Raw genomic sequence first — 46,689 nt, 5'->3', positions numbered from 1 at the left:
AATATGTCTTTCCCTCCTCTCGCCTCTCCATCGACCCGCGCAGCGGCGTCAAGCGCCGCCACCACATCCACGAGAACAACCTGCAAAAAGCTGTCAAAAAAGCCACCCAACTAGCCGGCATCGACAAACGCGTCACCCCCCATACCTTCCGCCACTCCTTCGCCACCCACCTGCTGGAAAACGGCTACGATATTCGCACCGTTCAGGAACTCCTGGGCCACAAAGATGTCAAGACCACCATGATCTATACCCACGTCCTCAACCGTGGCGGGCTGGCCGTCCGCAGCCCCCTGGATCAGTAATTCCATGGTCCACTTTCTACCCTCCCCACAATCTTCTATTAGCCGTCACTACAGTTGCCTTGGGACGCCCGGCGCGCTTCGACCGCAATGCTTTCAGACGAACGTGCTCAGTCACTACCAACGGCACCATCCGCTGCCATAACCACTCCTGCCACGTCTCGGTCACCTCGGCCACTGACCAGGGCCACTTGTTGAGAAAGCGGGATAGCCCAGACAGACTGACCTGTTCACCTACCACTCGCCGAAAACCTGTCATGGTTCGCCGCTCTTCGCATTCGATCAAGCCCAGCAGTACGATCACGAAGTACCCCCACTGGCGCTTGCTGAAGCAATCCCGAAAGGCTTCCAGGTACTGGCCTGATTCGGCCGATAGGCATACCGTGGCTTGGGCTTGGCTCATCCTCGAGATTTGGCGTTGTCGTAACACCATTATCCCGATTTGGGCCGTGCCCGTCTATTCAAGATATGCCAAAGTGCAAACATAGTGTTGTACTTGTCTCCTTGTCTCCTTGTTTCCTTATCTCCTTGTCTCCTTGTCTCCTTATCTCCTTGTTTCCTTGTTTCCTTGTCTCCTTGTCTCCTTGTTTCCTTGTCTCCTTGTTTCCTTGTCTCCTTATCTCCCTATTCCTTATCGATAGGGATGCGTGGCGATCGCATTTTGCAGCAGTTGCTCGCGAATACTTGCCAACACAGTTTCAAGATCGTCCAGCCGTTCCAATACTTCAGGAAGGGTAACACCGGTCCCGGATACCGGCATAGGCGCAGGTGGGCGAGCCGCCTCGACACTTCCCAACTGGTCCGAGCGAATCTCCTCGTACAAGGCCCTCGTGCTGCCGGCCGGCTCGACCTGAAGCTCCTGGGCCAGGGCATCTACGCACGCCCGGTACTGGCGAAGTGCACCAGTCCGGTTGCCGGCCAGATAGTAGAGACGCATCAAACGGCGATGGGTCCGCTCCCGCGCCCGGTCGCAACGCAGGATCTTTGCTCCATGTTCCAGACCCTCTTCGTACCGGCCGTGCGCTTCACAGTAGTTCACCAGTTTATCCAGCATTGCCAGATAGATCCCCTGAAAACGCTCCCGTTCAAAGATACACCAATCCCTGTAACAGCCCTCCAGGAGATCACCCCGATAATGATGCAAGGCAGCGCCAATCAGAGCCGCCTGCTCGTTCTGCAGATCCCTGCCCCGGATACCCTTGACCTGCAGGTAGCCCATTTCGATCATTGTCACATCGAGCCACAGCGATGCCCTGGGATTGATCTGAACCCATTCCTGTTCGACCAGCAGCAGTGCCTCGTCAGCCGATGGCACCGTCAGGGCAGTCTGGAGTTGCCATAGCGCCTGGCGAAGGTACTTCTTGGCCTGGCTGGTCGAGCGATCCTGCCACCCCAGATCAGCCAGCACATCTCGTGCATGGGTGCGCGACCGGAACAAAAGCAAGTAGCAAAAAAGCTCCCGAACCTTGCGCGCCTCCAACCCCTCGACAACCTTACCGTCCCACGCAACTTCAAACCTGCCGAACAGGTGCACCCTGAAACCGTTCATTGCAGTCATCTCCATTGATCCTCAGCCCAATCATCTCTTGACTCAATAAAACACACTGCATTTTTGGAACCTTCGTGCATTCGTGCTCCAAATCCTTTTCGCTTCATGCACTGCTGCCTCTATAATTGATCAACGATTCGAGAAGCGCTTTTGCGTCACGGGCGACTGGAAACGGGTCCGAAACCGCCGCCCACGAGAAGCTCGGCCTCGACAGCAACCGCATTGTACCACATTTGAACCTTAGTTGCTTGACGATCCCCCTACTATTCCGGGCTATTCGTCGTCCGAGCTGTTTTCATTGACGCAGAGGACTTATCGGAAAATGGCAAACAACTGCCAAACAGCAGAAATTCCAAATATGACGCAACACGGCGCTGGAGTCTAGCCTGTGCGTAGTCCCCTTTAGGGTAAGGCGGCTTGTCAGCTGTGTTTGTGAAAGACTAGCCCGGCTGAAGCCTAGACTCCATTGCATATTTGGAATTGCTGGCCAAACAGCCCGAAGATTGGCAAAACATCCCGGCTGTGTTATGCTACGATTGCATTGTTATTTTTGATTGGCAGAGGAAGGTATTGGGAAGAGGTCTTGAATGAGGAAAGCTCGCTACGCCGGGATCGGTGCTCTGGTCCTGGTTCTGATACTGGCACTATCGACCGCGGCAGGAATCGCGAAGTCTGAGGGCACTGCCACGCTTCGGGTTATTGCTCCCACCAATGCCATCCAGGTGGGAGAATCGTTCCCGGTCCAAATCACCGGTGAAGGGCTCACTAACCTTGGTGCGTTTGAATTCCAATTTCTCTTCGATCCATCGGTTGTCAACACCTCCGTTTGGAATATTCAGTTGAGTGATTTCCTGGGCAGCACGGGACGCCAAACAGGCGTCTTGCGGCTATCATCGGCAGCGGGCGGCAACCCCGGGCCAATGTTCGGTGCTTATAGCTATGGTTCGCCGTTGGGACCAACAGGGGCAGGAAATCTGGCATCGATTGTGGTGACGGCCGAGGCGCCCGGGGTGAGTCAACTCGATCTTGGCGCGGTGCAGATCACCGACGTGGATGGCAATATCTTATCGTACGAGATTGTTCCGAGCGCCGTCCTTGTAGCAAATCCGGTAGAGACACGACCTCTCTATCTGCCCTTGTTGTTGGCCTCCCGTTGACAGGTCTGCCAGTTTCAAGGGCCATTTCGGGCAAGAATGGCAAAGAGATTCAGGTTGCCCTCCTTGCCATCCGCCAGGAATATCTCCCGAACCTCAAGCCCGGCCGCGGCTGCCAACTCTCGAAGTTGGCGCTCGTCGATAAGATGACAATAGCGTAAACCACTTCCTCCTCGCTGCCAGTCCAATAGATAATCACCGGGCTCAACCGAATCGCTGTCAATGTCGATCTGCTGCCACGGAACGATTTTTCGCTTCAACCGTTCACTGTTCAGGAATTGCCAGGTAGAGATCGCCAACACACCAGATGGTGCAAGGTGTTCGCGCAGGCCCGCCAACAGCGAGCGACGTCGTTGACGGCCGGGGATGTGGTGCAGCACTGCCAGAAGAGCGATGGCGTCGAAGCTGCCCTCCTGCAACTCGTGTGCCCAGTTTTCAGCCATCACATCGACTTGCTGGAACGCGGTGCGCACATAACGCAGGTCGTTGGTGGTTTCCCGGGCAATTTCAAGCAGAGGGCGGCTGGCGTCGATGCCGAGGTAGTCGATCAATAGCTCTCGCTGTTCCAGCACCAGGGCAAAGCGCCCGTTTCCGCAGCCGATATCAAGAAGGCGGCCTGATCGCGGCAGGAAATCCGGGAGCAGCAGCAGACCGGGCTGCTGTGGTCCGCGGGTGTTGGCGAACTGATCGGCAAACCTATGGTAAAATTCTCGATTGATGGTAACCAGGCGTTCTATTACTGGCTGATCCATTGGAAACTGGTCTGATACGTGGCTGAACGAAAAAAAGTCGACGCAACTGCAAGAAAATATAAGCAGATCGATACCGACCGCTACCGGTCAGAGCTGCTCGCCATTATCGAGGCGATCAGGTCCGCTCCCAACTTCGACGATCGCTTCTATCACCGAACCCTGCGCAAACACCCGCGGGATGGCTCCGGGTTCTTCAGCAAGAGCCACCTGGTGACTGCTTACCGCGATTTCGTCGCAGCAGGTGATCTGCCCTTTGAAAAGGAAACGCTCTACCGCCTTCAGATGAAACCGGTGCGAACCCAGTCAGGTATCGCGCCTGTTGCAGTGCTGACCAAGCCGGCCGGTTGTCCTGGCCACTGCATCTTCTGTCCGAACGATCCCGATATGCCCAAAAGCTATCTGTCGTTGGAACCGGGCGCACAGCGGGCGCTTCGCTACGAATTCGATCCCTTTCGCCAGACCCGAGGCAGGCTTGAGGCCTTTGATGCCGTGGGACATCCAATTCAGAAGGTTGAGTTGTTGATCCTCGGCGGCACCTGGTCCGCTTACTCGCCCCAGTACACCGAATGGTTCGTCCGGCGCTGCCTGGATGCCCTGAATGGATCAGATTCAACATCGTTGGCGCAAGCCCAACATCTCAACGAACGGGCGACCTCCCGCTGCGTGGGCTTGACTATTGAAACCCGGCCCGATTGGGTTACCCTCGAAGAGATTCAGCGGCTGAGACGCCTGGGCGTTACCCGTGTCCAACTCGGCATTCAGAGTCTTGACGACGAAATCCTGCGCTTGAACCGGCGCGGGCACGATGTGGAAACTGCCCGCCGGGCGGTCAGGATGCTGCGAGCCAGCGGTTTCAAGCTCCATCTCCACTGGATGCCAAACCTGCTGGGAGCCACACCGGAGAGCGATCTGGCAGACTACGCCCGCCTTTGGAATGATCCTGACATGCGACCCGATGAACTGAAAGTGTATCCATGCTCGTTGATTGCGGGCACCGAACTCTACGAGATCTGGCAGCAGGGGGGCTATCAACCGTATGATGAAGGTGCATTGCTTGCCCTGATAGCTGACTGCAAAGCCAGGACACCCCGCTATTGCCGCCTGAGCCGCGTGGTCCGCGACATTCCGGCCAATTACGTGGCCGAGGGCAATCGGTTCAACAATCTCCGGGAGATGGCCCAAAAGGCCCTGGCCGACAGCGGCAGACAATGCCAGTGCATGCGTTGCCGGGAGGTACGCGACCGTGACGCAGATCCGGATACCCTCCGCCTTGACGTACAGCGCTATGAAACTGGCGCCGGGCTGGAGCACTTCCTCTCCTTCGAAACCCAGGAAGGAAAGCTGGCAGGTTTTCTGCGTCTGTTGTTGCCCTGGCCGGACAGTTCGGTTGAAACACCCTGCGAAATCAAGGCCAACGCGCTGATCCGGGAGGTCCATGTCTATGGACGCGCTCTGCACATCGGTGATTCCAGCAGCGGAGAGGCGCAACATCTTGGTCTGGGAACTCGATTGATCGAAAAGGCTCGCCAGCTTTCACAGGAAGCTGGATTCCGCCGCCTGTCAGTTATCGCCGCTATCGGGACGCGGGATTATTATCGCCAACGAGGTTTTGAGCTCGAAGACCTCTACATGCATGCAGACCTTTGATACGAGCGATGCTTCATCATGAATTAGCAAGCCGAGCGGTCGTGCCAACCGCTCGGCTTCTGCTTTCAATGGGTCCGCCCTGATGAAAGGGGCCGATTACTCGCCCAGGACCTCAATCAATTGCACGTGCAAGATATTGGCAAAATCGGGAACGCCTGTCATCCAGACAAGGGCCCCAACCTCTGGCACCCCAACGATCGCGGTTTGATCATTCACGATCACCGGATAACCGCCAACCTCCCAAGGTCCCTCATAGCCATAATCAGGCAACGATTCTACCAGGCCAACCAGTTGACGCTTGGGCGCCCTGGGAAGTACTTTTATGTGATGGCCATAGTAGTAGCCATCGCCCATGTGAGTTGCTTCCATTTCCAGCCAGGCATCAGGCACGGCGGCGCCCCCGGACTCGTCCACAACCGTATCGTCGTAGATTCCCATGAACACCGGGCTAAGGTCAGGGCCATCAAGCAGGTTGACTCGCCAAATGCTGGGATTGTCCTCCGTCTGGATACGTTGCAGCCATCCAACCAGGTTTTGCACACCTGGCAGGCTGCCGACAACCCAAACCTCCAGGGCGAGGACGTTGCCGTTATCCAATTCTTCAGCCCGGATCTGGACACGTGCACCGATGGCAGGTGTGCCGTGAATCACCGTATTGCTATCGATCTCAACCGTGAGATCGTCGACGACCCATTCAGTGGCGTTAAGTTCGACGATCGAGCCGTCTATCGCCACTTCTGTGTCAGAATCCAATACGATAACGTGATCTGCTACCAAACCTTCGGGGGAAATCCGGCCATGGACAGCAGCCAGTTTTCCGATCTCGGGATCACCGGAGATGTCGTCAGGCGAAACAATGATAACACGGGAATTGCCCACATCCCAGAGTAGATTACCATCCATCGCAAGGATGCGATCAAAGATATCGCTGACTGGACTGAGGGACAATTCGATCGATGTCGCCTGAAAACCGGAAGGTAGTTTGATCGCCTCGACGCGCGCCCATACGTCAGGCTCTAAAGGAACCCCATTGGTAACGATGGTCGTTTCGGGAATAACCTCGAAGGGAAAGCTGTCGACCAGCCAGAAGCCTGGAATCTCCCCGACAACATGAAGCACGCCCTCAAGGGAAACCGAAGGTACCTGAGTAGGGCCTCCCTCCTCCGCCGATAGCGCTGATGCGGTCGTTTGCGTCGTTGTCGGCAGCCAACGACTGCCAACCACCACGCCGGCCACCAGCGCCAAAACAAAGGCTGCCAAGAAAAGGATTCGTAGTCGCTGCATCGTAATCCCACCTTATCTGTATGTTGGCAACTGCTGCGTTCTGACTACCGGGACGACAACTCGCCGCGGGCCGGACAAAGCAGGCATTCAAGTCTTGCCCTCTTTGCCGGGCTTCTATTACCTGATTTGTTTGCGATCGCCGGTAAAATGCAAAAAGAGCCCCAGCCATTCTGCCGGAGCTCGTCTCTATCTGCTCACACAACCCGCACGTTGTTAGCCGCGTTCCTCATGGTAGCGCAGAGTGCGATCGATAATGTCACTTTGAGCAGAACGACGACTCTTCCGGCCTCGCTTGCGATTATTATCTAACTGAACGTAATCATCCAGGATCTCACCGCCGTCGACGGCCTGGCGGAACGCCAATTCCATCAGGGATGGAATGTCTTCGTCGATATCATCGACGGAAGCCGGCACTAACTCGTAATCAGTGGATCCGGAACCCTCGGCGGCAGGCCGCAGTCCTTTGAGACTCAGGTCAACACGCCCGCGGCGCTGGTCGACACCGATTATCCGGACTTCAACCTCTTCTCCAACCTTGACAACATCCTCGGGTTTGGCAACGTATCCCTCTGACATCTCCTTGACGTGCAACAACGCGTCGCGATCAAGGCCGATGTCTATGAAAGCGCCATAGTTGGTGAGTCTGGTGACCGTTCCGTTTACCAATTCACCGGCTGCCAAATCGCTTATCGTCTTGGTGCCCGGCGGGATCATGGTGAGACTGATGCGGTTTTTCTCACGGTCCAGATCCTTGATCCAAACCGTCACCTCATCGCCCTCCTTCACGACGTCACTGACTTTGTGTACCCGACCAGTGGACAATTGAGAGATATGCAGGAGCCCATCGCGGCCGACACCAATGCCCACGAAGGCACCGAAATCGGAGATGCGCTTAACTTTCCCGTTCACCTCCATGCCAACACTTAAGACGCGTACAACGCGCTTGCGGGGCAAGGTTCGAACTTTCTTCTTTTTCTTTCTGGAAGATGACGCTGCTACCGGCTGCTCTTGTTCTTGCTGCTCCAGGGTCTCCTGGGTCACAGCGCTTTCAACATCTGTCACGTGCTCAACCTCCTACAGGGACCTGTGACATGCCCAAAATATATGCCGCATGGCAGCACGCTGACCGACGCGGCATTCGTGAGAAGAAGGTTTCTCCACGGGCTGATCCCAGATTATGTTCTGGCGAGTATTATACCCTAGTTTCATGAAACATGTCAAAATGCGGATTCCGCAGGTATTCGGCCTGCCACGAAACAAGTATGCACAAAGAACTGGAAAAAAGTTCACAAGTCGCCAATTACTTTACCATAACTTGTTGACACGGTACTTATTCCATGTTATACTGGGCAGGAGCAGGCTGGGAATGCGGTCACTTGATCATCCGTTATTCACTTATCGACCACCTGGCAACTCACAGGGTCTGAGGCATGAGGACGATTTTGTCCATTTCAACTGCAAAGTAGCAGCTTCACGCAGCCACGTCCACCTGCGGATGGGCTGCGTTGTGCTTGGCATCGGAGCCAAGTGTTTGGGGAGTGCCCGAAAAGTAAGTACATCAGGGGTGAGACGAGAAGAACTCCGGGCAAAAAGCCCTTTCGGGCACGCTGTATGTCGTGGCGAAAAGGAGCGTGCCGTGCGCAATGACCCACAAGAGCAACTTCAGAAGGAATTGAAGGAAACAAGAGAGCAACTGGTGACGCTCGACAGACAACTCCGGCACCGACCGGATTTCGGTCTCGGTGTAGGTAGTCCCGAAATTGCCACTTGGGAAATGAATCTGTCACGGCGCGCCGCGTTGCGCAAGAGAATCACTGAAATCGAGGAGGCACTCGCGCGAAGTGACAGTGGCCAGTACGGCATATGTGAAGCCTGTGGAAAGGGCATCGATCCTGAACGGTTGAAGATCCTGCCACATACCAAACGCTGTGTCCGCTGCGCAAACATACCGCAAGGCACATGGTTTTCAAGGCCTCGTAAAGAGGCAGTTTGAGTCCGCCGAAACGTCTCGCGCACTAACCGGGTCTATGGCCGAAGAAAAAACGCAAGAAATCGAACATACCGAACAAAATGATGCGCTCAACGAACTCCTTGAGAATGCATCTGCTCAAGGCTTCATCACCTATGATGAGATCTTAGAAGCGCTGCCCGAAATCGAAGAGCGGCTTGATGTCCTGGAAGATCTGTTTGCTCGGTTGCGAGAGCTGGACATTCCTGTTCAAGATCAGTCTGGAGATAGCGAAGAGGAGGCTAAATCACCTCCTACCAGACCAACATCAGCCAAAGGTGAAGATGATCTCACACTGGCGCGAGATGCTGTGGATCTCTATTTCCGTCAGATGGGCGCACATCCACTGCTAACGGCCGACGAAGAGAAGTTACTGGCAACCCGTGTTGTTTCTGGCAAGGAGGCAGGAATCCGCCTCGACGCCGATCCAGACTTCACATCGAGCGAAGAGTCGGAGATGAGGGCAGCTGTGGTTCTGGGACAGCAAGCTCGTCGACGCATGATCGAATCCAACAGCCGGCTTGTCATCAGTGTTGCCAAAAGATATATCGGCCATGGTGTTCCCTTTCTCGACTTGATCCAGGAAGGCAACCTGGGCTTGATGCGAGCCGTTGACAAATTCGATCCGGAGCGGGGCTACAAGTTCAGCACCTACGCCACATGGTGGATCCGCCAGGCGGTCAGTCGAGCTGTATCAGACCAGGGACGAACCATTCGATTGCCCGTTCACATGAGCGAGAAGTTGCTCAAATTACGACGCACGAGCCAGGAAATGGAGCAGTCCCTGGGGCGTGAGCCTACGCCTGAAGAACTCGCTTTGGCCCTTGAACTGCCGGCGGAACGGGTACATCGCTACCTCCGAACTGCTGTACGCCCCCTTTCTCTGGAGCAACCTGTCGGAGAGGAAGAGGAGAGTACTCTGGGGCAATTCATCGAGGACGATGATAGCCCGGAGCCGTCGGAGCGCGCCGAACAGGCCCTTCTGCGAGAAAGACTTAACGACCTGCTCGATACCCTGCAGCCGCGCGAGGAGCGTATTCTGCGCCTGCGCTACGGACTGCTGGATGGTCATACCTATACCCTACAGGAAGTCGGCGAGATGTTCGGATTGACTCGGGAACGAATTCGGCAGATTGAACAGGAAGCCCTCGCCCGGCTACGGCACCCCAGCCGAAGCCGGCAGTTGCGAGATTATCTATAGGAAGATCGCATGTCGCGTCGCAAATCCTCCGGAAAACGTAACAGCCCGTCCTCCTCGAAGCCAGCCACAAAATACACCCGCAGGCGGCGAAGACGTAGTGGAAACAAAACTCGATCTGGCAACACGCGCGATGCCAGCCAGTCCTCCCGAAGCAAGAGAGGTGAACATCGCTCTTCCAGTACAGCCAACTTGAATGTTCCTCGCACCAGTCGAGCCCCGCGAGCGGTAAAACCGCCGCCGCGCAATCCCAATGTATTCAGCTATACCTACACGATCATTAAATCTACCTGATCGGACTTCCACCAGAGAGTGCGAAGGCCGGTGAGAATTCACCGGCCTCTTTCTATCCACATTACCCCAAAATTACCAGGAACTCAGTAAAATCGCTGAATCGACCATCCCTTGCCCTCTGCCTGGCGCCGCAATGCAGGATCTGGATTGACCGCCACCGGGAAACCTACCCGTTCCAGCAAGGGAAGATCGGAAACACTGTCGGTATAGAAGTAGCTGGACTCCAAATCAACGCCATGCTTGCCGGCATAGGCTTCAGCAATCACCCGTTTTCCCTCGCCGTAGCACATTGGATCCACCATATGCCCAGTGAAATAGCCATTGACTACGCGAAAACGGGTCCCCAGCACATCTTCTCCGGCAATGCCCAGATGGCCGGCCAGTTCATTGGCGGTATAAACAGGTGAGCCGGTAATGATCACCACCCGATGGCCTAAACGACGATGGGCATCAAGCCAGCGACGCCCTTCCGCGGCAACGTAGTCGACCACCTGATCACGAAACCATTGCCCCGTGGCAGTCACGCGATCCACTTCCCGCTCCCCCTCAAGTTCTTTGGCTAAAGCCCGGGACGTCTTCACCATGTTCAGACATCCCATCTTGTAGCGGGCCATCAAACCCGAGAAGCGTAACACAGCAGAGAGCGGTAACTCCCCGCGCTGACGCATGTAGCGCATCCAGAGCAGTGATGAACTATCGGTCAGCAGGGTCCTGTCCATATCGAAAAAAGCGGCGATGGTCACGGATCAACCCCGAGGGCCCCTACCAGGTCAGGACAGCGCCCTGGCTGCCGCCGGTCACCAGTTTTGCATATTTCCGCAGATAGCTGGGAATGCCCTCCCGCTCGAAGGGCTTCCACCTGGCCCGGCGTTTTTCCAACTCTTCATCAGACACATGCAACGACAAACGGCGGTTCCTGATGTCAACGGTAATCAGGTCCCCAGGCTGAACCAGAGCAAGAGGACCACCAGCTGCCGCCTCCGGTGACACGTGTCCCACACAGGCGCCCCGTGTGCCGCCGCTAAAACGCCCATCGGTCACCAAAGCCACAGCGCTGCCCAAACCTTGCCCCATCAGAAAAGAGGTAGGCGCCAGCATCTCCTGCATGCCGGGTCCTCCCTTGGGGCCCTCGTAGCGAATCACGACCACGTCACCCGCGTTGACTTCTTCCGCCCGGATGCCAGCCACCGCTTCTTCCTGACTCTCGAAGATCACGGCAGGACCAGTATGGTTCATCATCTCTGGCAGCACGCCAGCCGTTTTCACCACGCCGCCCTCGGGCGCCAGGTTGCCAAAGAGTATAGCCAGGCCACCATTCAGGCTGTACGGATTATCCAGGCCGCGAATGCAGTCAGTATCGGTCGATCGGCTGCCGGATATGGTTTCGCCCAGGGTCTTGCCCGTGACGGTCAAAGCCTCCAGATGTAGAGTGCCTGGCTTCTCGGCAAGCTCTGCCAGAATCGCGCTGATCCCTCCGGCTCGTTCCACATCCTCAACGTGATAGGTACTCGAGGGACTGACCTTGCACAAAGTGGGCGTGCGTGCGCTGACCTCATTCATGCGTTCCAGCGGGTAGTTGACCCCCGCTTCCCGGGCGATGGCAAGCACATGCAACACCGTATTCGTACTACCACCCATAGCCACATCCAGAGCCATCGCATTGTCAATGGCATCCGCCGTTACAATCTTGCGCGGCGTCAGATCCCACTCAATCAACTTCATGAGCTGATGGGCTGCGGCCCTGGCAAGCTCTTCGCGACGAGGATCCACGGCCAGAATAGTGCCATTTCCGGGCAAGGCAATGCCCAATGCCTCACAGAGGCAATTCATCGAATTGGCTGTAAAAAGCCCTGAACAGGATCCGCAGGTGGGACAGGCAACATCTTCGATTTCTTTTAACTCCGCCGGCGTCATAGTGCCACTCTGCACGGCACCCACCCCTTCGAAGACTGAAATCAGGTCAACCACCTTTCCCGTTGATGTCACACCGGCCTTCATCGGCCCGCCGCTGACGAAGATAGTGGGCACATCAACCCGCATCGCTCCCATCAACATTCCGGGCGTGATCTTGTCGCAATTTGGAATACAGATCATGCCATCAAAGCAGTGGGCAGCCACCATGGTTTCCACCGAGTCGGCGATCAACTCCCGGCTGGGCAGACTGTATTTCATGCCAAGGTGGCCCATCGCAATACCGTCGTCCACGCCGATGGTATTGAACATGAATGGTACACCACCTGCCTCGCGGATCGCCTCCCTGACAATCTCACCAAAGGCCTGAAGATGCACGTGCCCCGGCACGATATCAACGTAGGAATTGGCGATCGCAATGAAGGGTTTTTCCATATCGGCGTCAGAAACGCCCGTTGCCTTCAACAGCGATCGATGGGGTGCCCGTTCGATGCCACGCTTGATCTGATCAGACCGCATGGGCCTGCTGTTGCCATTGGAAGAACGATTTGATCGGGTCATGGTGCCTCGATTTCTGGGTTTGAGAAGGAGAAGTGAGCCCGCTTGATTCAGGCGGGAAGGGCTTCCACCACCGAAACCCTGGAAACCTGATCGGTTTTCGATTCTGCTCGATTCAGGCCCAGCAACGCATACTCAACACTGTCGACCAGCGCCTGCCAACTGGCTTCAATGATATTGGTATTGGCGCCGACGGTGCTCCAGCGATGTTGTCCATCGGTGGAGCCAATCAGCACCCGAACAACTGCACCTGTAGCGGCGTGGCTGTCCAGAATACGTACCTTGTAGTCGACAAGATGCACCTCTGCCAGCTCAGGATAGAACTCCAGCAAAGCCTTGCGCAAAGCCGCATCCAGTGCATTGACCGGACCATTGCCCTCAGCGACAGTATGGATCACCCGACCGGCAACCCGCACCTTGACCGTGGCCTGAGCAAAAATGGCAAAGAGATCGACCTCGCCACCGGTTGCATCGGTCAACCCCTGGCCATTTTGGTGATCGACACTTACCCGATAACGCAGCAGGTCAAACGGAGGCTCGTAACCATCCTGTAGCCGCCGGAGCAGAAGGGCAACCGAACCATCCGCGCCCTCGAAAGCATATCCTTGATTCTCCAGTTCCTTGATGCGCATGAGAACTCGCCGCTCCTGATCGAGTCCGAGCCCATCGAGGCCAAACTCGGCTCTTTTGACAGCGATATTATCCTTGCCGCTCAACTCACTCACGACGACGCGTTTCTGGTTGCCGACCAGTGCCGGGTCAATGTGCTGGTAACTGCGTTCCACCTTGACGACTGCATTAACGTGGGTGCCACCCTTGTGGGCAAAGGCCGAGCGTCCGACAAAAGCTGTATGGGCCGGCGGCTGCAGGTTGGCCATTTCCGCCACAAAATGAGCCGCCTCGCTTAAACTGGTGAGCTGCTCGTCGCTAACACAATCGATGCCTATTTTTAGCTTCAGATTGGCAATGATACTGGTCAGATTGCTGTTGCCACAGCGTTCCCCGTAGCCATTGATCGTCCCCTGGACGTGGGTGCAGCCTCGCCGGATGCCCTCCAGGGCGGCGGCCACGCCAACGTCGCTATCGTTGTGGGTATGGATACCCAGGACTCCGGAGTAACCGATCTTCCCGAGGTAACCACGGACGACCTCCACAATCTCGCCAACTTCCCAATAGAGTGTGCCACCATTGGTGTCACAGAGGACCAGTGAGTCGGCGCCGTTATCGGCGGCAGCCTTCAGTGTCGCCAGCGCATAGTCGGGGTTGGCCTTGTAGCCATCGAAAAAATGCTCGGCGTCATAGATGAACTCCTCACAAAAATCCTTCAAATAGGCCGTGCTGGCGCCCACCATGCGCAAGTTCTCATCCAGCGTTGTTCTTATCACCTTGTGCACATGGAGATCCCAGGTCTTGCCGAAAATCGTAATCACGGGCATTGCGGCATCTACCAGAAGGCGAATCTGGGGATCGTCAGCTGGATCCTTGCCTGCCCGGCAGGTACTTCCAAAAGCGGCAACCCGTGCATTCTTCAGGTTCAGCTCCTGTCTGGCCCGCTGAAAGAACTCGATGTCCTTCGGGTTTGAACCGGGCCAGCCGCCTTCGATGTAATGGATGCCCAGCGCGTCGAGGCGCCTGCTGATGCGCAGCTTATCGTCGCAGCTAAAATTGATCCCTTCACCCTGGGTACCATCCCGCAAGGTCGTATCATAAAGTTGAATCGGTGGTCGAAAGTCAGTCAATGTCCTCTTCTCCCTTCAGTCACAGCGTTGCACACCGCCTCACCCATGGCAGCGCTGCCTACCACAGAAGCATTTAGCTCGCCGATGTCGATGGTCCTGAGACCCTGGTCCAACACCGCCGCCACGGCAGCCTCGACCGCCCCGGCCTCTGCATCCAATCCCAGGGAATGGCGCAGCAACATGGCGGCACTGAGGATGGCTGCCAGCGGATTGGCAATGCCCTGCCCGGCGATATCGGGCGCCGATCCGTGGATAGGTTCATACAATCCCCGCGGAAGATCTAACCGATTGAGATCTTTTCCAACGCTGGCGCTGGGCAGCAGGCCCAAACTTCCGGCCAACATACTGGCCTCATCGGTGATAATGTCTCCGAAAAGGTTGCCTGCCAGCACGACATCAAATGCAGCAGGCCGCCGGATCAAGTGCATCGCCATGGCATCGACCAATACATGCTCCAGGGATAGTTCGGGGTATTCCGACTCGATCACGCCGGTGACGACCTGCCGCCAGAGGCGAGAGCTGGCCAGAACGTTTGCCTTATCTACCGAAGCCAGAGACCTTCGCCGGGCCTGGGCCGCCTCGGCCGCCACCCGCGCCACTCGCTCGATCTCCTGCCGGTGATAGAGCATGGTGTCGAAGGCCTCCCCGCGCCCGGTGACAGCCTCAGATTCCAGGCGGGGCCCGAAATAGATTCCTCCTGTCAACTCCCGAACGACCAGGAGATCGACTCCCGCAAGCACCTCAGGTTTGATCGTCGAGCAATGCAGCAAGGAGGGCGTCAGCTTAACCGGGCGTAAATTGGCGAACAGGCCAAGTTGTTTTCGCAGCCCAAGCAAACCCTGTTCAGGCCGCACTGCCGCTGTTGGGTCGCTCCACCTTGGCCCTCCGACCGCGCCAAGCAGGACCGCGTCGCCCGCCTGGCATAAACCCAAGGTCTCGAGCGGCAACGGCTGGCCCGTCTGGTCGATGGCACAGCCTCCCAATAAGGCCTGGTCGAACTGGAACTTATGCCCATAGATCTGACCGACGGCTTCCAGTATATTGACCGCCTCGGCTGTCACCTCCGGTCCGACCCCGTCACCGGGCAGCACAGTGATTCTTGCCTTCAAAAGGACTTCTCACTTTCTTCGTACTCGCCAATCGCCGCGCCCTTCGACAGCAGGTAGCCAAGATCGTCGAGTCCCTGCATGAGACACTGTCTGCAGTAAGGATCGAGTTGGAACCCGATCTGCTGTCCATCGGCAAGCCTGACGAACTGGTCGACCAGATCGACCTGCACGACCGTATCGGGAGCTTCCTCCAGCAAATCCAGCAGCATATTGACGGTGCCCTCAGGCAGGACCACCGGCAGAAGGCCATTCTTGAGCGCGTTGTTATAGAAAATATCGGCGAATCCGGGCGTGATAACCACACGGAAACCGTATTCGGTCAGTGCCCATACGGCGTGCTCGCGGCTCGAGCCACTGCCGAAGTTCCGACCGGCAACCAGCACCTGTGCACCGCTGTACTCAGCATGGTTCAAGACAAAGTCGGGATTGGCAGAACCATCGGCCCGGAAGCGCCAGGCAGCGAAAAGCCCATCGCTCATGCCATCCCTGGTCACCGCCGTCAGATAACGGGCCGGGATGATCTGATCGGTATCGACGTTTTCGGCTCGTAGAGGCACGGCCGTTGCACTTAGCCTGACAAATGGTTCCATTGAAAACCTTTCTGGAAACTGTTTGGGAAATCTGACATCTGAATGTACAACACTGCTTACAGCAACTCCCTCACATCCACGACCTGTCCGTTGACCGCGGCGGCGGCCGCCATAATGGGACTCATCAACAGCGAACGGGATCCTGGCCCCTGGCGACCTTGAAAGTTACGATTACTGGTACTTGCCACATATTTCCCCGGCCCCGCCTTATCCTCGTTCATGGCAAGACACATGCTGCAACCGGCGGCGCGCCATTCAAAGCCTGCCTCACTGAAGATCCGGTCGAGCCCTTCTTTCTCGGCCTGGGCCTTGACCGCCTTGGACCCAGGCACAACCAACGCCCGCACGTGATCCGCGACGCGCCGGCCCTTGATCAATGCGGCAGCCTCACGCAGGTCCTCGATACGGCCGTTGGTACATGAACCGATGAACACGACATCGACATGCTGCCCTTCCATGGCCTGGCCTTGCTGGAGTCCCATATACGCCAGAGCACTGAGAAGACTGCGTCGCCGGGCCGGGTCGTCCACCTCGCCGGCGCGGGGCACATGGCCGGTAACGGCGACCCCCTGGCCGGGGTTGGTGCCGTAGGTAACCATCGGTTGAAGCTGAGAAGCGTCCAGCACCAGTTCCCGATCGAATTTGGCGCCTTCATCTGTGCACAGCAGGCGCCAGCCAGCCACAGCCTCTTGCCAATCAGGCCCATCGGGCACATAGGGTCGTCCCTGCAGGTACTCAAAAGTCGTATCATCGGGGCCAATCATGCCTGCCCGGGCCCCACCCTCGATGCTCATGTTGCAGATGGTCATGCGATTCGCCATGCTGAGCTGCTCGATGGCACTGCCCCGGTACTCGAACACGTAGCCCCGCCCGCCATCGACACCGTTCTCGGCAATCACGGCGAGGATGATGTCCTTCGCCGTGACACCTGGACCCAGAGTACCATTCACGGTGATCGCAAAGGTCTTCGCTTTGCCTTGCAACAGACACTGGGTCGCCAACACGTGGCCCACCTCGCTGGTACCGATACCGAATGCCAGGGCGCCGAACGCCCCATGGGTGCTGGTGTGGCTGTCACCACAGACAATGGTCATCCCCGGTTGAGTAACACCCATTTCCGGCCCTACCACGTGCACAATACCCTGCACATCCCCTTCGATGTCCCAAAGTGTGATTCCGAACTCGCGACAATTCTCCCGCAAAGTCTGCACCTGATTGGCCAATACGTCTGGCCATAAGGTCATGTCGGTCACCGGTTCTCTGGTGGGAATCGCGTGATCCATGGTGGCAAAGGTACGGTCGGGACGCCGGACTGGCAGGCCTCGCTCCCGCAACATGGCGAAAGCCTGGGGCGAGGTTACCTCATGGATCAAATGGGTGTCGATGTATAATACAGCTGGCGCGCCCGCGTCTTGCACGACGACATGGGGCTGCCACACCTTTTCTAACAATGTCCTTGGTTGATTGGCTGTCATGACTTCGAAACGATCGAAAGACCCTCATGATCCCAGGCCGAAGCCCAGGGCCCTTCATGGGCTTGATCGTCGCGGTCATAACGCCGTGCCAACGTCTCTTCCAGCGCCTTACACCGCGGCGATCTTCGCCTCTGGTGTTCGGAGCTTTTCTCGCTCATCATAATATCCTCCTGAATGGGTAACTGGAGTTACTCACCTGGTAAAAACAAGGGTCAAATGACATCCTGAGCCTCGCTAGCACGCCAGCAGGCGGTGCGTGAGCTACGCCAGCAGGCGGACCGTGAGGTCGGCGGTCCGGGAGGACTTCGAAGGGCGGCATTTGACCCGTTCGCACACTTCGACCGCTCAAAACCAAAGCAACCTTGCCGGCGCGCTTGCGGACCAGTGAGCCGCTCGCGCTTCCAACTACAGGTTCTCCGCTAGACTCCGACGGCCACAACCGACTCGCTTTCCTCTTTGGCAGCCAGTAGCTTATTGAGCGCCTGCATATTTGCTTTGGCACTGGCAACCACGATATCGGTGTCCACGCCGCGGCCGGAGAAGATCCGCCGTCCGCGGCCACCATGAACCCGTTCTGCCATACCTACAGGCTCTTCCGACTCGATTCGGATCGTAACATCACCGACCGCATCCAACCCCTCGTCGATGGCCTGGATGACGAACTCTACGAGCCGGTTGGGCACGCCGACGATGCGGTTGATGCCCTGATAAACAGCGTCCACAGGACCGGCTCCAAAACCAGCATCGGTCACGACCTCTCCCGTCTCCAGGTTGCGAAGCCGGACCACGGCTGTCGGTATTGCGCTGGTACCGCACTGCACCTGAATATCCTCGATCTGCCAGGTCTCCGGCGGCTGATACAGCTCATCGCCGACCAAAGCCTCCAGGTCGCCATCGGTTACAACCTTCTTTTTGTCCGCCAGATCCTTGAATCGTTTGAAGACCTCGTTCAAGTCCCCGGATTCCAGGCGGTAGCCCATCTCTTCCAGTTTCACCCGAAATGCATGGCGTCCTGAGTGTTTTCCCATCACCAACTTGCTCTGAGTCAATCCGATGGTAGTGGAATCCATGATCTCATAGGTGCGCTTGTGCTTGAGCATGCCATCCTGATGAATGCCCGCTTCGTGGGCAAAAGCGTTGGCACCAACAATTGCCTTGTTCGGCTGCACCACCATGCCCGTGAAACGACTCACCATATCGCTGCTTCGGTGGATCTCCTGGGTGATAATATTGCTATCAAGCTCGTACACCTGATGGCGGGTGAAGAGCGCCATGGCCACCTCTTCCAGGCTCGTATTGCCGGCCCGCTCGCCGATACCGTTAACAGTAACCTCCACCTGACGGGCGCCAGCCTCGACGCCCGCCAGGGTGTTGGCAGTCGCCAGGCCAAGGTCGTCGTGGCAATGAACGGAGATCACCACATCCTTGGCCCCGGGTGTGTTTTCCCGGATGTCATGGATCAGCTTCTGGAATTCCTCGGGCACAGTGTAGCCCACTGTATCGGGGATATTGAGGGTTGTGGCCCCGGCCTCGATGGCAGCTGCCAGAACCAGGTAGAGAAACCGGGGATCGCTCCGTCCGGCATCTTCAGGAGAGAATTCCACGTCGTCGCACAGGTTTTTGGCGTAGGCCACCATCTCGCGCGTCCGTTCGACCACCTCATCGGGACTCATGCGAAGCTTGAACTCCATGTGAACCGGTGAGGTTGCCAGGAACGTATGAATGCGAGGACGGTCGGCGGCCTTGACAGCCTGCCACGCCTTGTCGATATCGCTCTTGTTGGCCCGCGCCAACCCGCATATGACGGGCGGTGGCGCGGCCTTGCCCGACTTGTCGATCCGGGGTTCCCGTCCGACCGTCTCAGCAATAGTACGAACGGCGTCCAGGTCGCCCTGGGATGCAGCGGGAAAACCCGCTTCCATGATATCTACTCCCAGGCGGGATAGCTGGCGCGCGATCTCAAGCTTCTCCTGGGTATTCAAGGTTGCACCAGGCGATTGCTCGCCATCCCTCAAGGTGGTGTCGAAGAATACTACAACGTCTTGATCAGGTGCAGTCCCTACGGGGCCGTTGGTTTCCATGGGTGTGATCTCCTCAAAATTGAAATGCTTACTCGACGACAACCGGATCCAGCCAGGGCATCATCTCGCGCAGTTGTTTGCCCACCTCCTCGATCTGGTGGTTGCGTTCCTGCTGGCGTTTCTCGTTGAACCAGGGGCGCCCCTTAGCGCTCTCCTCGATCCACTCCTCGGCGTAGGCACCCGATTGTATGTCCGCAAGAATGCCCTTCATCGCATGACGAGTGTCGTCAGTGATTACCTTTTCACCGCTGTAGTAGTCGCCATGTTCAGCGGTATCACTCACCGAATAGCGCATGTAGCTGAGGCCACCCCGATAGAAGAGGTCCACGATCAACTTGAGTTCATGCATGCATTCAAAATAAGCTACCTCGGGCTGATAACCGGCTTCGACCAGCGTTTCGAAGCCGGCCTTTACCAGTTCGCTGACGCCACCACAAAGGATGGCCTGCTCACCGAAGAGATCGGTCTCGGTCTCTTCTGCAAAGCTTGTCTCCAGCAGTCCGGCCCTGGCGCATCCGATGGCGGCCCCATAGGCGATAGCATCGGCCCTGGCATTGCCGCTGGAGTCCTGATAGACGGCCAACAGTGCAGGGGTTCCCTGGCCTTCGGTGTACACCTCGCGCAGTCTGTGTCCGGGCGCCTTGGGTGCGATCATGCTCACATCCACGAAATCCGGAGGAACGACCTGCCCGTATCGGATGTTGAAACCATGAGCGAACATCAACGTGTTGCCTGGTTCGAGATGGGGTTCAATGCTATCCTTGTACACCTGGGATTGCCTGGTGTCTGGAATGACAATCATGATAATGTCGGCCTCAGCAGCAGCCTCAGCTACAGTCTTGACCGTCAATCCATCGGCTATCACCTTGTCCCAGCTGTCGGAACCTTCGTACAGACCGACGCGTACATCCATGCCACTATCGCTCAGATTTTGTGCATGGGCATGCCCCTGGCTGCCATAGCCAATCACGGCGATCTTGCGGCCACCCAGCCGGCCCAGGTCTGCATCCTTTTCGTAATAGAGGGTTGCCATATTTCTCCTTAAAATGTGTAATAGAGTGTGGAACGGACAGAAGAAAGGGAAAGGATCGACGCGCAATCCGTCACGGTTATGTCGATCTAGATTCCCATCTTGCGACCGTTGCCGTTGGTAGTTGTGCGCCCCCGGGTTATAGCAACGCGCCCGGTTCGGGTCAATTCCATGATCCCGAAGTGGCTCAACAACTCCACCAGGCTGTCGACCCGGTCATCCCGTCCGACGGCTTGAATTACCAGGGAATCGAGGGCCACGTCGACGATCTGGGCGCGGTAGATATTGACGATCTGCATGACTTCCGGCCGCGTTTCAGGTGTTGTTTTGACGCGGATCAGCGCCAACTCACGCATGACAACTGGTTTCTCGGTGACATCATGTACCTCGGTGACGTCCACCAGTTTTTCAAGCTGCTTCACGGTCTGGTCTACCATGCGTTGGTCACCGTCCACCACAAACGTCATCCGGCTAATGCCAGGCGTCTCCGTATGGCCGACGGCAAGACTCTCGATGTTGAAGTTGCGTCGGCGGAACAGGCTGGCGACTCGGGTCAGTACCCCGGGCCTATCCTCCATCCAGGCAACCACAGTATGTTTCACGGGTCCTCACTCCTTAATCTTGTACCTTATCAACTGATGTTACGCAGTTGAGGTGATGCACCAGCGACCGCCGTCGTCTGGCTGCGGTCGGCGGTCTGTTGTCCGCCGTCTTCTGGCTGCGCTTCACCAGCTGGGTTTGACGCCCGAATAACCCTGCACAATGGCAGGCTCCGGTCGCCGAATCATCTGACCCACGTTGGCACCTGCCGGTACCATGGGGTATACGTTGACCTCTTCCTTGATCCGGAACTCCACCAGGAAGGGACCGTCGTACTCGTTCGCCTGTTTGATCGCGCCGGCAACCTCGTCATTAGATGTTACCCTTAATGCCGGGATTCCGTAGGCGTCCGCCAGTTTGACGTAGTCTGGACTGAGAATCGGTGTGCCGGCATAACGTTTGTCGTAGAAAAGCTGCTGCCACTGCCTTACCATGCCCAGAAAACCGTTGTTCATGATGCCGATTTTCACGGCGATTTGCTCCTGGGCAATGGTTCCCAGCTCCTGCAAGGTCATCTGAAAACCACCGTCGCCTACCACCGCCCAGACCAGTTCGTCGGGCATACCGACCTTGGCGCCCATGGCGGCTGGCATGCCGTAACCCATGGTGCCCAGGCCACCAGAGGTGAGCAACTGACGGGGCCGCTCGTGGGTGAAATACTGTGCCTCCCACATCTGATGTTGGCCAACATCGGTCACGATCAGGCTATCGCCTCCTGTGACATGCCACAGCTGGCGCATCACAAAGGGTGGGATCAACTCATCCACCTCTTGATCGGCGATATCCAGCCGGTAGGTTTCCTCCTGCCACCCCTGGATGATTCCCCGCCATTCTGGATGACGAATGTTCTCGACCTGCGGCACGAGGGCACCCAGGGTCTGCTTACAGTCGCCCAGGACAGCCAGATCGGGAGAAACGTTTTTGCCAATCTCCGATGGGTCCATCTCAAAGTGCACGATCTTAGCCCGAGGTGCGAACTCGTCGAGCCGGCCGGTGACCCGATCGTCAAAGCGCATGCCGACCGCTATCAAAACATCACATTCCTGTACAGCATGGTTCGTGGCCGCTTCGCCATGCATACCGCTCATGCCCAGAACCAGAGGATGGGTTTCAGGAATGGCGCCCAGTCCCAACAGGGTGGTCACCACCGGAATGTCAGCCTTTTCCACCAGGGCCAGTAATTCCTGTTCGGCCCCGCCCATCTGCACCCCATGACCGACCATGAACAGCGGTTTGTTTGCAGCATTCATGAGATCTGCTGCCGCGGAAACGTCTGCCGGATTGAATTCGGGCATTTTGTGCAGGCCAGGCCGCGAGAGCTTCTCCGGATACTGGAACTCAGTCGAGTCGTTCTGGACATCCTTGCAGATATCGACCAGCACCGGACCGGGCCGGCCGGTTCGTGCCACGTAGAAGGCCTCTGCCATCACCTCGGCCAGGTCCTTGACATCGGTCACCAGGTAGTTGTGTTTAGTGACGGGCATGCTAACGCCGGTGACATCGGTCTCCTGGAAGGCATCGTTGCCCAGCATGCTGGTCGGCACCTGCCCGGTGACCGCGACAATGGGCACAGAATCCATCATGGCGGTTGCCAGGCCGGTAATCAGGTTGGTAGCGCCAGGTCCACTGGTGGCAATGCACGCCCCGACCTTGCCGGTTGCCCGGGCATAGCCGTCGGCCATATGAGCAGCACACTGTTCATGCCGGACAAGAATGTGTCGAATGGGATATTGAGGAAGGGCATCGTACGTGGGAAGAATAGCGCCGCCAGGATGGCCGAAAATCACATCGATTCCCTCAAGCAGCATACTTTCCCAGACAATTTGAGCACCGGTTCGTTCCATAGGTTTGCACCTTTCGTTGCCAGTCAATTCTTTGGCAAATAAAATACCCCAGCAGACACTCACCGGACCAACCTTGGTCTCTCAAAGAGTGCAGTCTACTGAGGCGTCGTCGCTTCACGGTCGGCAATCCGTTGCCGATTGCCGAGGATGACGGTAGCTATCTCGCCATCATTCAGTTATCTTACATGACCCAAAAAATAAAAAACCCTCCGATGCTGGGAGGGGTTTATCGCTTCCTTGGGCTTGTTCGCCTAGCGCCCTATCGGCCTCCCAGCCAGTACCGGCTCCCGAATAATGACCAGGAGCTCAATAATGAGAAGGCTAATAAGAACCAGGCTGAAAATCATCTGTATTGAACCTCGCGAATGTGCAAGAACTAACTTGCGGCAAGTATAACAGGTGTATCTCTCCTTGTCAACCCGTATCGCATCGATTCCCTGCATCGCCTGGATTTTTAAGGTTGGAGAATGACCTTTCTCCCGGGGTAGTGCCATCCCGTCTCCCCTCCCCGAACCGGGGAGGGGCTGGGGAAGGGGTCAGGAGACCGATCAATTGTCAATGCAGGAAGTGCCGGGCGCCGGTAAAGCACGTGGCGATTCCCAGACGATTGCAGGCAGCAATGACCTGGTCATCCCTTTTTGAACCACCAGGTTGCACGACCGCAATCACACCCGCTTCAGCCGCCGCCTCAATACCATCTGGAAAGGGGAAAAAGGCATCAGACGCCATCACGGCGCCCTGGGCCCGGTCACCGGCCCGCCGCGCCGCCAGATAGACCGAGTCGACCCGGCTCATCTGACCGGCGCCAACACCCACCGTCGCCTGCCCCTTGGCAAAGACGATCGCGTTGGATTTGGTATGCTTTGCGACCCGCCAGGCAAATTCCAGGTCCAGCAGCTCATCTGGCGTCGGCGTGCGCTCGGTGACAACCTGCCAGTCAACAGCTATTTCCAGCTGCCCGTCCGGTGTCTGTGCCAGCATTCCTCCCTGGATCGTACGCAATGCGAGATCCTGTGCAGGCCCGCCACTCGATCTCAGAATTCGCAGGTTTTTCTTGCGCCTGAATCGCTTCAGGGCCGGCTCCGTATAGTCGGGAGCAATCACCACCTCTACGAACAGGTCTGCCATGGCTTCGGCCAGATCCACTTCGGCTGTTCGATTCACCGCGACAATGCTGCCGAAGGCGGACACCGGGTCGGATGCCAGGGCGAGGGGGTAGGCCTCGGCCAGGGTGGCAGCGCTGGCCGCCCCACAGGCGTTGGTGTGTTTGATGATGCAAACGGTGGGCCGTTCGAACTCCTGGACCAGGCCCCAGGCCGCGTCCATATCGAGCCAGTTGTTGTAGCTCATGGCCTGGCCCCCCAGTTGCTCGAATGGCAGGGCCTGGCCCGTCGGCGTGTAGAGCGCGGCCTCCTGGTGGGGATTCTCGCCGTAGCGCAGGGACTGGGCCTGCTGGAAGGAAAGATTCAGGGTCTCGGGCAACGGATTGTCGGGAGCGAATTCCCCCGCCAGATAATCTGCGATGGCGGCATCGTAGGCTGCGGTGTGGCGGAAGGCCTTCAGGGCAAGCTCCCGCCGCAACCCCTCGTCCACCTGCTTCTGCTCCAAAGCCTGGCTAACCCGGTGGTAATCCCGGGGATCGCAGACAACAGTTACCCGTTCAAAGTTTTTTGCCGCTGCCCGCAGCAATGCAACGCCACCGATATCGATCTGCTCCACCGACTCTGTCAGCGTGACACCAGGTTCTGCCACGGTGTCAGCAAACGGGTAAAGGTTGCATACGACCAGGTCCACCGGGCTCAGGTCAAGCCCAGCCAGTTGGGACAGATGTTCCTCGGTGTCCCGGGCAAGGATAGCGGCGTGAATCGCCGGATGCAGCGTCTTCACCCGGCCGTCGAGGATCTCAGGGAACCGGGTAACCTGGCTGACGTCGGTGACGGGCAAGCCAGCCTTGCGAAGGGCGCGGGCAGTGCCGCCACTGGCGATCAGCGTTACCTTCATCGCCTGAAGTCTTTCTGCGAGCGGAATCAACCCCTGTTTGTCCGCCACGCTCAGCAGCGCCCGCGTTAGCATCATCTTGCCTCCAAGAAAAGTAGGACAACCCTGTCAGTTGTCCTACCGCGAAAGGAAATCACCGGTGCTTGTCGGCGATCAACTATCTTCAACCAGAAACCGTTTGAACGCCTCGGCGACGCCGCTGGAATAGGCGATATTCTCCGAAACAGCGATCGAGTTGTCCAGATCGCTGACCGCGGAGGTAACAACGGAAAACGCCGCCGCCTGGACCAGGGAACGCTCCAACCCGCCACCGCCAACCACCATGACCTCGAAGCTTTCAACGCCCAGGTCGTGGGCGAGCGTGGAGAGAGCCCAACCGCGCGATGCCGCTCTGGAGCGCAGCAAGAGCCGGTCGGGATGGGTATATCGCATCAACGTCAAACCAATCGCGCTCAATTTAGGCTCCAATTGCACCATGCTGTCATCGTCGACATCAATCCAAACCTGGAACACGGGCTTCTGCAGGAATGCGTCCAGATCGCCAATCTCAGCTGGCCACTGCCCGATTTCTTTGGCTCGCCACTCTGCCACAGGGCCAAAACGATTGGTCGCCCAGGAAGTGGCGCTTTCGAAACCGATTCCAAGTCCCGAATCAAAGTCCGCCACGATCCGTAGAATCTCGACCAGGTCTTCTGGCTCAATTGCCTGGCCTGCGACAGGTTTTTGAGTCGGGAAGTCGTATACCAGGGCGCCGTTGAATGCGATAATCGGGCTGCCCAGACCGAGCTGGGCCCAGTAACGATGGGCCACCCTGGGTGGTCTTGCCGAAACCAGGGAGACCTTGGCCCCCAGAGAATGGGCCGTTCTGATGGCGATTATGTCGGCTGGATGAAGGGTGCCGTCAGGCTGGAGCGTACTATCCAGATCAAGCGCCACAAGCCTGTAGCGCACCGGCGTTGCTTCGGCGGATGTCGTTTCCGACCGGGAAGTCATGGATGTCACCTCGATACACGGCGAGTGATTATCGATCGAAAGGATCGGCTCACCGGTAGGTCGACTCTACCACAGTGGGTAAACGATTGTCAATCCGGTTCTCTGGCGCTTCCGCAGGCCCGAAAGGAAAGGCGCCCGCGCAGGCTACGCCAGCACGCCACGGCACGCTTGCTAGTACACATAAGCGTAAGTAAACCAATGGTTGAGTCCATCGTCATGCTGAGCGGGTCTGGCACGAAACCCGACCAGGAGAGGAACCGTTGCTGGCAATCCGATGCCCGTTCGAGTGGCCAATACCAGCCGAAGCATCTCGCGATACATGTGCCGCGAGACTCTTCGCTGGCGTTGTCTTATCGTGATGGAAGTATGATCGACCCGCTCAGACCTGTCCTGAGCGGTGCCCCGAGCCGTCCGATCCCTCCCGAACGCGGCGAAGTCGAAGGAGTGACAACTCTGGAGCTATTTACGCCGGGCTGTACTAGCGGCCGCGGGAGTGACGTGTTCGCACCGCCGTTGTCCCCGTGTCCTTCGCGCCCTTCGCGCCCTTCGCGCTTCGTGTCTCTTAGCGGACCTTCGCGCCTTCGTGGTCCAAACCCTCCTACACCAGATTGAGGGCCTGTCTAACCGCGGCCGCAAGGGCCAATGCCCGCTCGGGCGCGTCGCCCACATAATCATCGACGCGAAGAAAGGACCGAATGAGTTCGCGGGATAGCAAGGCCCTGAAATCAGGATCCTCAGCCAACGATTCCTCAAGGGGATTGGGTTCTCCCCGCCTCAACGCCTCCCAGGCAGACAGGCTGTGCTTGCGGATCACCTCATGAAGCTCCTGGCGGTCGCCTCCAGCCCGGACTGCCTCCATCAACAGGCGTTCCGTCGCTGCGAAGACCCCGTAGCTTTCCAGATTCCGTGCCACAACATCTTGCCGAACGACCAGTCCAGATGCCACCTGAGTGGCTCTCTGCACCAGCTCGTCGGCGAGTAAAAACGCCTCGGGCAACACCATGCGGCGGTTGGCCGAGTCGTCCAGGGTACGCTCCAACAGGCTGTGCGCTGCATTGTCCCAGGTGATTCTGGGAAGAGCCGCCAATTGGCGCGCCAGACTGTCCATATTCTCGCTGTTGATGGGGTTACGCTTGAAGGGCATAGCACTGCTGCCAACCTGCTGGGCACCGAAGGGCTCGCTCCACTCCCCCAGAGTCGGCGCCTGCAACAGGCGCAGGTCAAAAGCCATCCGGTAGATCGATTGCCCCAACCCTGCCAGCGCGTTGACGATCAACCAGTCCTGCTTGCGCGGGTATACCTGCGTACCAACTGAATGAGCCTCAAGTTCAAGCAATTCCAGTACCCGCTGCTCCAGTTTCCCGGGCGTCCAGCTGCTCCCCAACATTAATTGGCTATACGAAGCCGATGTCCCGACCGCTCCGCGCAGGCCCTTTCCCCTGATCCCTGCCCCCACCCGCTGGAGTTCCCGCCAATCGAGCAACAGGTCGTAGCCGTACTGAGCCAGGCGGTAGCCAACGGTCGTGGGCTCGGCCGGCTGGAGATGGGTAAACCCGATGGCAGGAGTCCCCGCGAAACGCTCTACCTGTTGAACCAGCGCCGTCAGCAAGCCACCGAGGCGTTCCAACAAGAGATCGGTGGACTCTCGCAGTCGTAGAGCCTCCACGTTGTCCAACGCATCAGCACTGGTAGCGCCAAGGTGAATTATCCCTCCCCCTGTGGCGCACTGCTCTGCGTAGGTACGGATCTCCGCCATCAAGTCATGTTTGATCTCGGCTTCGATAGCTGCTGCTCGATCGAGGTCAACCTGATCCTGGTGCGCTTGCAGATCTGCCAGTTGCCCGGCGCTCACCAAACCAGCCTCATGCTGAGCAGTCGCCAGTGCTACCCAAAAACGGCGTAACAAGAGACGCTTATTTCGTTCAGACCAGATAGCACGCATGGCGTCCGAGCCATAGCGCCAGGTCAAGGGGGAGAGATAGGTGGAGTGGTCGAAAGAAGTCATGTCATTATGTCAATATTCCAACATGTCATTAGACAGAAAACATCTCCTCGCGCTCCGGTCCGACGGAAACCCAGCTAATGGACACCCCGGCCAGCTCCTCGATACGACGCAGATAGCTTCGCGCCTTTTCGGGAAGATCATCCCAGGAGCGGCAACCGGTTGTCGGTTCCTGCCATCCTGTCCACGTCTCGTAGATCGGTGTCACCATCTCAAGGGTTGCGGTATCCGGAACGTGCCGAAGGATTTCATCGCCCAGCTTGTATCCAATACAGATTTTCAGTTCTGGCAATGCGTCCAGAACATCGAGCTTGGTAACCGCCAGATCGGTGAAACCGTTTAGCCAGGCCGCATAATCGATGGCGACGCCATCAAACCAGCCGACTCGACGGGGTCGCCCGGTGGTCGCGCCATACTCCGTACCGATCTCCCGGATCCTGGCTCCGGTCTCGTCGAACAGTTCCACAGGGAAGGGGCCCGCGCCCACGCACGTCGAATAGGCCTTGACCACACCAACTGCCCGGCTGATCTTGCTGGCCGGCAGCCCGGCGCCTGCTGCGGCAAAGGCTGCCGTCGGATTGGACGAGGTCACATAGGGATAGATGCCCCAGTCGATATCCCGCATCACTCCCAGCTGGCCTTCCAGCAAGACCGATTGATCACCCTCGACCGCCTGGCGCACCATGGGATAGATATCCACAATGCGATCGCCCAGCTCCTCACGCCATGCCATACACAGGGCGTACAGGTCGTCCACGTCGACCGTGGAAGCGCCGTAATGTTCGAGGGTCAGATTCTTTCGCTCAACCACCTGTTCCAGTCGGTCTCGCAACCATTCGGGATGATGCAGGTCGCCCAGACGGAGACCCCAGCGGGCCGATTTATCACTGTAGGCCGGTCCTATGCCGCGGCCGGTGGTACCAATGGCCGACCTACCTCTGGCCCTTTCCTGTAGCCCGTCAAGGAGGCGATGATAGGGCATCAACATCTGCGCCCTGTCTGAGAGCCAGAGGTTGTCAAGGTTTATGCCGGCATTTTCTAAATCCGCCATCTCCTCCAAAAGCGTGGCCAGGTTCACCACCGTCGCCGTTCCCACAATGCATTGGGTTTTCGGGTTAAAAATACCCGATGGTATCAGGTGCAACTTGAACGTTCCGTAGGAATTCATGACCGTATGCCCGGCGTTGTCTCCCCCTTGAAAGCGGATCACCATGTCCGCGTCCTGGGCCAGGTAGTCAATAATCCGTCCTTTTCCCTCATCACCCCACTGAGCGCCAACTACTGCGGTTACAGCCATGATCACACCTCCAGGTAGGGATGCCGGGGCACCCGCATACCCTTACGAATAACGACGCTGCAATTCGATCTCGACATCCTGCCAGGAGAGCTCCCGGTCCACGAGCAGAACCAGTGCATGATATATCAGATCGGCCATCTCGTAGATAACCCGCTCATCACCCTCATCCTTGGCAGCCAGAATCACTTCGACCGCTTCCTCGCCCAGCTTTTTCAGGATCTCGTTTTCACCGGCAGTCATCAAGTAGGCTGTATAGGAGCCTTCGGGCAGTTCGCGCTTACGCTTCTCAAGCACAGACGACAACTCAAGCAAGACATCACTCACAGGACAGTCCTTTCCAGGATAACACAGGTCGGGAACATCATCGCTCTACGCGTCCCCTTCGGCGGCCTGGGCAGGCCACCCGATTTCCCATACCGGTTCACCAACGCCTCGGCCGCCAACCGGCCCATCTTCAAAATCACGAAGGGACAATTGACGGAAGAAACAGCTGACTTCGCCGGTATGGCAGGCTGGACCCTGAGGCCAGACCTGCACGAGTATCGCGTCGCCATCACAATCGTACCACAGTTCAGAGAGAACCATGACGTTGCCTGAGGTAGCCCCCTTGCGCCATAGCTCCTGACGGCTACGGCTCCAGAAGTGAACATTGCCCGTCTGCAGCGTCAACGTCAGGGCTTCCCTGTTCATGTAGGCTACCATCAATACCTGCAGGTTGTTGGCGTCCTGTACCAAAGCTGGAATCAGACCGTTGCTATCCCAGCGCAGATCTTCAAAGCCATTCATGCCAGGCCTCTTCCTGCATATTCCGGGCAAATACTGAGTTGATCATTGGATCAAATTACCCGCCGGACCGGGACATCATGCATTGCCAGATAGTCCTTTACCTCTCCGATGCTCAGCTGGCGATAATGAAACAGGGTGGCGGCCAGCGCGGCATCGGCGCGCCCCTCGGCCAGGGCAGCCCGGAAATGTTCGGTCGAACCGGCCCCACCGGAAGCGATGACGGGAATGGGCACCGTTTCCGCCACAGTCCTGGTCAGTTCGACATCATAGCCGGCCTGGGTGCCATCGGCATCCATGCTCGTCAGCAAAATCTCACCCGCCCCCAATTCGGCAACCTGGCGGGCCCAATCGACCGCATCAAGGCCAACAGGAATCCGGCCGCCATTCACATACACCTCCCACCTCCCCGCCCAGCGGTGTTTGGCGTCGATAGCAACCACTACACACTGGCTACCGAACTCGCGCGCGCCAGCCGCGACCACCTGGGGATTGCGGACCGCCGCCGAGTTGATACTTACCTTGTCGGCACCGGCCAACAAGATGGCCCGCATATCTTCAACAGTTCGCACCCCACCTCCGACGGTGAATGGGATGAACACCTGGTCCGCCACAGTCCGTACCATGTCCAGAACGATGTCTCTATGCTCATGACTGGCCGTGATATCGAGAAAAACCAGTTCGTCCGCACCCTCGGCGTCATAGATCTTGGCCTGCTCCACGGGATCGCCAGCATCCCGCAGGTTGACGAAACTGATCCCTTTGACAACGCGACCGTCTTTTATGTCAAGGCACGGAATGATCCGTTTTGCCAGCACAATTGCTCCTTAGTCGCAGCGTCGCCGTGTCGCTGGCCGCGGTCTTCTGGAAGCCGTCCGCCACCCGCAGCGCATCAGGCAGAGCCAGGGCGCCGGTATACAGGGCCTGCCCCACGATGACGCCCTCGATGCCACGCGCTTCCAACGCCTGCAGACGACGGATGTCCTCCATATCGCGCACCCCACCACTGGCAATCACCTTGAGTCCACACTCATCAGCCAGGCGAGCTGTGCCTTTGCTGTCCACGCCGCTCAACATGCCGTCCCTGGCAATATCGGTATAGACGACCCGCTCCACGCCCCGATCTGCCATCAGCCGCGCCAGGTCAACGACATCCCGGCCGCTGCTCTGCTGCCAGCCATGGGTCGCAACTACCCCGTTCCTGGCATCCAAACCGACTACCACTGCCTGCGGCCCAAATCGTTCAATGGCAGCAGAAAGCAATTCCGGGTTCTGGACCGCGGCGGTACCCAGAACTACCCTTGCAGCTCCCAGGGCCAACGCATGGTTCACATCATCCAGCGTGCGCAAGCCACCGCCAAACTGAATCGGAAGACTGACTGCCCGCCCAATCTCCTGGAGCCGCACCAGATTCGGTGCATCATGCTTCTGATCGCCAATTGCGCCATCCAGGTTGACCACGTGCAGCCATTGGGCTCCCGCCGCGGCCCACTGCCGGGCGATAGCCACGGGATCATTGGAAAACAGCGTTTCGGCATCCGGATCGCCCTGTTTGAGCCGAACGCACCGGCCTTGCCGGAGATCGATGGCGGGAAATACGATCATCTTTCCTCGATATCAATGTACATCACAGGTCGGGCATCCAGGCCGCGCACCAGGCCAATATCGGCAAATGCGTCCTGCGATTGCTCGGCGTGGGCCGTTGTACTGACCATGACCCGCACGGGCACGGTTTCATCTTCAGAAGTGGCGTTGGCAAACGCGCCAACGATCTGTGCCTCAAGCGGTGTTCCCCAGTACGCGGGATCGGTGGAGAGCACCAGGGACAGCACACCATCCTTGCGCTCATCAGGTCGCGGCGAGAGATAGCCGATCCCCTGCGTCCCGCCATCAGCCCGGGTGAGTTCAATCTCAAAGGCGTGGTTTTTGGCAGGTTTCTTCGGCAGATAATTGCTTTCGATCAAATCCCGGGCCGCAACCTCGGAGGCGTCCAGCTCAATACCAAGGTAATGAAGTCGCTGTTCCAGAGAAGACTTCAAACCGAGCGAGGGAAGGTCCACGCCCTCGGGCGCATCGATATCCATCACCTGTCCGCTGAAGGCCCAAAGATAATAATCGAGAAACTCAAAGCCGCTGTCGCGATAAGTTTGCAGAAGATCCTCGTCAGTCTTCCCGGGTGCGGTTCCAATATAGCGATACCCCTTATCCTGGGCCACGTCCCTGGCTCGCGCCACGATCTTGCCCACTGCCTCTGCTCGAAGGTCGTCGTCGTAGAGAACCAGATCTGCCAGGTGAATCGCTGCACCGGATCTTTCAACCACCACATAACCCACTGCATCATCTCCCTCTTCGATCAGCCAGATCGAAGCCGCATTCTGCAGATAGCGGGGCAGGACCCACTTGTGATAAAGCAGGCGCCGCAGGGTTCCGCCAAACATGCGGGCATACATGGGATTGTCAGCGTGATCCTCGATAAACCAGCCGGCGATCTGTTTGATCTCCGATTTGGAGACATCCCGCACGATCAATTCTGACATGATGTGTCTTCCACCTACCTGGTCAACGGCCCATACCGGACGATTCCTGGATTGCCTGCAAAGGGTTGACCGAATCCCGAAGCGCTGAAACGAAGGCGGCCATCCCGGTGGCCTTCAATCGCCAGGCAGCGCGATTGGCGATCAACATGGCCTGGCTCTCCAGGATGATCCGCAACTCCACCAGCCCATTGTCCCGCAGAGTACGACCCGTCTGGACCAGATCCACAATCAAATCTGCCAGATCCACCAATGGAGCAAGCTCCACAGAGCCCGAAAGCTGGATGATCTCGGCACTGATGCCCCGCTGACGGAAAAATGCCTCCGTGAGCACGGGGAATTTCGTGGCCACCCGCGGGTTTGGCTCCAGACGCAGGGGGCGTTCCGAGCGAAGCGCCGGGCCTGCCACCACCAGCCGGCAATGCCCGAAGGGAAGTTGCAGGGGCTCCAGAACATCCCGTTGGCTCTCACGAAGAACATCCAATCCAACGATGCCCAGATCGGCCGCGCCATTCTCCACATACACCGGGACATCGGCAGGTTTTGCCAATATGTAACTGACACGGGCATCTGAGGATGGTACGACCAGTCGACGTCCGTTTTCCCCGGCATTCAGACCATAGCCGGCCCGGGTGAGGCTGTCGAGCGCCTCGTCGAGCAGTCGTCCTTTCGGCAGAGCAACCACCAACCGCGCGGCCGATCGACCGACCTCCGGCTTTCCTTCCATTGGAGAACCGGCCGGCGAATCTACCATGCTTCGGTCTCCCGCAAGACCTCGTCGATCCCAAGGTTCTTTTCCGTTTCACCGATGTAAAGGGTCACCTGTCCGTCGCCCGCGCAAACGGCGCTACGCGGGATTCCCCGCTCGGCGGCATATTGGCGCAGCTCGTTCCCTTGCCGCCCTGACAATTCCAGCTCGATCTGGAAACCCCCGCGCCTCAGATCAGCCATGAGACCCAGGCAGTCCTGGTTATCAGCAGCAGCGATCACCAGATCAGGTCGGGTGCCTGGTCCGATTCTGCCCTGGCGCTGGCGAACCAGCAGAATGCGATCCAGCCACAGTGCGCAACCCACTGCCGGTTGTGATGGCCCGAAGTGCCCGACCAGATCATCGTAGCGACCACCTGAGGAAATGGCAAAGCCGAGGCCCGGTGCATAAGCCTTGAAACTGATGCCAGTGTAGTATTCCATGCCGCGCGTCTCGCCCAGATCGTAATCGACCACTGAATCCAGCCCGTAGCCGTCCAGAAGCAAGTGGATATCCTGCAGGCGACCCAGCGCTGCGGTCATAGCTTCGTTAAGGCAGAAATCCGCAGCCTCGTCCAGCACGGAAGCCCCACCCTGGAGCCGGGGAAGCGCCAACAGCGCGTTTCGAAGTGCCCCGGCAGCCCCCAGCGAGTCCACAAGAACCTCCAGGTCGGCCAGGTTTTTGCGGTCGATGGCATTTGTCAGCTCGACAAGGTATTCGGGGGAGGCGTCCGTTTCTCCCAACAGGCCTCGGACAAAGTCAAGTTGACCGATCACTATCCGAAAACCCTCGACCTGAGACAGTCTGAGGGCCCCAGCGGTCAGGGCAAGCACCTCGGCATCGGCTTCCGGTGATGCAGCGCCGAACAATTCGAAGCCGGCCTGTGTGAACTCCCTTTGCCGGCCCGCCTGCGGGGCTTCATATCGGAATACCGAACCGGTGTAACACAGGCGCAGGGGCATTGGCTGGTCAAACAGGCGGGTACCTACAACCCGGGCAGCGGGTATCGTCAGGTCGGGCCTGAGGGCCAGGGTACGGCCATCCCGGTCGACGAAGCGGTACATATCCTCGGCAAGCTGCGTACCTCCTTCCGATGCCAGCGTGTCGGCATATTCGAAGGTGGGCGGGATCAGTTCGCCATAGCCCCAGGTTCGGAATAACTGGCGCAGTTCCTGTTCCAGATCCCTTTTTGCGGCCGCGTCGTCGAAAAAGAGATCGACAACCCCTTGGGGCAGCGGCCAGTTCTGATATTGGATCGGGGAGAAAGGCAAGTTTGACATCATAGGAAAAGTTGATCGATCTATACGACTAAATCAAAAGGCAAATCACTTATGTCTCGCAAGCGCCGACCCTGAATCAACGTGGTGAGCAGATCCAGCTGATCTTCATTATGGATGTCCCGGATCGAATCCTGAAGCTCAGGCAACGCGAAAATGCCTTCTCCATCTCGATCGAAGTACGGTTTGAGAAAGCCGATCACGTACTCCTCGACAGATTGCGCCCGACACAATACCCTGTTGCTCTCATGAACCACTCGTTCGGCTGACAGCGGTGTGACCTTTGCCCGCGTGACCAGTAACGCCAATGGGTCGATGTCGAAACCCGCGGCACGCCGGCCAGCCAGATAAGCCTCGACAATTGTGGTCCCAGATCCCATTATCGGGTCAAGGACCACATCGCCCGGTCGGGTCAATCCATCGATGAATTTACGCGGTAGCTGCGGGGGGAATTTCGCAGGGAAGGAATGAAAGCGGTGTGATGCATACCCGCTGTCCTGGCCGTGGAAATCCAGGTCCTGCGCAAGAAGAGCAGCCAACTTCTCAAGATATGTTCGCTCACTCTCGATAACGTCACGAGTCTTCAATTCGGGTTGACGAACGCTCATTGGAAACACCATTCCACCAAAAACCAGTCTGTGCTATCGCGGCAAACCTCCACATTATTCTACTGCAATCAAACACTGCTGGCAAACTGCTCTGCCCCACGGTTGTGTATCGAAAGTCCCCTTGTGCCCCTCCAGCCCGTGCGCAGCTCCTTCCGCTTCGCTCCGGAGTCCTGCGGAAGCGACAGCGAAGAGCTCACCGAACCGTGCAGGGGAGTCGGAGTGACGTTTCTCAACAGGCCTCATGCTCTCCCCCTCCCAATCTGGGAGGAGGCCGGGGGGTGGGTAAGACAAGCCGGTTTCAAAAGAGGTTCCAAAAAGCCCTTGACTTTTGCCCCATCTCTGTTATGATGAAATCATGTGGAGGCTGTTTGAGGAGAAGCTGCCATCAGGCCCAGGCACCTACCTGCTCTGGTTCGATCTTGAGAGCGCACTCGATATCACAGCCGGTGGACTCGGTCCGGTCAGGCTGAATCCAGGATCCTACATCTACGTGGGCAGTGCGTTGGGATCAGGCGGCCTGCGCAGCCGCCTTGGACGGCATATGAGTTCCCAAACGGCTGAGAGACGTTTACACTGGCACATCGATTACCTTACGTCGCAGCAACGGCCAGTCTTTTTTCGCTACAGGGTCGGTTTGCAGCGCCTGGAGTGTGCCTGGATTGGGGCACTGTGCCGGGCCGGGGCCGTCTGGCCCCAGCCCGGTTTCGGTAGCAGTGATTGCCGATCGGGTTGCCCGGCGCACTTTCTGTCACTGCCATCTGGCTGGACCCTACAAACCATTGAGGACTATCTGACATGACCGATGTCTCACTTGATCAATTGCTCCAGGCCATCGGGGCTGACGACGACGAAGCGGCCGAGGCCGCCATCATCGAACTTGCCGATCACGAGTGCGATGCCCTTGCCCTGCTTTTGGATCTCCACACTTCCGACAATGCAGACTACCGCTGGTGGGCGGTGCGCGGCCTGGCTGCAGTAGCCGAACAGAGTCCCGACTGCCGAGAGGCCACCATGCCTGCACTGCTTCTCTCCCTCGGCGATCCAGACGACGCTATCCGCTGTGTGGCCCCGTTGGCGCTCGGACAAATGCGGGCAATCTGTGCCATCCCAGCCATGACCGTGCTGCTCAGCGACCAGAGTGGATGGGTTCGCGGTGCGGCCGCCGACGCTCTGGCAATGATCGGCGAGCCTGCTGTACCGGCGCTCGGCACCGCGTTGCACGACGAACGTGATGGCGTCCGCGTGCGTGCGGCCTACGCCCTCTACCGGATCCATAGTGAGCGCTCAGCGCCCTGGCTCTTTCCTGCCCTCAACGACCCTAATCACCTGGTGCAATCCTATGCCTATGAGGCCCTCGACGAGATGGGCCTTCTCGATACCATCCTCGTGCAATAGTTCTTCCCCTCCACCGATCATGTGGCTACCCACCGGCTAAATCAATTCTTTCCCCACGTTGCCTTCCCCAACCATTCATGTATAATACCGGATGTTGTCGCCTGGGCAGTCCCTTGGCACCCGGTGCAGGCGTCAAGATGTACCGCAGCACGATGAACACTGACAGACGCAGATCAGACATCAGAAGAGATCAGCGATGATCTGCGCCAGAGGTCTGCGTAAATCAGCGGTGAAATCAGAAAAAACACAACCGCAGACCTGTCCTGAGCGTAGTCGAAGGGTGGACGCAGATCAATCCAAGAAAGATCAACCCGGCTGACCCGAAAAACGGGGACTTCGTAAAGCCTCGACTCCCCTCCGTATTGAGAACTGCTGTCAACCGGGGGTTTCATCAACTTTAACCTTGCGGGTACGAATCCCGCCCCGGTTGTGTTTTCTGAACGCATCCGGGTAGAACGAGTAGGAGAGATACGATGAGCGTGCACCTGCCGCGCGGCACGCGGGAAGTTGGCTGGACCCCTGCGGCTATCAGCGATTTCCTCGACAAGACTCTGCTCACAGTGCAGAAGCCTGCCCGGTATACGGGCGGTGAATGGAATTCGGTCGTCAAGGATTGGGACACCACAACCCAGCGAATTGCCCTGGCATTCCCCGACATCTATGATCTCGGCATGTCCAACCTGGGAATGGCAATCCTCTATGATCTGGTCAACAAGCGTCCAGACATGCTGGCGGAAAGGGTGTATGCGCCGTGGATCGACATGGAGCAAGAAATGCGGAACGCCGGCGCACCCTTGTTCAGCCTCGAGACCCGCCACCCCCTCCGCGATTTCGATATTATCGGCTTCAGCCTGCCCTACGAGCAGCTCTACACCAACGTGCTCAACATGTTGGACCTGGCAGGCCTGCCTTTGCGCGCCACTGATCGCACAGCCGCCCATCCACTGATCATCGCCGGTGGCAGTGGTTGCTATAATCCGGAACCGATGCATGCCTTTTTCGATGCCTTCGTCATCGGTGAAGGGGAAGAGGTTATCTTCGAGGTCATAGAGGCCTATGCTGCCTGGAAAACCCGGGGCAGGGATCGCGCGGACTTGTGGCGATCATTGGCCCGGATCCGGGGAGTCTACGTCCCTCACCTGTATCAGGTATGCTACGCGGACGATGGCACGATCGCTGGCTTCGAAGCGGTGGACGACTCGGCCGCGCTGCAAATCATAAAACGTATCATGCCGGTCATGCCACCGCCGGTAACTGATTTCATCGTGCCCTTCGCCGATGTAGTTCATAATCGGGCAGCCATCGAGATCCAACGAGGGTGCACCCGGGGTTGCCGCTTTTGCCAGGCCGGTATGATCTTCCGTCCGGTACGGGAACGTCCCATGGCGGAAGTGCTGACAGCGGTGGACCAGATTATCGAGTCCACCGGGTTCGAGGAAATCGGCCTGTTGAGCCTCAGTTCCAGCGACTACAGCCAGGTGGCCGAACTGGTGGAAGAGATCATGACTCGTCATGGCGACAAAAAACTGAGCGTTGGCCTGCCCAGCCTTCGTATTGAGAGCTTTTCGGTCGACCTGATGGAAACGCTACAGAAGGGACGCCGTCGCAGTGGCTTTACCTTTGCACCTGAAGCTGCCACCGACCGGCTACGCGACGTCATCAACAAACCGATCGCCACCGAAGACCTGCTGCGCACAGCCGACGAAGTCTTTAGCCGGGGTTGGACGACCATTAAACTCTACTTCATGATCGGTCATCCAACCCAAACCATGGAAGATGTGGACGCAATTGCCGATCTGGCCCACCAGGTGATGAAGATCGGGCGCAGACACATTGGCGGGCGGGCCAAGGTGCGGGTGGGAGTCAGCACCCTGGTGCCCAAACCCCATACCCCCTTCCAGTGGGTGCCTGTCGAAGATGAAGAAACACTGAACCAACAGATCAGACGATTGCAGCAGCGCATTCGCGGCAGGGGCTTCGAGTTCAGTTGGAACAGTCCCGAGGAAACCATGCTGGAAGCCATGCTGACGCGCGGCGATCGAAAACTGGCAGATGTCGTCGAAAGAGCCTGGCAATCGGGCGCGAAGTTCGATGGCTGGCACGACCAGGGCAGCTTTGACGCGTGGAAAACGGCCCTCGAGGAGCTGGATATCGATCCCGACTGGTACGCGCGTCGCGAACGCTCCATCGACGAGTACCTGCCGTGGGAACACATCAGCACTGGCGTCAGCAAGGAGTTTTTGACCCAGGAGTACCTGAACTCCCTCAAGGGAGGGGTGGTGGACGACTGCCGGGAGCATTGTTTCTCCTGCGGTATCCTGGGCCTCTTCAAAACCATGCGTCGCAACGTCCCGGACGACGCCTGGGGATGCCCGGCTCTGGGTCGCGACAAGGAGCGCCAACCGGTGGATATTCAGCCGGTACCGCTTTACTTCAACGAGGAGATGTCGCCCGAGCTGGCAAACCACCATGGGCCGCGGGTGCCGCAGCGAGCAGGTCTGCACCATGAATCCCCGCCGCGCCGGGGTGACCAGTAAAGAACAGCATCTGTCCATAAGGAGGAAGTATGCGAGAGAAAATCCTTGGGGTCATGTTGATCTTTGTTCCGATCGCCATTGCAGCCGAACTACTGCACTGGTCGCCGACAGTGGTGTTTTTCGCGTCGGCCGCGGCGGTCATCCCCCTGGCTGGATTCATGGGTGAAGCTACGGAGGTTCTGGCCGAGAAGGTGGGTCCGCGACTGGGTGGCCTGCTGAACGCCACCTTCGGCAACATGGCAGAGTTGATCATCACGATCATCGCCATCCGGGCCGGACAACTGGCCCTGGTAAAAGCGTCATTGATCGGCTCGATCATGGGCAACATTCTGTTGGTGCTGGGGCTGGCGATCCTGGCAGGGGGTCTGAAGAACGGGGTGCAATCATTCGACCGCCGCGCGGCCGGCCTCGACGCGACCATGCTGATCCTGGCAGCTATCGCCCTGTCGGTGCCCTCCATCTTCAACCACGCTATCGAGCCCGACTTCTGGGGAGCGGAGAAATTGAGCCTCGCGACCGCTGTGGTGATGATCGGTATCTATGCGCTGTCAATCATCTATTTGCTGCGCAGTCGAACCCCGGAGGAACATTATGCAGGTCCATCTGTGCAACCCTCCCACACGGCGCCAAAATGGAGCACCGGCATTGCCGTGGCAATCCTCACGGCCTCGGTGGTTGGAATCGCGGCCATGAGCGAGTTTTTACTGGGATCGATCGAACCGGTCACCCATGCGCTGGGATTGAGTCCCTTCTTCGTGGGGATCATTATCATTCCCCTCATCGGCAACGTGGCCGAGCACACAGTGGCAGTTCAGGTGGCCATCAGGGACGATATGGATCTCAGCCTGAGTATCGCCAACGGTTCCAGCCTGCAGATCGCCCTTTTCGTGGCGCCGGTTCTCGTCTTTATCTCGCTGCTCATGGGCAATCCGATGGCCCTGGAATTCAACAACTTTGAGGTGATCGCCCTGATAGCCTCCTCCATGATCGCCGCAGTCATTGCCCTGGACGGCAGATCAAATTGGTTGGAGGGCTCCATGTTGTTAGCGGTCTACCTGATTCTGGCAATAGGCTTCTTCTTCCTGCCCAATTCAGTGTTCTAGCGCAAGGCCGCATTGTACGGCAAGATTGTATCTTGCCCGGCACCTTGCCTGGACAAAATGCAATTTCGTCCTACCATCTGAAGCAAGGTCGCTTCAAATTGGGTCGAACAACGGATAAACACCTATCGCAGTCTTAACCAGAGATATCCGTAGGGCGGCAACGTGATTTCGTAGGATGTTGCCGAAGCAGCCGGCCAGGGTTCATCCCGCAGGAGATCAACTGGCTGTGCGCCTTCGAAATCGACCGAAGGCAGGGTGACAGTTCGGTGCGAGTCTGTCAGATTGTGAACAGCAAGAACGACCTCGCCCTCGAAGGCACGGAGATAAGCCAGGACGGCAAGATCAGCTGGTTCAAGAAAGACCAGGTCGCCCCGACCAAAGACCTTGTGCTGTTTGCGAACCGCGATGAAGCGGCGGATGGCGTGGAATAGAGAGTCCGGATCTACTCGCTGGGCAGCCACGTTGACCCGCTGATATCCGAAGCTCGCGTCGTCGATGACCGGTTCGTAGAGCTGGTCCGCTGGCGCGCTGGAAAAGCCCGCATTGGGACTGTCGTCCCACTGCATGGGTGTACGAACCCCGTTGCGATCATCGAGCCAGATGTTGTCGCCCATGCCAATCTCGTCGCCGTAGTAGATGATGGGTGAGCCGGGCAGCGTGAACAACATCGAATTCATCAGTTCGATCTTGCGTCGATCATTATCCATCAGCGGAGCCAGCCGGCGCCGGATACCCAGATTCTGACGCATGCGGGGTTCGGGAGCATATTCATGCCACATGTAGTGACGTTCCTGCTCTGTCACCATCTCCAGGGTCAACTCGTCATGGTTGCGCAGGAAGGTGCACCATTGACAGGTATCCGGAATGGCGGGTGTCCGGCACATGATATCGACGATAGCGGTGCGGTCGGCGCGGCGCAGGGCCATGTAGAGCCTGGGCATCACGGGAAAGTGAAAGCTCATGTGGAATTCGTCGCCATCACCAAAATAGGGACGAACGTCATCAGGCCACTGGTTGGCCTCGCAGAGCAGGATGCGCCCCGGGTATTCGGCATCCATCACCCCCCTCAAATCCTTCAGGATGGCATGGGTTTCGGGCAGGTTTTCGCAATTGGTCCCCTCACGTTCGATCAGGTAGGGGACCGCATCGGCCCGAAAGCCGTCGATACCGGTATCCATCCAGAAGCGCAGCACATTTAACATCTCTTCCCGGACGGCTGGATTATCGAAGTTCAAGTCAGGCTGCGACGCATAAAAACGATGCCAATAGTACTGCCCGGTGGTTTCATCGAATGTCCAGTTGGAAGGCTCAACATCCAGGAAGATGATACGAGCATCGGGATACATCTGATCCGTATCACTCCAGACATACCAATCCCGTTTGGGATTTCCCGTGGAGGAACGTGATTCCATGAACCAGGGATGCTGGTCGGAGGTGTGATTGAGGACCAGGTCGGCGATGACCCTTATGCCACGATTGTGGGCCTCCTGAACCAGCGCTATCCAATCGTCCAGGCTGCCGTAGTCGGGATGGATATCGTAGTAGTCGGCGATGTCGTAACCATCATCGTTGAGCGGAGAGGAAAAGACGGGCAAAAGCCAGATGCAGTCGACCCCCAGCTCCTGCAGGTAATCCATGCGACTGGCAAGTCCCACCAGATCACCCTTGCCATCGCCGTCGCTATCGAAGAACGCACGCGGGTGCAGTTCGTAGAAAATGGCATCCTTATACCACAGTGTATCGTCGGTGATGGCCACAGCGCACCTCCCAATAATCGTCAATGGCAAATAGCGAATTGAGCAATGACAATTGATAATTGACCATTAGCAAGTATAACATGGTGAAAGAAATGAGCCAAGAAGCTTCAAAAACAGAGACTGGCGACATGCCCACCCAACAGCGGTTGCGTATCACCTACAAAAAGGATGACTGCTTGAAATACGTGGGGCACCTCGATTTCGCGCGCACCTGGGAGCGCGCATTGCGGCGGGCTGATCTACCACTGGCCTATTCACAGGGATTCAATCCCCAGGCGAAACTGCAGTTTGCCTCGGCCCTTCCCATTGGTGCAACCGGCCGTCACGAGCTGTTGGATATCATCTTGAACGAGTCCATGGCGCCGGAGGATTTTGTTACAAAGGTCGCGCCACAGCTGCCCGCTGGCCTGACCCTGATCGAGGTATCCGAAGCGCCTCTCAAGACGAAAGCTCTGCAGAACCTGCTACGCTCGACGGAATGGCAGGTCGACCTCCGGACCGACCTGTCTGAGGAGGAAATCCGTGACGCCATCGATCGGGTTTTGCAGGCAACGGAACTGCCCAGTACCCGTCGCCGAAAAGGCAAGACAGTGCATTATGATCTTCGCCCATTGATCCTGGCGCTGAGCTATGACGGGGCACCCGAATCAGATTGGCACCGGCTGTCCATGATCTTACGCAGCGAGCCTGGTGCCACGGGACGGCCCGATTCCGTCCTTCGTTCGCTGGGTCTGGAAGAATCGTCCCATCGCCTTGACCGTATGCGCCTTAGCTTTGCCGAGCCACCCGAACTTGCAGACTCTTGATCAGAAAGTTCCGGGAATCGCCCCACACCCGCACCAGGGCAAAGAGCAGGATGCCCCTGAACATGGTCTCTTCCGCAAAGCCGACCACTGCCTGGTGCATGAGGATTTGATGGGCTTCAGCGCCGTTGAGTTGATCCAGATTCAAGGCGATCTCACCAAAAAAGGCCAATTGGTAGGCGATGATGACGTAGACTGCGGCGGCCAATGTAATCAACCACAATCTTAGCCCGCCCAATCGGGTGATTCCTGCCGATTTTAGCCAACCCCAGCGCCAGGCCAACGCCAAAACGCAGGCTGTCGCCACCAGCGATCCGGTCGACTGCACGACCACATCGGTGAAGGGGGCATCCAGCACAAACATGGCCACCACCGTGCCAAGTGAACCCAGCAGGATCCAACCGGCGATGGCCAGCAGCACGAACAGGAAGGGGTGGACAGTCGCAAAATTCAGGAGGCGATTCGTTTTTGATGTACTCCAAGTCGATTTGGTGCTCATCGGGTAACCGGATTATCGTAGAAAGCTTCAAGCGATAAAAATCCATCAGAGCCGTAGAACTTCATTAGCTCGCCATCGTGGATCACGACGCCACACTGTTCCACCCCCTGAAAAGACTCCAAGATCAGGCAGAAATTTCCGCCATCGACGCGCCAATGCCCGCTGTCGACAATCTGGCCACTCGATTTAAGGGTAATATCTCCCTCTGGGCTGATTATGATGTCAATGGTGTTATCATCAGCAGTCACCCACAGCTTACCATCAATTAGGGCGTTTTCAAGTTTTTTGCCCGCCAGGCGCTCTCCTGTGGCCAGATCGACAACGGGGGGTTTTGGCCCCGCCTGCTTGCCCGCGGCATCCAGGATCATCCACAACAGCACGCCGATATGTTGCTCGCCGACCCTATCTCCGGCGTAGGTGTCGACGCGATGGGCGACCACCAGATCGTGTTCGGGCAGGATGATCAATTCCTGGCCGCTGTAGCCCGAGGCCCGATAGCTGTGTCCCCCCACATCGACGGTGGGGAATAGACCCGTGCCTTCACCTGTCCACCACATGTAGCCGTAGCCGCTGTTAGGCCCGATTTCTGAGTAGCTGGTCGTACTCTCAGCCAGCCACTCGGCGGGGACGATTTGCTCGTCGTTCCAGCGTCCGTCACGCAGAAACAGCAAACCAAAGCGGGCCAGGTCTTCTGTACTCATACGAAAACCGTAGTAGGGGTGCTGAGAGTAGGAGACGTAATCGTAGCGGTTGTGCGTCGCGCGTAACTGTTGCATGCCGATGGGCTGTGCAATGCGCTCATCGAAAGCGTCGTAGATGTCCTTTTCGCCTGAGAGCTGGTCGAAAATGCTGCCCAGGGCGTTGAAATCCCAGTTGTTGTAGTACCAGAATGTGCCAGGTGGGTGGCTGCCTCGTTCGGGACGATCTGCTCTCATTGAAGCCGCCTCACCTGCCGCTGGGATATAAATACCTGATCGTGCTTTGAGCAGATCGGCGACCGTAGCTTGCTTCTCAACTTCAGTCAGCGGCGTCTTATCATCGATGCCTAGCTCCGCCAGGGTCATGGTGATATCGATCTTGCCGTCGGCCACGTAAATGCCATAAAGTGCGCTCAGCAAGCTCTTGCGCATGGAGTGGCATTTGAATTCACGAGTGAGATCGCCCCAGCCATCAACCACGATGCCATTGTCAATGATCATCACGGCTGCTGACCCGATTTTTTCAGCGTAGGCTTTGGCGCGGGCCAGCTTTTCAGTATCCCAGCCCAGCGCCTCGGCTGACTCAACCCATTGCCATTCTGCGCCGGGATAGATTGGTGTCGGTTCTGGCGTGGAGATTGGGGTCTGCTCAATGACCGAAGCTGATAGCTGAACTTCAACAGTCGGGATAGATTCTAGATCTAGTGGGGAAAGGCAGGCTGTCAGGAGGAATGACACTGCCATTATAAAATACAGAACAAAGCATTTTCGTTTCATTTTATGTGCTCCAACATTGCCAGGGTTACGCCAGATGGCTCGTTGAACAAACAGATTTTTGATCCCACCGGAACCACTTCTTCCGGTGGGATCACGACCAGTCCGCCCGCCTCTTCCGCCAACCGGGCCTTGGCTTTGATGCCTTCCACCCGGATGTAGATGGTAGAGGAAGGGCAGCCGGGCCTTGCGCAGTTAGAATCTCCATGCAAGTGAATGATAACCATACCGAAATCTAACCCTCCAAAGATTCAGCCCATTGTGAAGTGGGGCCAGGGTGGATGCCCATTTTGTGGGTGGAGAGGTGTCGCAACTCACCCCTCCACCCGAATCAAGGAGGAGAAACCCAATTCTAGCCCTCAGTTTACGGCAAATCGACCGTCGTTGCATCGGGCAGGAGGGGAATTCGGGCATTGGTCATGTGGCTAATCCGTCAGAAATGTTCTCATTTCATCACCTTCTGATAGATGAATGAAACGCCGGAGCGGTCTGGCGGCTCTTCCTCCCCGATTTTCGTGAATCCACACTTCCTCTCGTAGAAATAGTGGTTCTTCACGGCCCAACTGGGGGTTCCCAGCGTCCAACTCTCGGTCTCCAGGTAGGCCTGCTCGATGAACCGCCAGGCAGTAGCGCCGATGCCATGGTCTTGATAATCGGGGTCGACAAAGATTACCCCCACCCTGTTTTTGTGGTGCTCGAACACCCAGACGATGATGCCGCCAATGACTTCATCATCGAGCAGGATTTTGTAGCCATCGCTCTCATCATAGGAGAAAAGCCACTTACGAAAGAATCCGCCGTCGTCGTAGCCCTCGGGCCCTCCCTTTTCGACGCCCAGATGGACCTGAGCGTCATGATCAAAGGCGTGGGTCATGGCTTTCGTGAGTGCGGGAATGTCTTCTTCTTGTGTTTGTTCGATGATGATGTTCATCAGGATGTCTTCTGATTTCATATCCTGGTCTCTTCCGTTCTCAGTTGCCTTGTTTCATACCCCAATGCACAAAAGCCAGCAAAGCCAATCCTACTACATTGAAAACAGCGAACATCAGTGTGGCAGGGCTGCCCCAGTCGAAAATCATCTCATTCGCCAGGAGACCCAGCGTGCCGACAACGAGCAAAGCAAAGGCGATCCATCCAGTGTATTTTTTCATCGATATTCTCCAAAATTGTGCGATGTCCATGACGGGTCGTCGCTCTCCACTCGTTTAACCAGCAGCAAGGCCAATCCCACGTCACGGATCTTTGCCAGCAGGCCGTGTAAAGCAGCCTGATCGGGAACCGGGCCAACCAGCAGGCTCTCGCCGTCGCTGCAAGAACTGATGATAAAGCCATCGAACCAGTCCGACCATTTCGGATCCAGGCAACCATTGACCCGAATCTCGTAAAAACAAGGAGCGTCGGATGCTCGGATGCTGCTCATGCGCGAGTCCCTCTGCAATCGGTGGGGGATTTCCCCTCTCGCCTGCTTTGAATTGTCGCAGCTTCAGCCTGTAGTGCGCCGGTAGCCAACCCAATCCCGCATACGATAGCAATCACGATAATGGCGGTCATTGGGCTGGCAACCTCTCTAATTGCAAGGATCAGCAACACTGCGATACTGAGGGCTCCGATTGATATCACATCTGCAAAGCCAACACCGGCGATTTCCGTGGCTGAAAGACTCGTTTTCAGCAATCTCAGGACGTCCAGTTCTCGTTCGGTCAGTGACTCAACCAGAGGTTGTCTTTCAGCCAATGATAGTTGGGCCACGTTCTCCTCATG

Annotated in this window: 45 protein-coding genes; 10 read left to right on the top strand and 35 right to left on the bottom strand. The window is 57.4% G+C overall.

The genetic code is table 11. The features are described from left to right. The coding region (locus U9R25_05700) for a tyrosine-type recombinase/integrase (protein MEA3335384.1) at positions 1–302 on the top strand (302 nt) is incomplete at its 5' end. A gap of 16 nt (positions 303–318) precedes the next feature. Here U9R25_05700 and U9R25_05695 read toward each other — a convergent pair. Both U9R25_05695 and U9R25_05690 read right to left on the bottom strand, forming a co-directional pair. Further along, complete coding sequence (locus U9R25_05695) at positions 319–702, bottom strand: transposase (GenBank protein ID MEA3335383.1); 384 nt, start codon at positions 700–702, stop codon at positions 319–321. A 228-nt stretch (positions 703–930) separates the two neighbouring features. After that, a complete protein-coding gene (locus U9R25_05690) occupies positions 931–1,848 on the bottom strand; it encodes a BTAD domain-containing putative transcriptional regulator (GenBank protein ID MEA3335382.1) in 918 nt (305 codons plus the stop codon). 587 nt (positions 1,849–2,435) lie between these two features. Here U9R25_05690 and U9R25_05685 point away from each other — a divergent pair. Then, positions 2,436–3,005 (top strand): cohesin domain-containing protein, encoded by a 570-nt coding sequence (locus U9R25_05685; GenBank protein MEA3335381.1) that lies wholly within the window; start codon positions 2,436–2,438, stop codon positions 3,003–3,005. A gap of 14 nt (positions 3,006–3,019) precedes the next feature. Here U9R25_05685 and U9R25_05680 read toward each other — a convergent pair whose 3' ends face one another. Then, positions 3,020–3,754, bottom strand: coding sequence for a class I SAM-dependent methyltransferase (locus tag U9R25_05680; protein ID MEA3335380.1), 735 nt, complete (start codon positions 3,752–3,754; stop codon positions 3,020–3,022). 18 nt (positions 3,755–3,772) lie between these two features. Between U9R25_05680 and U9R25_05675 the strand changes: the two genes are divergently transcribed. Next, positions 3,773–5,401, top strand: coding sequence for a tRNA uridine(34) 5-carboxymethylaminomethyl modification radical SAM/GNAT enzyme Elp3 (locus tag U9R25_05675; GenBank protein ID MEA3335379.1), 1,629 nt, complete (start codon positions 3,773–3,775; stop codon positions 5,399–5,401). Between the two features lie 96 nt (positions 5,402–5,497). On the opposite strand, the gene U9R25_05670 is transcribed toward U9R25_05675, so the two are convergent. Beyond that, positions 5,498–6,685: a DUF5666 domain-containing protein gene (locus U9R25_05670; GenBank protein MEA3335378.1), complete on the bottom strand. Its 1,188-nt coding sequence runs from the start codon at positions 6,683–6,685 to the stop codon at positions 5,498–5,500. Positions 6,686–6,898: 213 nt separating this feature from the next. Continuing rightward, positions 6,899–7,747 (bottom strand): S1 RNA-binding domain-containing protein, encoded by an 849-nt coding sequence (locus tag U9R25_05665; GenBank protein ID MEA3335377.1) that lies wholly within the window; start codon positions 7,745–7,747, stop codon positions 6,899–6,901. Positions 7,748–8,321: 574 nt separating this feature from the next. On the opposite strand from U9R25_05665, the gene U9R25_05660 reads away from it, so the two are divergent. Together U9R25_05660 and U9R25_05655 are read left to right on the top strand one after the other, a co-directional pair. Further along, a complete protein-coding gene (locus U9R25_05660) occupies positions 8,322–8,678 on the top strand; it encodes a TraR/DksA C4-type zinc finger protein (protein ID MEA3335376.1) in 357 nt (118 codons plus the stop codon). 34 nt (positions 8,679–8,712) lie between these two features. Next, the gene (locus tag U9R25_05655) at positions 8,713–9,894 is read left to right on the top strand and encodes a sigma-70 family RNA polymerase sigma factor (protein ID MEA3335375.1); all 1,182 of its coding nucleotides are present in this window, start codon (positions 8,713–8,715) and stop codon (positions 9,892–9,894) included. Positions 9,895–10,268: 374 nt separating this feature from the next. Here U9R25_05655 and U9R25_05650 read toward each other — a convergent pair whose 3' ends face one another. The 22 genes from U9R25_05650 to U9R25_05545 form a co-directional block, all read right to left on the bottom strand. Then, positions 10,269–10,928 carry an HAD family hydrolase gene (locus U9R25_05650; protein ID MEA3335374.1) on the bottom strand — a complete coding sequence of 220 codons (660 nt, stop codon included), beginning with the start codon at positions 10,926–10,928 and terminating at the stop codon, positions 10,269–10,271. 19 nt (positions 10,929–10,947) lie between these two features. After that, the gene (gene ilvD, locus U9R25_05645; GenBank protein MEA3335373.1) at positions 10,948–12,615 is read right to left on the bottom strand and encodes a dihydroxy-acid dehydratase; all 1,668 of its coding nucleotides are present in this window, start codon (positions 12,613–12,615) and stop codon (positions 10,948–10,950) included. Positions 12,616–12,704: 89 nt separating this feature from the next. Next, positions 12,705–14,393 carry a citramalate synthase gene (cimA, locus tag U9R25_05640; GenBank protein ID MEA3335372.1) on the bottom strand — a complete coding sequence of 563 codons (1,689 nt, stop codon included), beginning with the start codon at positions 14,391–14,393 and terminating at the stop codon, positions 12,705–12,707. Beyond that, positions 14,390–15,502, bottom strand: coding sequence for a 3-isopropylmalate dehydrogenase (gene leuB / locus U9R25_05635; protein ID MEA3335371.1), 1,113 nt, complete (start codon positions 15,500–15,502; stop codon positions 14,390–14,392). Before leuB ends, cimA begins: the two co-directional genes overlap by 4 nt. Further along, on the bottom strand, positions 15,499–16,092 hold the full coding sequence (leuD, locus tag U9R25_05630) for a 3-isopropylmalate dehydratase small subunit (GenBank protein MEA3335370.1): 594 nt from the start codon (positions 16,090–16,092) through the stop codon (positions 15,499–15,501). Before leuD ends, leuB begins: the two co-directional genes overlap by 4 nt. Positions 16,093–16,148: 56 nt before the next feature. Beyond that, positions 16,149–17,567: a 3-isopropylmalate dehydratase large subunit gene (leuC, locus tag U9R25_05625; protein MEA3335369.1), complete on the bottom strand. Its 1,419-nt coding sequence runs from the start codon at positions 17,565–17,567 to the stop codon at positions 16,149–16,151. Between the two features lie 419 nt (positions 17,568–17,986). Beyond that, entirely contained in the window at positions 17,987–19,648 is a 1,662-nt protein-coding gene (locus U9R25_05620) for a 2-isopropylmalate synthase (protein MEA3335368.1), read from the bottom strand. Positions 19,649–19,676: 28 nt separating this feature from the next. Next, on the bottom strand, positions 19,677–20,681 hold the full coding sequence (ilvC, locus tag U9R25_05615; protein MEA3335367.1) for a ketol-acid reductoisomerase: 1,005 nt from the start codon (positions 20,679–20,681) through the stop codon (positions 19,677–19,679). An 86-nt stretch (positions 20,682–20,767) separates the two neighbouring features. Next, on the bottom strand, positions 20,768–21,280 hold the full coding sequence (gene ilvN, locus U9R25_05610; GenBank protein MEA3335366.1) for an acetolactate synthase small subunit: 513 nt from the start codon (positions 21,278–21,280) through the stop codon (positions 20,768–20,770). A gap of 123 nt (positions 21,281–21,403) precedes the next feature. After that, complete coding sequence (gene ilvB, locus U9R25_05605; protein MEA3335365.1) at positions 21,404–23,122, bottom strand: biosynthetic-type acetolactate synthase large subunit; 1,719 nt, start codon at positions 23,120–23,122, stop codon at positions 21,404–21,406. 555 nt (positions 23,123–23,677) lie between these two features. Next, complete coding sequence (gene purH / locus U9R25_05600) at positions 23,678–25,195, bottom strand: bifunctional phosphoribosylaminoimidazolecarboxamide formyltransferase/IMP cyclohydrolase (GenBank protein ID MEA3335364.1); 1,518 nt, start codon at positions 25,193–25,195, stop codon at positions 23,678–23,680. 78 nt (positions 25,196–25,273) lie between these two features. Further along, positions 25,274–26,113, bottom strand: a complete 840-nt coding sequence (locus U9R25_05595; GenBank protein MEA3335363.1) for an HAD hydrolase family protein — start codon at positions 26,111–26,113, stop codon at positions 25,274–25,276. Between the two features lie 598 nt (positions 26,114–26,711). After that, the gene (gene purB / locus U9R25_05590) at positions 26,712–28,118 is read right to left on the bottom strand and encodes an adenylosuccinate lyase (protein ID MEA3335362.1); all 1,407 of its coding nucleotides are present in this window, start codon (positions 28,116–28,118) and stop codon (positions 26,712–26,714) included. A 28-nt stretch (positions 28,119–28,146) separates the two neighbouring features. After that, positions 28,147–29,412 (bottom strand): adenylosuccinate synthase, encoded by a 1,266-nt coding sequence (locus tag U9R25_05585; GenBank protein ID MEA3335361.1) that lies wholly within the window; start codon positions 29,410–29,412, stop codon positions 28,147–28,149. A gap of 42 nt (positions 29,413–29,454) precedes the next feature. Further along, complete coding sequence (gene hisE / locus U9R25_05580) at positions 29,455–29,736, bottom strand: phosphoribosyl-ATP diphosphatase (GenBank protein MEA3335360.1); 282 nt, start codon at positions 29,734–29,736, stop codon at positions 29,455–29,457. A 45-nt stretch (positions 29,737–29,781) separates the two neighbouring features. Next, positions 29,782–30,198, bottom strand: a complete 417-nt coding sequence (gene hisI, locus U9R25_05575) for a phosphoribosyl-AMP cyclohydrolase (GenBank protein ID MEA3335359.1) — start codon at positions 30,196–30,198, stop codon at positions 29,782–29,784. Positions 30,199–30,248: 50 nt separating this feature from the next. Next, on the bottom strand, positions 30,249–31,013 hold the full coding sequence (gene hisF, locus U9R25_05570) for an imidazole glycerol phosphate synthase subunit HisF (GenBank protein ID MEA3335358.1): 765 nt from the start codon (positions 31,011–31,013) through the stop codon (positions 30,249–30,251). Beyond that, entirely contained in the window at positions 30,982–31,800 is an 819-nt protein-coding gene (gene hisA, locus U9R25_05565) for a 1-(5-phosphoribosyl)-5-[(5-phosphoribosylamino)methylideneamino]imidazole-4-carboxamide isomerase (GenBank protein MEA3335357.1), read from the bottom strand. Before hisA ends, hisF begins: the two co-directional genes overlap by 32 nt. Beyond that, complete coding sequence (locus tag U9R25_05560; GenBank protein ID MEA3335356.1) at positions 31,797–32,732, bottom strand: hypothetical protein; 936 nt, start codon at positions 32,730–32,732, stop codon at positions 31,797–31,799. The genes hisA and U9R25_05560 overlap by 4 nt, the downstream gene beginning before the upstream one ends. 22 nt (positions 32,733–32,754) lie before the next feature. After that, positions 32,755–33,483 carry an ATP phosphoribosyltransferase gene (gene hisG, locus U9R25_05555; GenBank protein ID MEA3335355.1) on the bottom strand — a complete coding sequence of 243 codons (729 nt, stop codon included), beginning with the start codon at positions 33,481–33,483 and terminating at the stop codon, positions 32,755–32,757. Next, entirely contained in the window at positions 33,477–34,748 is a 1,272-nt protein-coding gene (gene hisZ / locus U9R25_05550) for an ATP phosphoribosyltransferase regulatory subunit (GenBank protein ID MEA3335354.1), read from the bottom strand. The genes hisG and hisZ overlap by 7 nt, the downstream gene beginning before the upstream one ends. 29 nt (positions 34,749–34,777) lie before the next feature. After that, positions 34,778–35,362 carry an NgoMIV family type II restriction endonuclease gene (locus U9R25_05545; GenBank protein MEA3335353.1) on the bottom strand — a complete coding sequence of 195 codons (585 nt, stop codon included), beginning with the start codon at positions 35,360–35,362 and terminating at the stop codon, positions 34,778–34,780. A gap of 355 nt (positions 35,363–35,717) precedes the next feature. Here U9R25_05545 and U9R25_05540 point away from each other — a divergent pair, with 355 nt between their 5' ends. The 4 genes from U9R25_05540 (at position 35,718) to cax (ending at position 40,397) form a co-directional block, all read left to right on the top strand. After that, a complete protein-coding gene (locus U9R25_05540; GenBank protein MEA3335352.1) occupies positions 35,718–36,161 on the top strand; it encodes a GIY-YIG nuclease family protein in 444 nt (147 codons plus the stop codon). Next, positions 36,158–36,757, top strand: a complete 600-nt coding sequence (locus tag U9R25_05535; protein MEA3335351.1) for a HEAT repeat domain-containing protein — start codon at positions 36,158–36,160, stop codon at positions 36,755–36,757. Before U9R25_05540 ends, U9R25_05535 begins: the two co-directional genes overlap by 4 nt. A gap of 473 nt (positions 36,758–37,230) precedes the next feature. Next, a complete protein-coding gene (locus U9R25_05530; GenBank protein MEA3335350.1) occupies positions 37,231–39,294 on the top strand; it encodes a TIGR03960 family B12-binding radical SAM protein in 2,064 nt (687 codons plus the stop codon). A gap of 29 nt (positions 39,295–39,323) precedes the next feature. Then, positions 39,324–40,397 (top strand): calcium/proton exchanger, encoded by a 1,074-nt coding sequence (gene cax, locus U9R25_05525; protein MEA3335349.1) that lies wholly within the window; start codon positions 39,324–39,326, stop codon positions 40,395–40,397. 122 nt (positions 40,398–40,519) lie between these two features. Here cax and treS read toward each other — a convergent pair whose 3' ends face one another. Further along, positions 40,520–42,148, bottom strand: coding sequence for a maltose alpha-D-glucosyltransferase (treS, locus tag U9R25_05520; GenBank protein MEA3335348.1), 1,629 nt, complete (start codon positions 42,146–42,148; stop codon positions 40,520–40,522). Between the two features lie 98 nt (positions 42,149–42,246). Here treS and U9R25_05515 point away from each other — a divergent pair, with 98 nt between their 5' ends. Then, positions 42,247–42,960: a TIGR03936 family radical SAM-associated protein gene (locus tag U9R25_05515; GenBank protein ID MEA3335347.1), complete on the top strand. Its 714-nt coding sequence runs from the start codon at positions 42,247–42,249 to the stop codon at positions 42,958–42,960. Here the strand turns inward: U9R25_05515 and U9R25_05510 are convergent. From U9R25_05510 to U9R25_05480, 7 genes are all read right to left on the bottom strand, one after another. Beyond that, the gene (locus U9R25_05510; GenBank protein ID MEA3335346.1) at positions 42,923–43,456 is read right to left on the bottom strand and encodes a hypothetical protein; all 534 of its coding nucleotides are present in this window, start codon (positions 43,454–43,456) and stop codon (positions 42,923–42,925) included. The two genes, U9R25_05515 and U9R25_05510, sit on opposite strands and share 38 nt — an antisense overlap. Then, the gene (locus U9R25_05505) at positions 43,453–44,898 is read right to left on the bottom strand and encodes a serine hydrolase (GenBank protein MEA3335345.1); all 1,446 of its coding nucleotides are present in this window, start codon (positions 44,896–44,898) and stop codon (positions 43,453–43,455) included. Before U9R25_05505 ends, U9R25_05510 begins: the two co-directional genes overlap by 4 nt. A gap of 29 nt (positions 44,899–44,927) precedes the next feature. Then, positions 44,928–45,155, bottom strand: a complete 228-nt coding sequence (locus U9R25_05500; protein MEA3335344.1) for a hypothetical protein — start codon at positions 45,153–45,155, stop codon at positions 44,928–44,930. Between the two features lie 218 nt (positions 45,156–45,373). Then, entirely contained in the window at positions 45,374–45,880 is a 507-nt protein-coding gene (locus U9R25_05495; protein ID MEA3335343.1) for a GNAT family N-acetyltransferase, read from the bottom strand. 19 nt (positions 45,881–45,899) lie between these two features. Then, positions 45,900–46,079: a hypothetical protein gene (locus U9R25_05490; GenBank protein MEA3335342.1), complete on the bottom strand. Its 180-nt coding sequence runs from the start codon at positions 46,077–46,079 to the stop codon at positions 45,900–45,902. After that, a complete protein-coding gene (locus U9R25_05485; GenBank protein MEA3335341.1) occupies positions 46,076–46,348 on the bottom strand; it encodes a hypothetical protein in 273 nt (90 codons plus the stop codon). The genes U9R25_05490 and U9R25_05485 overlap by 4 nt, the downstream gene beginning before the upstream one ends. Beyond that, positions 46,345–46,689: hypothetical protein (locus U9R25_05480; protein MEA3335340.1), on the bottom strand; the 345-nt coding region annotated here is incomplete at its 5' end. The genes U9R25_05480 and U9R25_05485, both read right to left, overlap by 4 nt.

The organism is Chloroflexota bacterium (genome assembly GCA_034717495.1).
Classification (GTDB): Bacteria; Chloroflexota; Anaerolineae; order JAAEKA01; family JAAEKA01; genus JAYELL01.
Note: the sequence above shows the minus strand (reverse complement) of the source record. Positions and strands in the feature narration are given on the sequence as shown.

What these genes read in the sequence shown, in the direction of transcription:
- U9R25_05560 (MEA3335356.1), bottom strand. Translation starts at nt 32,732, where the DNA reads ATGTCAGAATTGATCGTGCGGGATGTCTCCAAATCGGAGATCAAACAG.
- U9R25_05540 (MEA3335352.1), top strand. Translation starts at nt 35,718, where the DNA reads ATGTGGAGGCTGTTTGAGGAGAAGCTGCCATCAGGCCCAGGCACCTAC.
- purH (MEA3335364.1), bottom strand. Translation starts at nt 25,195, where the DNA reads ATGCTAACGCGGGCGCTGCTGAGCGTGGCGGACAAACAGGGGTTGATT.
- ilvC (MEA3335367.1), bottom strand. Translation starts at nt 20,681, where the DNA reads ATGGCAACCCTCTATTACGAAAAGGATGCAGACCTGGGCCGGCTGGGT.
- U9R25_05690 (MEA3335382.1), bottom strand. Translation starts at nt 1,848, where the DNA reads ATGAACGGTTTCAGGGTGCACCTGTTCGGCAGGTTTGAAGTTGCGTGG.
- U9R25_05595 (MEA3335363.1), bottom strand. Translation starts at nt 26,113, where the DNA reads ATGACTTCCCGGTCGGAAACGACATCCGCCGAAGCAACGCCGGTGCGC.
- U9R25_05545 (MEA3335353.1), bottom strand. Translation starts at nt 35,362, where the DNA reads ATGAGCGTTCGTCAACCCGAATTGAAGACTCGTGACGTTATCGAGAGT.
- U9R25_05585 (MEA3335361.1), bottom strand. Translation starts at nt 29,412, where the DNA reads ATGGCTGTAACCGCAGTAGTTGGCGCTCAGTGGGGTGATGAGGGAAAA.
- cax (MEA3335349.1), top strand. Translation starts at nt 39,324, where the DNA reads ATGCGAGAGAAAATCCTTGGGGTCATGTTGATCTTTGTTCCGATCGCC.
- ilvB (MEA3335365.1), bottom strand. Translation starts at nt 23,122, where the DNA reads ATGGAACGAACCGGTGCTCAAATTGTCTGGGAAAGTATGCTGCTTGAG.
- U9R25_05655 (MEA3335375.1), top strand. Translation starts at nt 8,713, where the DNA reads ATGGCCGAAGAAAAAACGCAAGAAATCGAACATACCGAACAAAATGAT.
- leuD (MEA3335370.1), bottom strand. Translation starts at nt 16,092, where the DNA reads ATGGAACCATTTGTCAGGCTAAGTGCAACGGCCGTGCCTCTACGAGCC.
- U9R25_05515 (MEA3335347.1), top strand. Translation starts at nt 42,247, where the DNA reads ATGAGCCAAGAAGCTTCAAAAACAGAGACTGGCGACATGCCCACCCAA.
- U9R25_05495 (MEA3335343.1), bottom strand. Translation starts at nt 45,880, where the DNA reads ATGAAATCAGAAGACATCCTGATGAACATCATCATCGAACAAACACAA.
- U9R25_05695 (MEA3335383.1), bottom strand. Translation starts at nt 702, where the DNA reads ATGAGCCAAGCCCAAGCCACGGTATGCCTATCGGCCGAATCAGGCCAG.
- U9R25_05530 (MEA3335350.1), top strand. Translation starts at nt 37,231, where the DNA reads ATGAGCGTGCACCTGCCGCGCGGCACGCGGGAAGTTGGCTGGACCCCT.
- hisI (MEA3335359.1), bottom strand. Translation starts at nt 30,198, where the DNA reads ATGAATGGCTTTGAAGATCTGCGCTGGGATAGCAACGGTCTGATTCCA.
- leuC (MEA3335369.1), bottom strand. Translation starts at nt 17,567, where the DNA reads ATGACAGCCAATCAACCAAGGACATTGTTAGAAAAGGTGTGGCAGCCC.
- U9R25_05510 (MEA3335346.1), bottom strand. Translation starts at nt 43,456, where the DNA reads ATGAGCACCAAATCGACTTGGAGTACATCAAAAACGAATCGCCTCCTG.
- U9R25_05670 (MEA3335378.1), bottom strand. Translation starts at nt 6,685, where the DNA reads ATGCAGCGACTACGAATCCTTTTCTTGGCAGCCTTTGTTTTGGCGCTG.
- U9R25_05485 (MEA3335341.1), bottom strand. Translation starts at nt 46,348, where the DNA reads ATGAGCAGCATCCGAGCATCCGACGCTCCTTGTTTTTACGAGATTCGG.
- hisG (MEA3335355.1), bottom strand. Translation starts at nt 33,483, where the DNA reads ATGGTAGATTCGCCGGCCGGTTCTCCAATGGAAGGAAAGCCGGAGGTC.
- U9R25_05685 (MEA3335381.1), top strand. Translation starts at nt 2,436, where the DNA reads ATGAGGAAAGCTCGCTACGCCGGGATCGGTGCTCTGGTCCTGGTTCTG.
- U9R25_05535 (MEA3335351.1), top strand. Translation starts at nt 36,158, where the DNA reads ATGACCGATGTCTCACTTGATCAATTGCTCCAGGCCATCGGGGCTGAC.
- purB (MEA3335362.1), bottom strand. Translation starts at nt 28,118, where the DNA reads ATGACTTCTTTCGACCACTCCACCTATCTCTCCCCCTTGACCTGGCGC.
- U9R25_05490 (MEA3335342.1), bottom strand. Translation starts at nt 46,079, where the DNA reads ATGAAAAAATACACTGGATGGATCGCCTTTGCTTTGCTCGTTGTCGGC.
- U9R25_05500 (MEA3335344.1), bottom strand. Translation starts at nt 45,155, where the DNA reads ATGGTTATCATTCACTTGCATGGAGATTCTAACTGCGCAAGGCCCGGC.
- U9R25_05620 (MEA3335368.1), bottom strand. Translation starts at nt 19,648, where the DNA reads ATGGAAACCAACGGCCCCGTAGGGACTGCACCTGATCAAGACGTTGTA.
- U9R25_05505 (MEA3335345.1), bottom strand. Translation starts at nt 44,898, where the DNA reads ATGGCAGTGTCATTCCTCCTGACAGCCTGCCTTTCCCCACTAGATCTA.
- U9R25_05680 (MEA3335380.1), bottom strand. Translation starts at nt 3,754, where the DNA reads ATGGATCAGCCAGTAATAGAACGCCTGGTTACCATCAATCGAGAATTT.
- hisA (MEA3335357.1), bottom strand. Translation starts at nt 31,800, where the DNA reads ATGATCGTATTTCCCGCCATCGATCTCCGGCAAGGCCGGTGCGTTCGG.
- ilvD (MEA3335373.1), bottom strand. Translation starts at nt 12,615, where the DNA reads ATGCGGTCTGATCAGATCAAGCGTGGCATCGAACGGGCACCCCATCGA.